At 50.0% G+C, this 44,472-nt stretch carries 43 protein-coding genes (1 of these 43 running past the window's edge); 24 read left to right on the top strand and 19 right to left on the bottom strand.

What is annotated here, in order from left to right:
- Nucleotides 1–243 precede the first annotated feature (243 nt).
- From BLU87_RS15045 to BLU87_RS15015, 7 genes are all read right to left on the bottom strand, one after another.
- Nucleotides 244–456, bottom strand: a complete 213-nt coding sequence (locus BLU87_RS15045; protein ID WP_092350300.1) for an NINE protein — start codon at nucleotides 454–456, stop codon at nucleotides 244–246.
- 94 nt (nucleotides 457–550) lie between these two features.
- Entirely contained in the window at nucleotides 551–922 is a 372-nt protein-coding gene (locus BLU87_RS15040) for a hypothetical protein (RefSeq protein ID WP_092350298.1), read from the bottom strand.
- 364 nt (nucleotides 923–1,286) lie between these two features.
- Nucleotides 1,287–4,343, bottom strand: coding sequence for a molybdopterin dinucleotide binding domain-containing protein (locus tag BLU87_RS15035; protein ID WP_092350296.1), 3,057 nt, complete (start codon nucleotides 4,341–4,343; stop codon nucleotides 1,287–1,289).
- Nucleotides 4,344–4,355: 12 nt separating this feature from the next.
- Nucleotides 4,356–5,054 carry a 4Fe-4S dicluster domain-containing protein gene (locus tag BLU87_RS15030; protein ID WP_092350294.1) on the bottom strand — a complete coding sequence of 233 codons (699 nt, stop codon included), beginning with the start codon at nucleotides 5,052–5,054 and terminating at the stop codon, nucleotides 4,356–4,358.
- A 301-nt stretch (nucleotides 5,055–5,355) separates the two neighbouring features.
- Entirely contained in the window at nucleotides 5,356–6,777 is a 1,422-nt protein-coding gene (locus BLU87_RS15025) for a sigma-54-dependent transcriptional regulator (RefSeq protein ID WP_245706622.1), read from the bottom strand.
- A complete protein-coding gene (locus BLU87_RS15020; RefSeq protein WP_092350290.1) occupies nucleotides 6,770–8,707 on the bottom strand; it encodes an ATP-binding protein in 1,938 nt (645 codons plus the stop codon). Before BLU87_RS15020 ends, BLU87_RS15025 begins: the two co-directional genes overlap by 8 nt.
- Nucleotides 8,695–9,435: a substrate-binding periplasmic protein gene (locus BLU87_RS15015; protein ID WP_092350288.1), complete on the bottom strand. Its 741-nt coding sequence runs from the start codon at nucleotides 9,433–9,435 to the stop codon at nucleotides 8,695–8,697. Before BLU87_RS15015 ends, BLU87_RS15020 begins: the two co-directional genes overlap by 13 nt.
- Before the next feature lie 472 nt (nucleotides 9,436–9,907).
- On the opposite strand from BLU87_RS15015, the gene BLU87_RS15010 reads away from it, so the two are divergent.
- On the top strand, nucleotides 9,908–10,543 hold the full coding sequence (locus tag BLU87_RS15010; protein ID WP_092350286.1) for a histidine phosphatase family protein: 636 nt from the start codon (nucleotides 9,908–9,910) through the stop codon (nucleotides 10,541–10,543).
- Between the two features lie 104 nt (nucleotides 10,544–10,647).
- Here BLU87_RS15010 and phnW read toward each other — a convergent pair whose 3' ends face one another.
- From phnW to phnX, 6 genes are read right to left on the bottom strand one after another with little or no spacing between them, the layout of a single operon-like run.
- Nucleotides 10,648–11,748, bottom strand: coding sequence for a 2-aminoethylphosphonate--pyruvate transaminase (gene phnW / locus BLU87_RS15005; protein WP_092350284.1), 1,101 nt, complete (start codon nucleotides 11,746–11,748; stop codon nucleotides 10,648–10,650).
- 12 nt (nucleotides 11,749–11,760) lie between these two features.
- Complete coding sequence (gene pbfA, locus BLU87_RS15000; protein ID WP_092350282.1) at nucleotides 11,761–13,152, bottom strand: (R)-1-hydroxy-2-aminoethylphosphonate ammonia-lyase; 1,392 nt, start codon at nucleotides 13,150–13,152, stop codon at nucleotides 11,761–11,763.
- Nucleotides 13,152–15,485 (bottom strand): putative 2-aminoethylphosphonate ABC transporter permease subunit, encoded by a 2,334-nt coding sequence (locus BLU87_RS14995; RefSeq protein ID WP_092350280.1) that lies wholly within the window; start codon nucleotides 15,483–15,485, stop codon nucleotides 13,152–13,154. The genes pbfA and BLU87_RS14995 overlap by 1 nt, the downstream gene beginning before the upstream one ends.
- The gene (locus BLU87_RS14990; RefSeq protein ID WP_092350278.1) at nucleotides 15,485–16,603 is read right to left on the bottom strand and encodes an ABC transporter ATP-binding protein; all 1,119 of its coding nucleotides are present in this window, start codon (nucleotides 16,601–16,603) and stop codon (nucleotides 15,485–15,487) included. Before BLU87_RS14990 ends, BLU87_RS14995 begins: the two co-directional genes overlap by 1 nt.
- A 33-nt stretch (nucleotides 16,604–16,636) precedes the next feature.
- Nucleotides 16,637–17,668: a putative 2-aminoethylphosphonate ABC transporter substrate-binding protein gene (locus BLU87_RS14985; protein ID WP_092350326.1), complete on the bottom strand. Its 1,032-nt coding sequence runs from the start codon at nucleotides 17,666–17,668 to the stop codon at nucleotides 16,637–16,639.
- A 46-nt stretch (nucleotides 17,669–17,714) separates the two neighbouring features.
- Nucleotides 17,715–18,515, bottom strand: a complete 801-nt coding sequence (phnX, locus tag BLU87_RS14980) for a phosphonoacetaldehyde hydrolase (RefSeq protein ID WP_092350276.1) — start codon at nucleotides 18,513–18,515, stop codon at nucleotides 17,715–17,717.
- A gap of 384 nt (nucleotides 18,516–18,899) precedes the next feature.
- Between phnX and BLU87_RS14975 the strand changes: the two genes are divergently transcribed.
- From BLU87_RS14975 to modB, 21 genes are all read left to right on the top strand, one after another.
- The gene (locus BLU87_RS14975) at nucleotides 18,900–20,477 is read left to right on the top strand and encodes an ATP-binding protein (protein WP_092350275.1); all 1,578 of its coding nucleotides are present in this window, start codon (nucleotides 18,900–18,902) and stop codon (nucleotides 20,475–20,477) included.
- Between the two features lie 266 nt (nucleotides 20,478–20,743).
- Nucleotides 20,744–21,082: a P-II family nitrogen regulator gene (locus BLU87_RS14970; protein WP_092350273.1), complete on the top strand. Its 339-nt coding sequence runs from the start codon at nucleotides 20,744–20,746 to the stop codon at nucleotides 21,080–21,082.
- A gap of 53 nt (nucleotides 21,083–21,135) precedes the next feature.
- Nucleotides 21,136–22,488, top strand: coding sequence for an ammonium transporter (gene amt / locus BLU87_RS14965; protein ID WP_092350271.1), 1,353 nt, complete (start codon nucleotides 21,136–21,138; stop codon nucleotides 22,486–22,488).
- A 92-nt stretch (nucleotides 22,489–22,580) separates the two neighbouring features.
- Complete coding sequence (locus BLU87_RS14960) at nucleotides 22,581–23,144, top strand: ANTAR domain-containing response regulator (RefSeq protein ID WP_092350269.1); 564 nt, start codon at nucleotides 22,581–22,583, stop codon at nucleotides 23,142–23,144.
- Nucleotides 23,145–23,172: 28 nt separating this feature from the next.
- Nucleotides 23,173–23,946: an NAD(+)--dinitrogen-reductase ADP-D-ribosyltransferase gene (locus tag BLU87_RS14955; protein ID WP_092350267.1), complete on the top strand. Its 774-nt coding sequence runs from the start codon at nucleotides 23,173–23,175 to the stop codon at nucleotides 23,944–23,946.
- A gap of 3 nt (nucleotides 23,947–23,949) precedes the next feature.
- Nucleotides 23,950–24,831: an ADP-ribosyl-[dinitrogen reductase] hydrolase gene (gene draG, locus BLU87_RS14950; RefSeq protein WP_092350265.1), complete on the top strand. Its 882-nt coding sequence runs from the start codon at nucleotides 23,950–23,952 to the stop codon at nucleotides 24,829–24,831.
- Nucleotides 24,832–24,926: 95 nt separating this feature from the next.
- A complete protein-coding gene (locus BLU87_RS14945; protein WP_092350263.1) occupies nucleotides 24,927–25,163 on the top strand; it encodes a hypothetical protein in 237 nt (78 codons plus the stop codon).
- 7 nt (nucleotides 25,164–25,170) lie between these two features.
- Complete coding sequence (locus BLU87_RS14940) at nucleotides 25,171–25,461, top strand: hypothetical protein (RefSeq protein ID WP_092350261.1); 291 nt, start codon at nucleotides 25,171–25,173, stop codon at nucleotides 25,459–25,461.
- Nucleotides 25,462–25,926: a macro domain-containing protein gene (locus BLU87_RS14935; RefSeq protein ID WP_092350259.1), complete on the top strand. Its 465-nt coding sequence runs from the start codon at nucleotides 25,462–25,464 to the stop codon at nucleotides 25,924–25,926.
- Nucleotides 25,910–26,344 carry an FKBP-type peptidyl-prolyl cis-trans isomerase gene (locus tag BLU87_RS14930; RefSeq protein ID WP_092350257.1) on the top strand — a complete coding sequence of 145 codons (435 nt, stop codon included), beginning with the start codon at nucleotides 25,910–25,912 and terminating at the stop codon, nucleotides 26,342–26,344. Before BLU87_RS14935 ends, BLU87_RS14930 begins: the two co-directional genes overlap by 17 nt.
- Nucleotides 26,345–26,819: 475 nt before the next feature.
- The gene (nifH, locus tag BLU87_RS14925; RefSeq protein ID WP_092350255.1) at nucleotides 26,820–27,701 is read left to right on the top strand and encodes a nitrogenase iron protein; all 882 of its coding nucleotides are present in this window, start codon (nucleotides 26,820–26,822) and stop codon (nucleotides 27,699–27,701) included.
- A gap of 99 nt (nucleotides 27,702–27,800) precedes the next feature.
- Nucleotides 27,801–29,243: a nitrogenase molybdenum-iron protein alpha chain gene (nifD, locus tag BLU87_RS14920; protein WP_092350253.1), complete on the top strand. Its 1,443-nt coding sequence runs from the start codon at nucleotides 27,801–27,803 to the stop codon at nucleotides 29,241–29,243.
- 101 nt (nucleotides 29,244–29,344) lie between these two features.
- Nucleotides 29,345–30,808, top strand: a complete 1,464-nt coding sequence (gene nifK / locus BLU87_RS14915) for a nitrogenase molybdenum-iron protein subunit beta (protein ID WP_092350324.1) — start codon at nucleotides 29,345–29,347, stop codon at nucleotides 30,806–30,808.
- A 135-nt stretch (nucleotides 30,809–30,943) separates the two neighbouring features.
- Nucleotides 30,944–31,306: a nitrogen fixation protein NifX gene (gene nifX / locus BLU87_RS14910; protein ID WP_092350322.1), complete on the top strand. Its 363-nt coding sequence runs from the start codon at nucleotides 30,944–30,946 to the stop codon at nucleotides 31,304–31,306.
- A gap of 72 nt (nucleotides 31,307–31,378) precedes the next feature.
- Nucleotides 31,379–31,648: a ferredoxin III, nif-specific gene (gene fdxB / locus BLU87_RS14905; protein WP_092350251.1), complete on the top strand. Its 270-nt coding sequence runs from the start codon at nucleotides 31,379–31,381 to the stop codon at nucleotides 31,646–31,648.
- Between the two features lie 24 nt (nucleotides 31,649–31,672).
- Nucleotides 31,673–32,053: a NifB/NifX family molybdenum-iron cluster-binding protein gene (locus BLU87_RS14900; RefSeq protein WP_092350249.1), complete on the top strand. Its 381-nt coding sequence runs from the start codon at nucleotides 31,673–31,675 to the stop codon at nucleotides 32,051–32,053.
- Between the two features lie 173 nt (nucleotides 32,054–32,226).
- Nucleotides 32,227–33,093 carry a radical SAM protein gene (locus tag BLU87_RS14895; RefSeq protein WP_092350247.1) on the top strand — a complete coding sequence of 289 codons (867 nt, stop codon included), beginning with the start codon at nucleotides 32,227–32,229 and terminating at the stop codon, nucleotides 33,091–33,093.
- Between the two features lie 107 nt (nucleotides 33,094–33,200).
- Complete coding sequence (locus tag BLU87_RS14890; protein WP_092350245.1) at nucleotides 33,201–33,995, top strand: TOBE domain-containing protein; 795 nt, start codon at nucleotides 33,201–33,203, stop codon at nucleotides 33,993–33,995.
- A gap of 58 nt (nucleotides 33,996–34,053) precedes the next feature.
- On the top strand, nucleotides 34,054–35,109 hold the full coding sequence (gene modC, locus BLU87_RS14885) for a molybdenum ABC transporter ATP-binding protein (protein ID WP_092350243.1): 1,056 nt from the start codon (nucleotides 34,054–34,056) through the stop codon (nucleotides 35,107–35,109).
- Nucleotides 35,110–35,156: 47 nt separating this feature from the next.
- A complete protein-coding gene (gene modA / locus BLU87_RS14880; RefSeq protein ID WP_092350320.1) occupies nucleotides 35,157–35,900 on the top strand; it encodes a molybdate ABC transporter substrate-binding protein in 744 nt (247 codons plus the stop codon).
- A 53-nt stretch (nucleotides 35,901–35,953) separates the two neighbouring features.
- The gene (gene modB / locus BLU87_RS14875) at nucleotides 35,954–36,649 is read left to right on the top strand and encodes a molybdate ABC transporter permease subunit (RefSeq protein WP_092350241.1); all 696 of its coding nucleotides are present in this window, start codon (nucleotides 35,954–35,956) and stop codon (nucleotides 36,647–36,649) included.
- Nucleotides 36,650–36,793: 144 nt separating this feature from the next.
- Here the strand turns inward: modB and BLU87_RS14870 are convergent, their stop codons facing one another.
- The 4 genes from BLU87_RS14870 to nifE are packed head-to-tail and all read right to left on the bottom strand — an operon-like array spanning nucleotide 36,794 to nucleotide 40,956.
- Nucleotides 36,794–37,213, bottom strand: a complete 420-nt coding sequence (locus BLU87_RS14870; RefSeq protein ID WP_092350239.1) for an ArsC/Spx/MgsR family protein — start codon at nucleotides 37,211–37,213, stop codon at nucleotides 36,794–36,796.
- A 42-nt stretch (nucleotides 37,214–37,255) separates the two neighbouring features.
- Nucleotides 37,256–38,269, bottom strand: a complete 1,014-nt coding sequence (locus tag BLU87_RS14865; protein ID WP_092350237.1) for a nitrogen fixation protein NifQ — start codon at nucleotides 38,267–38,269, stop codon at nucleotides 37,256–37,258.
- A gap of 51 nt (nucleotides 38,270–38,320) precedes the next feature.
- Nucleotides 38,321–39,616, bottom strand: coding sequence for a nitrogenase iron-molybdenum cofactor biosynthesis protein NifN (gene nifN, locus BLU87_RS14860; RefSeq protein WP_092350235.1), 1,296 nt, complete (start codon nucleotides 39,614–39,616; stop codon nucleotides 38,321–38,323).
- On the bottom strand, nucleotides 39,604–40,956 hold the full coding sequence (gene nifE, locus BLU87_RS14855) for a nitrogenase iron-molybdenum cofactor biosynthesis protein NifE (RefSeq protein ID WP_092350233.1): 1,353 nt from the start codon (nucleotides 40,954–40,956) through the stop codon (nucleotides 39,604–39,606). The genes nifN and nifE overlap by 13 nt, the downstream gene beginning before the upstream one ends.
- 356 nt (nucleotides 40,957–41,312) lie before the next feature.
- Here nifE and nifV point away from each other — a divergent pair, with 356 nt between their 5' ends.
- Entirely contained in the window at nucleotides 41,313–42,440 is a 1,128-nt protein-coding gene (nifV, locus tag BLU87_RS14850; RefSeq protein WP_092350231.1) for a homocitrate synthase, read from the top strand.
- Between the two features lie 11 nt (nucleotides 42,441–42,451).
- Nucleotides 42,452–43,273, top strand: a complete 822-nt coding sequence (locus BLU87_RS14845) for a GNAT family N-acetyltransferase (RefSeq protein WP_092350229.1) — start codon at nucleotides 42,452–42,454, stop codon at nucleotides 43,271–43,273.
- 22 nt (nucleotides 43,274–43,295) lie between these two features.
- On the opposite strand, the gene BLU87_RS14840 is transcribed toward BLU87_RS14845, so the two are convergent.
- Both BLU87_RS14840 and BLU87_RS14835 read right to left on the bottom strand, forming a co-directional pair.
- Nucleotides 43,296–44,150 (bottom strand): C40 family peptidase, encoded by an 855-nt coding sequence (locus tag BLU87_RS14840; RefSeq protein ID WP_245706620.1) that lies wholly within the window; start codon nucleotides 44,148–44,150, stop codon nucleotides 43,296–43,298.
- Nucleotides 44,147–44,472, bottom strand: the end of a protein-coding gene (locus BLU87_RS14835; RefSeq protein WP_092350227.1) for an MFS transporter. The gene runs 1,027 nt beyond the window's last position; the window shows 326 of its 1,353 coding nt (coding positions 1,028–1,353); its start codon lies beyond the right edge, outside the window; it ends in the stop codon at nucleotides 44,147–44,149. The genes BLU87_RS14840 and BLU87_RS14835 overlap by 4 nt, the downstream gene beginning before the upstream one ends.

Raw genomic sequence — 44,472 nt, 5'->3', positions numbered from 1 at the left:
GCGATCGGCACTGAATCAGTTTTCGATTATGTTTGAAGGGCGGATGCCGCTACTTTAACCGGCGGGCTATTTACACAATTTACTTTACAGGCCCCCGAAATACCCTGAATCTGGCTCCCAAGATATTGCCTCGATCCTGTCCGGAAATACTTGACCACTACAATTTTAGAATCCCGAATAAAAAAGGAAAATAACGTCACCATTATTTTCCTTTTTTGTACTTTAAATGACCGGATGATCAATTTAAACTAGTGCATTGCCGTTGGCATCGGTAAAGCCGCCGGTTAGGATCATTATAAAATCAATCAAAGCCCATATGCCCAAACCTCCCAAAGTCAGAAGTTGGAGAATTCCTGTCCCTGTCTTACCTACGTAAAACCGATGAATGCCAAGACCTCCAAGCAATAAGCAAAGCACTACGGCCGTTATTTTCTTTTTTGCGACTCCATTTGTCATGATTTTCTCCATTGTTCTCGTTACGTTTGTATGCCAATCAGGTTCTAGATACTAGAACCTTCCTCCCACTGCTGAGAGGTAATAATTATATCCATTAACCTTGTGCGACAAAAAGTCCCAAAAGAGCAATCAGTGATAACGTAGATAACAGGATGCCGGTAACAGCCATCCCTTTACCTTTTCTTTGTGTGGAGACACTAACGATCCCAAGCACAAGACCCAAGATAGCAAAAAAAGCGCATCCAATAATTGTGTCAGAGTCCCAACCACTGTCGTCAAAAAAGGTTAAGAACATCATCATGCCCAAGATCATCGAGGGAACTGGCAACCATAAGGTCCCATCCTTCGTTACACTAATCGATGTATTCGGATCCATTTGCCGAACGCCACATTTCGGACAGATTTCGGCTCTCACACTTATTAAAGATCCACATTCACGACAAAATTTTTCATTAGCTGATTTCATAAGCCACTATTAACCATCTTTAAATTCGTAAAAATACTTTTAGTTAAGCTTTGTGTTGTACTAAGGAAATACAGACAGGTGACTTCTTTTGAAACTCTAAGACTAGAGATACATTACTCTTTTCTGCCAAAAATCCTTAAGCGGTGATTGAATTATTACACCCTGCCCATAATTAATGTCAACAAATAATATTGTTTAATTTTATGTTTTTTGATTCTGGTTAGGGAAATGGCAGGAGGGTTAACATAGATAAAAGAGACCCAATATCTTATTGCCGATGCGCTTAGTTGAGAAAAAACTGTCGGCTACCGAACAAAAAGGTAGCCGACAGATTCATCTTACTTTGACCATGTTGTATCAAAACTTAGGACAGCTTGGTGACCTTGACGCTGACACCGTGCCGGGCAGTGCATCCGGTCCAGTAATCGAGAAGCAAGCTGGCACCAGAGCGGGTCGGATCCGTTGGCAACATCGGGTTGACGCTGGTTCCTGTCGCTCTTTCCTTAATCGCTTGGATGACCTTGCCGTCGATGATCCGCTCATCGCCACCGAAACCACGGGTATGGCCAAAACCGGTACTGACCGAAATGGCGCCCTTGACCACTCCGTCATCGGTCTGTAACTCCCCATCGGTATGCTGACCTGAAGGGCTGGTTATTCTCACCTTGTCACCGGATTTCAAACCGAACTCTTGGGCCGTGTGAACGTTCATGTACACATAGTTGGTCGGGCTGAACTCTGCGGTGCGTTTGAAGGCAACCGAATAGGGCGAACGAATGACCGACTTGTAGCTTGAAAACAACAATGGGAATTCTTTCTGACTCCAGTGTTGCTCCCAGCTGTCACCGTTCCAGAAATGGTTTGGTCGATACGTTGGAATTCCTGGATAGGGTTGACCACTGTAGGCATGAATGTAATCGGTGACCGCTTCATTGTAAATGCGCAAACAACGCCCTTTATGACCACTCAGGAAATCACCAGAGTAGCGCGAAACATTCTCATAGTAGCCTCCTCGAGAGAGCACCGCGGCGACAGCTGCTCGTTCTGTAGCGGTCAACTTGTCATTGAGGGGTTGCATCGCCCGCTCGGCACCGGACCATCGCATATCTTCTTTTGTAACCTGCGGCAAATTCTGACACAGCATCGCCGTGTTGGCCAGGTAACGGGCATTCCAGTCTTCCAAGGTAAAGAGATCGACCATACGACCGTCTTTGGCCTTTATTGCGTTCTTGCCGAAACCAGGGAGCTTGAGCATCAGCGCGACATCAATAAGAAAGCGCTCCATACAGACATGTCGACCTTGTTTATCTTTGACTGTTCTGGGGTTCACTACCGGAGCACCGGCAGAAAAACCCTTCATTTCTGCGCCCCACATGCGATCGGCAGCGTACTCTTCATGCGCCGACAGATCGGGAATAATATAGTCACACAGAGAGGTCGTCTCATTCAGGTGGCAGTCAATACCAACACTCAATCCAAGTAATTTCGGATCTTTGAGGCTCTCGATCACCTTCTGACTCAGGCCGCTATTGCCATAGGTGACGTTGTTCCGCCAGCAGAAAAACGCCCGAAACCGATAGGGATCACTATTAGCATGACTCGTCAGCATCTCCCCTGCGTGACCAACTGGTGCAATCTGCATCCAAGGAGATTTTGCCGGATAGGGCGACTGCCCCTTGGCGAGCTTGGTCTTGTACTCAGTAGACAGTTCATATTTGCCTTCTCGGCTCGCACTGATGCCGAGTTGCTTTTTGCTAAAACCGCCTTCGACTTTGCTTAATTCGTACCGATCTCCCTTGCTTCCCCGGTGGAAACCATGCCAATAAGCGGCTCCTCCTTTGGCGTGGTGTGAGCCGATCAAGGTGTTAAGCATTCCGGTCATCCAACCCGTAACGAACCCGTCAGCACTATTGGAAGCCGTGGATAACATGACACAAGAGCGGCGACCATGACTGGTGAAATCTTTAGCAATCTGCTTCAACTTTGCTTCACTAATGCCTGTCGCCTCAGCATAATCCGACAACGAAGTACGCATGGCCTCCGCTCGCATGATACTCAGGGAACTTTGAACTTTTACCTTCTTGCCACTACCGTCTTCCAACTCAGCATCGACAAACAACTCTCCGTCGCGAACAGTTTCAGCATCTGCCACTTTGCCAGTCTTGTTGTCAAAAACGACCGGATTATTTGTTGCCATCCCCAGATCTGAGCAGCGTAAGAACTTCCCATGTCTTGGGTGAGATGGGTCCATAATCACCAAGTGGCTGGCATTGGTATGGTGGAGTTCACCCTTGAGTTTAGCTGCGCTTGCGTTGGGGGTTGCGAGATGGCTGGCGTTATACCAGTGGTTCTCAAAGATCAACCTCATCAGTGCGAACAGAAACGGGGTGTCCCGACCCGGCTTGATGGGCACCCATTCACCACCAGTGTTGGCGCTGGGCGTGGTGCGCAAAAGCGGATCGACGGAGATGTATTTTAATTTATTATCGACCCGGGCATCGGCCAGCTGCCGCCCCAAGCTGTTAAGGCTGTTACCGGAGTTACCAGGGCTGGTGCCGAGGAAGATCGCGTATTCAGCCTCTTTCCAATCCGGGTGGGCATGCCAGGCTCCCTGCAACGGATCCACCGCAGCAAGTGCCAAACCGAGTCGCTGCTGAGCACCGCAATAAGCCGATTTTTTGCCAACGTTGCGGGTTCCCCAGGAGCTGTACATAAAACGTGTGTAGAAATCACTTCGGGGAGCATGCTCACTGAGATACGTGGTACAGAGATGGTTGGCGGCCGAACCAAATTCTGGCTGCCCCGGTGCGGCCTCTTTATCGAGCTGGCGAATCTCCCGCAGACCAGCGACTTTTCCTTCACCGAAGAGATCACCACCTTCAACTATCTCTTCCAGGGCTTGTTCATAAGGGATCGTCTGCCACTTCCCTTCGCCCCGCTTACCGGCCCGTTTAAGCACCTGAGTGATACGCCGTTCGTCGTCAACGGCATCGGTTGCAGCTGTACCTCGGCCACAGGTGGTAGCACGGTTGGCTAATCCTGCATCGCCGGTGAGCCGCTTAAACGCCTCTTTGACCGGCACCTTAAGGTCCAGTGGTGCACCATTGTTATTCTCACAGTATGGGTTGCCGCTCAGTCGCAAGATCTTGTCGGTCTTCTCATCAACCCTGACCCGCAATCCACAGTTATCAAAACAACCAAAACAACGCTGAAAAGCGGTTCGTTGCCCTGGAGTTTGGGTTATTTCACCGGTCACTTCATCAACCTTGAACTCTGGGGGTAAAGCATTTTTTGCGACCGAACTCAGCGGCGGCTCGGGTATTTCATTTTCTTTCTTGCTTGCATGCGCAGAGTTTGCAATAGCAACCGCACCAACTCCGGCCGCTGCCCCTAATTTACTGATAAATTTTCTTCGATCCATTATCAACTCCCTTTATCGCTGCCAATTTAAATGGTTGAGGTTCAACACTTTTTGGTCCTCGGTGTCACCTGGGAGACCGATATAAAAAATCGACGGTTGCGTCCCGGCCTCGGGTAACATGGCATAAACATCATTCGCCTTGATGGTCTGGACCAATTTTGAATCGGGAGAGTTGAGGTCGCCAAAAATCCTGGCGTGACCGACACAGCTCTCCACACAGGCCGGCAACAGGCCATAACTCAACCGGGAAATACAGAAATCACATTTTTCTGGTGCTATCTCTTCATTTTCGTCACCAGCCCGAGCGCCATAGGGACAGGCCTCAACACAGGCCTGACAAGCAATACAGGCATCCCGGTCAAGGTAAACGATGCCGTCCTTGTTTTTAGCGGTGGCATCTGCCGGGCAGACGTCAACACAAGGTGGTTCCTCACATTGCCCACATTGAGTAGGAATTGCCATGGTGCCAAAGCTCTCCTCCTGAGCTACGGTGAATTGGCGAACCTGATTACGGTTCATCCCCTTCGGGGTGCCATTTTCGATGGCACAGGCAATACTGCAGGACATACAACCAGTACAACGTCTGACATCAATCACCATGGCATAATGCTTGGCGTCGGTTTTGGTTTTTGCAAAAATCAATGCAGTCGGGATCAAGGTCAGGGGAACGGTCGCCCCCATGGCCTTCAACAAAGTACGGCGTTTGATCATCTATAACTCCTTTCGCGGTGTGGTTATGGGTGTTCTGATTATTCTCAGTCCTCTCATAGCAACCTCGGTGCCAAGATGGATAAAGTATTTATGTCCCTGAAATTACGGCTATTTATTTATTTTTTAGAAAACAAAAGGGATCAACTAAAGTTGATAGAGGAATGGCTAAAAACTCATTTTGTAAGGAAATAAGCGGAAAAAGGAAGGGGTCAACCAAAGTTGAGGATTAAACTTTGGTTGACCCCTTTTATTTGTGGTTCTTTAAGATTCAGGAGGGTCGAGCTGACAAATCTCTGAAAAATCAGGATTGTTGCTTTTTCAAGCGTTTACTCAAGGCTTGAGGGCTTATCCCTAGCAACTGAGCAGCAATATTCTGGTTGCCCTGAGAGCGCCGCAGCGCCTCGGCGACCCAAAGATCCGCCGCTTGCTTCAAAGGCGGCAAACGTTCGGGAAAAATAAACTCTGTTGAAGAAGCAGATTCGATCTCCTGCTTCGAACCTTCAAGGGGCTCTCCGTCACCATAACCTATGGCCTGCTTGAAAGAGTCCATGGAAAGTTTTCGTCCCTGATGAAGGCTAACGGCATCATAGACCATACTCCTCAACTCTCTGATATTCCCTGGAAAATAGTAGGTGGCAAGCAGAACTGCCAGCTCTTCGGGTGGGGTCGGCTTTTTCTTGCCGAGAGAGTCTGCGGCCTTTTGGAGAAAAAAGTCGAGTAGCAGCGGCAGGTCTTCGAGCCGTTCCCGGAGGGGCGGAATTTGAACATGGTGGGCATGAAGACGATAATAGAGATCCTTGCGAAAAGCTCCTGAGGACTGCATCGCAGCCAAGTCCCGGTTAGTGGCAAATACCACCCGAGCTTGAAGCCGCTTGGCGGTGTCGCTGCCGAGGGGGAAATATTCTCCCTCTTGCATCAACCGCAACAGTTTCACCTGAGACGTTGGACTCAAATCACCGATTTCGTCAAGAAACAGGGTTCCTGAGGTGGCCTTCTCAATCATTCCCGCCCGCTGAGAATCAGCGCCGGTATACGCACCACGAGTGTGACCGAAGAGGGTATCGGCAAAGGTGTTGTCGTCAAGTCCGGCAACATTAACCGCGACCCAGGGGCCCTCGGGGGTACTCACCTGGTGCACCGCCTTGGCAACCAGCTCCTTGCCGACACCGCTTTCACCAGTAATCAACACCGGTTCTGGGCTGCCGGCTACCGCCTCGATATACTGAAAAATGGAGCGCATGTGTTTGTTGCCAGTGATAATCGCCGCAAAGAGCTCTGGATGTTGTAGCTCGTGACGCATAAACTGCGCCTTCAGAGTGCGGTTTTCTCGCTCTAGTTCCATATGGTTCAGAGCCCTGCGGATCCCTGCCAGCAGACGTTCCTGTTCGGTGGTTTTAACAAAATAATCAAAGGCCCCGAGACGCATACAGCGCACAGCGGTCTCCAACTGGTTTAAGCCGCTGAGGATAATGACCGGAACAGCCGGGTGATTCTCGACAATCAACGACAATAATTCTTCTCCGCTTAGGTGTGGCATCGTCAGATCCAGTAAAATCAAACCGATCTCCTGCCGATCCAGCAGCTCTAAGACATCGCGACTGTCACTACATTCGATCAGATTGTTGATCCCGACGTTCAACTTAAGATTGACCGCCAGACTGTGCAACCAAACAGGTTCGTCGTCCACCAGCAGCAACGGCAAAAGAGGGTATTTTTTAGCCACGTTGGTTCTCCTTCTGAAGAATCGGCAAGGCGAGGACGGCGGTGGTTCCCTCACCTGGAGTAGAACTGAAATCAAGGTGACCACCATACTCCTTAACAATTCGAGCCGAAATTGACAGGCCGAGGCCGGTTCCGCCAGATTCACGTTTGGTGGTGAAAAAAGGATCCATGATACAGGGAAGATGGTGCGCCTCAATCCCAACCCCCTGATCGGACACGGTCACGATATTGGCTGCCTGCGCTGAGTCGTAGGTTGTTGTGATCGAGATCTTCCGTGTCCGGTCGGGGAGCGCCTGACAGGCATTCATGATCAGGTTGATCAACACCTGTTCGATCTTCTGCCGCCCACCCCGAACCGGCACCAGGTTTTCTGCGCAGCTGCTGATAAAATGATCGGTGGCTTTTTTGATCGCGCCTCTCGCCAATCTAACGGCGGTCTGGACCGCCTGATTAATATCGATCGTCTCTGTAGGATCATTACTGTCCTGACGGACAAAGTCTTTGAGGTCATCAACGGTTCTCCTGATGCGCTCAGCACTGTCAATCATCCCGGCAAGGAGGAGTGGAACCTCTTTTAGCACCTCCGAGTAATCCATCCCACCCAGCTCGAAGTCACCGTGCTCACGACAATGTTGTTCAAGAATCGGGATGCCCGCATCAAAAGCCTGCTGCAGCACGGGGACATTGAGCAGAATCATCGCAATGGGATTATTGATCTCGTGAGCTACCCCTGCAGAGAGTTCTCCCAACGAGGCGAGACGACTCGCAGTCGCCGCCTCTTCTGCCAACTTGAGCTTTTCTGTGATCTCACTACTCCACTCAATCACGTTGGTCACTTTGCCCTCTTTGTCCTTCAGAGGAAAGACCCTCTTTCCCCAAACTCGACCATCGGTAGTGGTGCGAGTTCCGTCGAGAGGTTCTCCAGTCTTAAAACAGGCGCTGCCGAGACAATCTTCACAGGCGGAGGCATGCTGATGCCAAAGTTGGTAACAATGTTGCCCAGAGAGGGTCATCAATTCTTTATCTAACAGGTCAGCGGCCCCTTTATTTGCCCATACAACTTTCAAATCAGGAGACAACAGAGTCAGGGCGTCGGGAATGCCATCTAAAATAACTTGAAACTCCTGAGATAGATCTTTAAATTTCTGCTCACTGCGCCGCAGCGCAACCTCAACCCGCTCACGCTCAGCAATCTCCTGACGCAACTGGTCATTGATTCTTTGCTGCTCCCGAAAAGATGTTTTCAGGTTCGTGCCCATCTGGTTGATAGAATGGACCACCAGATCCAACTCATCACCATCTTCACCCTTGTTTGATCTGCGGTTTAACCGCAACGGAGCATCCTCACTGTCGGGATCAAAGTCATTGGTATATGCCGCTAAACTATGGAGATGGCGGCCTACCACAGCATAGACAAGGAAGAGCATGAAAAACGAGACCAGGAAGGTTTTGACTGCCAGAGTGCTGATAATGATCAACGCCCGGTCAATCAGGCGCTGATACACCCCCTGTAAGTCCGCAACAACGTGCAAGGTCCCCAGAGGAATCTCTTTATCACGATATTGGTAGTTCAGAGGGTACTCCCGTTCGATGACCTTGGCTTGGCCACGGTGACCAACGGAAATCGAGGCTTCACCCTCCCGACGGATTTCGACGTATTCAATATCCGGAATTTTCAGCAGGCCGTCGAGCTGGATCTCCAGAAAAGAGTCGTTAGAAACCCACAAACTGGCGATCAGACTTTGCAGATAGCTGACCTCAATCTGCGAAAGACTCGTTTCGATACTGCGGATATCTCTGGAATATTCAAGATACAGCTGCAACGAAGTCCCGACGATCGTAATGACAGAGCTGCACAAAAACAGATAAATAACCAGTTTGCGGGCAATACCACTCTTCAATCGGCTCCAGTTCCGATCTAATCCAGCCACGACGGAACCCTCTGTAACAGCGGTTGCAGGCCATCAGCCACGATCTTATGGTAGGTGCCATCCTGTTTCATCGCCTTAAGGGCCTCAATCAAAGGAGCAATCAACATCTTATGCCTTTTGTGAAGATAGAGATACATAGGTTGGACCTCCAGTGGTGGTTCAAGCTGACTGATATCTTTCAACCCAAGGTCATGAATTGCTTGCAGTCCGGCCAAGCGTTCGTAGACCACTACGTCTGTCCTCCCTTTTTCAAGCAAGGTGAACAGCAACGAGAGGCTCTCTACCTGGGTCAAATGTGCGTCTGAAAGATTTCTTTCGAGGATTTTCCAACCCCGGACAATGCCCACACTATAAGGCGCCAAAGTATTCCAATTCTCGATCCTGATGTGGGGCCCTTTGTGGAAAGCGACAAATTCAAAATCAATGAGTTTCTCAGAAACTTGAATAAGGTTTGGATAATGACGTTGCAATCCTGTCACCCTGATCAAGTCACCATCATTGATACCTTTATCTGCATTGATCAACGAGCGTTCAGCTGGAAGGGGAGTCACTAACACCTCTTTGCCGATTCTGGCAAAGGCTTCCCGTACTATGCGATCAACAATTCCTTTTTGACCGGGAGCGGAAATAGGTGGCTCAAAAGCACTGCCGATAAATAACGGGGATTGTGCAAAGAGTGGGGAGGTGAAGACAAGCAGGAACATCGTCACAAGCAGGACTATTCTCATCCCGGAGCACCTGTGCTTGATTCGAAGTGCATAAATAACCTGGCGTCCGCGTAGCTTTTGACTCTCTTGAGAAACCGGTCAAGAACATTATCTTTACAACCGGAACAATGTCCGACCTGTGTACTGTACATAAAATATCCCTAAAAACACCCCCCTCAATAACGAAAAACAGACACCAATAAAATGATTCCAGCGGGTTCCAAAGCCCCAAGCGGCAAAAAAGCACCCAATGCTCACGGTATAGATGCCGTCGTAACTGCCCACGACTAAAGAGTCCGGTTTAAATTTTTTCACTATAAGAATAGCGATATTGCTTGTCAATGACTCTAATTGCTATGCTGACCTCTGGCCATATGCAAACATTTATCCCAAAATTGACCATCGAGATTATCCACAAATTGTCGATAAATTCTTGCTAACTGAGGGAAATTGACAAGCAGCGGCTTGATTAAAGATGAAAGGACCTGCCACCATGAAGCCTAAAAGAATCATTCTGGTCCGCCATGGGCAATCACAGGGAAACGCCGAACCTGATCACTACGAAACGACTCCGGACTATGCTTTGCGTTTAACTCGGCAAGGAAAGTCTGAAGCTGTCGAGGCGGGCAAACAGATTTCTGCTCTGATTTGTGGAGAGTCGGTACGTGCTTATGTCTCTCCCTGGTATCGCACCAGGGAAACATTTACAGGAATCTCATCGGTTCTCGGTGATCAAATCATCCAGGAGGTTGAAGATCCACGCATCCGAGAACAAGACTGGGGACATCTTTCATCTGCTGAGAAACTGCACAACATCCAGAACGAACGGATGGCCTATGGGCCGTTCTACTTTCGCCTGCCGGACGGGGAGTCAGGAGCGGACGTCTATGATCGGGTCAGCACCTTTCTCGAGACCCTGCACCGCGATTTTGCCAAACCGAAGTTCCCGGATAATGCCTTGATTGTCACCCATGGGATGACTCTCAGAATATTCCTGATGCGCTGGTTTCATTGGTCGGTCGAGTACTTTGAGAAAGTCAGGAACCCACATAATGGTGAAGTGTTCATTATGGAGCTTAAGACGGATGGTCGATATCAATTAACATCGACATTGCGACTCCGAGAATAACGGCAATAGAGCCGCTACCACCACCGATACTGAACCAGAAGCGATATCTTTTAGTCCATAATGCTGCTGCAAGCTGATGGTCAAGGGAGAAGGCACAGTGAACGCTAGCAAAGGAGTTCGATAGCTGTGAGCAACCGAGTCATGTCTGCCGCGTGGACATCGCCAATATTACCAATCCGGAAGGTGGCAGCCACCGTCACCTTACCAGGGTAGATGACAAAGCCACGTTTTTTTAGCGCAGTATAAAAATTCTGAAAAGAATAATCCGGGTCTTTCGGGCTGATAAAAGAGGTAATAATCGGCGACTGTTGTGCATCGGGTAACAGGGTTTCAAACCCAAGCTCACGCATGCCGTTGACCAACAGTCGTTGATTGTTGCGGTAGCGGTTAAAGCGCTCAACCAACCCTTCCTGTTGCAGTTCATCCAACGCCTGGGAAAATGCCCGAACCACATGAGTCGGTGAGGTAAAGCGCCACTTTCCTTTGCCTTTGTCCATCGCCTGCCATTGGTCATACAGGTCAAGACTCAAGGAACGGGCCCGCCCCCGACAAGTTTCAAGGGCCTCTCTTTTCGCCAGAATGAAGCCAAAACCTGGGACCCCCTGGATACATTTGTTAGCACTACTGATGAGAAAGTCGGCCTGGACTTCATCCATATCAATGGGGATGCCACCGAAACTACTCATCGCATCGATGATGAAGGTCTTCTTGAATTCTTTGACTATCGCACCGATCTCATAGATCGGGTTGAGCATGCCGGTGGTGGTTTCACAGTGAACAACGGCAACATGAGTGATGGCGCTGTCCTGCTCCAGATTCTGTCGCAATCGTTGCAGATCTGGAGCGCCAAGCTCACCGCTGTCCTGGGCGAGGACAGCAATTTTGTGGTATTGGGCGATTTTGACGATCCGGTCGCCGTAGGCACCATTATTCAGCACCAGTAACTTGCCGCCGACAGGGATGGCGCTAGAGATCGTCGCTTCTACAGAAAAGGTGCCACTCCCTTGCATCAACACGCAGCTGTACCCCGGTTGTGGCGAGGCCAACGCAACCAGACGGCTACGAACCGTTTCAACCATCTGATTATAGTCATCATCCCAAGTACACCAGTCACGCAACATCGCTGCGCGCACCGATTTTGTGGTGCTTAAAGGTCCAGGAGTCAACAACAGATAGGGGTTAGCGGGAATAAGGTCAAGATCCATAATACGTTCCTTTCAGATGTTTCTGCTTTGACGGTTGAGGCCGAACTTAACTTCAACCTGGGCAATGCTGGCGGCAATGATGTTGAGAGCGGCATCCATTTCCGCATCACTGATAGTTAACGGCGGGGTCAAAGTGAGGACGTTACCGGCGGAGATTTTGAAGCTCAACCCTTGCGTGAAAGCCGCATAAAGTATCTGTTCAGCAGCATCAGTCGCGCTACAAGTAAAGCCAGCAGGGGGGGTGATTTCGATCCCCAGCATCAAACCAACGCCACGAACTGCGCTAATCAACGGATGTTCAGAGCGGAGCCGATGGAGAGCTGCGAGGGTATGACGACCAAGCTCGCGAGAGCGTTGGAGGAGATGTTCATCGGCGATCACTTCAAGGGTCGCCAACGCTGCGGCACATCCGACCGGACTTTTTTCGTGAGTGTAGTGACCGAGGGCCTGAGCGGGATCGATTTCCAGGTCTTCACGGATCAGGGTCGCAGCCATCGGAAAAATTCCGCCACCTAACCCCTTACCGAGACAGAGAATATCGGGAACCACAGCATAATATTCACAGGCGAACATGAATCCAGTGCGACCAAGGCAGAGCGGGATTTCGTCAAAAATCAATAAGACCCCATGACGGTCACAGATCTCCCGGATCTGCCGCCAGAACTGCACCGGTGGAATATCAATGGTCGTGCAACGCATCGGTTCGGCGATAAAAGCAGCCACATCCCCCTCATGAACCATGACGTACTCTATATAGCCCAGCGCCTTCTGCCAGTCGAGTTTGTCAACACCAAAACAGTGGGAACCCGGTGCCGGAACCTGAATGCAGCCAGGCAACAAGGGGCCCATATTGCGCCGAAACAGAGCCTCTCCACCGACGGAAATCGCATCGAGAGATGCGCCGTGAAAAGCATCCCAGAAACTCAGAGTTTTAAACCGGCCAGTGACCGATCGCGCCAGCTTCAGGGCAATACCATTGGCCGAAGTACCCCCCGGCGCGAAGAGCATTCGGTTCAAATTGCCCGGCGAAAGCTGGGCCAGCTTTTTTGCCAACTCGACCGCCGGACGATTGGTAAAGCGACGCGGTGAAAAAGGCAACCGCTGCATCTCTTCGGTGATCGCAGCAACCACGTGGGGATGACCGTAACCAACTTGATGGCTGCTGTTCCCGTGAAAATCGAGATAGCTCTTGCCGTTGGTGTCGAAGAGATAGCTCCCGTGGCTGCGTTCCAATGCCGTTAAACAAGGGGTCGACAACGACTGATGGATGAAATACTTTTCATCCTCTGCCAACAGGGCACAGGTCTCTTCGTTCAAAACTTTCTTCTGCCACGAAGAGCGGTGAACAGACTGATTAATATCACCCTCGGTGCGGTCTGCAGCGGATTTATCGACTTTTGACATCAGTGCCTCCAGATCTGTGTGCGGCGACGGAACAACCAACTGATGCGCTCAAACAGCATGCGGACGATGACGTTGGTCAAGACAATCAACATACACATGGCCGCCGCCGGAGCCGTATCACCGGCATCATCCATATTCACCACAGCCACTGAAGCCAGTGACAGGTCACTGCTATAAAGGAAGATGACCGCTGAAACTGTCGCCATCGAACTGACAAAAAGATAGGAAGCGATCTCCAACAACGCCGGAAAACAGACCGGTACGGTGACCCGCACGAAAGTGGTGTAAAAAGGGACCGACATCGATTCGGAAACGGCTTCGAACTCTTTATCGAGCTGCCGCAACGCGGTAGTCGCAGTGAGAAAACTGACCGTATAGAAATGAATGATATTCGACAACACCAGCAGCGCCATGGTTCCATACAAGACGTTGAATGGATTCGGCACACTCAGCCCGATCAGAGGAATATTGATCTCGCTGGCATTGAAAAAAAAGATATAGGCAATACCAATCACCAACCCCGGCAAAGCCAACGGGATAATCGAAAGAAAGTAACCGAGCTGCCGCAACAGCCGCATCCCCTTGGTTTTCTCGATCAAGTAGGCGCTGGTGAAAGTAATTATCGAGCCAAACAACGCCGTCCATAGAGCCATGCGGATACTGTTAAAGAAGGCACCATAGCCACCACCACCGACAGCCTCAAAAGCATAGTGGCTTAACGTCCAGGCTTGCGGATAGAGCTCAGGGTTGGTGAAAGAATAAGGCCACATCTTCACCAACGAGGCGATCCCGGCCATAAACACCATCGTCAAAATAAACAGGGCGATCAAGCTATTGAGGAGAAAAAAACAGCCATCCCGCAACGCCAACGATTTCGGTGTATAGGGGACGCTGCGCGCGGTGACGACCGCCACGGCGCGACGTTGAACAATGCGATCCGCGACAAAGGCAAGAATCGTCGGTGCCAGCAGGACTATACTGACCGTGGCACCCATGCCAAAGTTCTGCTGGCCAATCACCTGTTTATAAATATCGACTGCCAACACGTTGAACTGACCACCAACAACCTTGGGCGCACCGAAATCGGTGAACGACAGGGTGAAGCTCACAAAAACAGCACTGAGCAAGCCGAACTTGATACTCGGCAGGGTGACAGTGAAGAAGGTCTTCAGTTTGCTCGCACCCATACTCTCGGCAGCTTCGTAGAGACGCGCGTCGGAAGTAGAAATCGCCACCATCAGGATCATAAAGGCCGGCGGAAAGGTAAAGACCACTTCAGCCATCACCACTCCGGTGAAACCATAGAGACCAATATCCCAGGCCAACCAAGGGAATTTTTCAAAAAAACCGGTCGTGATCACCCCTTTGTTGCCAAACAGATAGACCAGCGACAACCCGTAGAGCATGGTCGGCGCAAACAGCGGAAGCATAGCGATCAGGCGGAAAAAAGTCTTGCCGCGCATGCACGTCCGGTTGATACCATAAGCGTAAGCAAAGGCCAGAGCCACCGAGATACTGGTGCTGTAAAGGGCCACCCGTAATGAGTTGAGAACGGACTGGGCCAGGTTGGTGTCGGTAATGTGCTGTCCCAAATAGTTGATAGCCAGTACTGACTGCGTCCCCAGCAGCAATAAGACTGAGAAGGTCAGCAGATAGTTCCGATTAGCGGGGAGCGATCGGCGCAACAGGCTATAGAGCAGAAAAGCTGACAGTGCCAGCGTAGTGATCAGGTAAACCAGCAGGCCAATGGTCTTCGTCTGAGACAACCCCTCAATGCCGAAATAGGCAAAAAAGTTCTGCAGACCGATAAAGCGCTGGACACTGGCAACACCACTGTCGAACGGTTTACCATCGATTAACCAATGTCGTTCCGGGCTGTATTCAACCACCAGCGGTGAAATGAGATAGCTCGCGTAATCGGCGCGTGTCGGCGAGTAAACCACCTTGTCAAGACGCTGGTCACCAAGGGTAATCTGAATCGGTCCGAATTTAGCCTGATTGCCCACCAACACCAGAAGTTTGTTATCAAAGTAGACGAGTGGACCAATATTTTCCTCAATCAACAGCACACTGTGACCAGCAATATTAATCTGGCCACGAAAACTGTCCGTAACTTTCTCCGCCTCGGTCGGTTCTTCGATCTTGACGACAAATTCCACGTGGGTGGCACGATTCCAGACCTCACCCAGAGGCAGAACAACCCCGATGAGCAACCAGAGGCAACTGAGGATGATCAGAGCACGCCGCAACAAATCTTCACCGCTGCTTTTCAGCCGCACTTCATCAGCTGGAGGACTGAGGGAGAACCCCTCAATATTATCAGAATGGGACATCAACTAACGCTGGCTGCCGGCGGAAACAACCGCATCTTTTCTGCCGGGAGTTGCACTCGCAGTTCCATATTGGTTCGCAGGTTGAAATCTTCAAACGCCTCGGTTTGGACGTCGATCTCCAGTCGCCGCTCAGTATGACCCCCCTCCTGATGCAATACCCGCAAGTAGAGGCGATCACTGGCACCGCGAAACTCAATATTTTCAATACAGGTCCGCAACACATTTGGCGCATCCTGACCATGCGCGACGATCCGGATATCTTTGGGCCTGATCGCCGCAGTCACAGGATATCCCTGAAAAGGGCTGGCCGCACCAGGAGACGTGTGCAAGGAGTACTGGTCAAAAAAGACCGAATCGGAATCTTTCCCCTTGCAACCATTGAGAAAATTCATCGAGCCGACAAAATCGGCCACAAAAGTGTTGTTAGGACGACAATACATCTCGCGCGGCGTCGCGAACTGCATCAACTTGCCAGCGTTAATGACCACCACCCGATCGGCCATGGTCAACGCCTCTTCCTGATCATGAGTAACCATCACCGTTGTTATTCCAAGCTGCTTCTGGATACGACGAATCTCAATGCGTAGATGGCTGCGCACCTGAGCGTCAAGCGCCGAAAGAGGTTCATCAAGGAGCAGCAGTGATGGCTCAGGAGCTAATGCCCGGGCCAAGGCGACCCGTTGCTGCTGACCTCCCGATAGCTGGGCAGGGAACTTGTAGGCTTGATCCGCCAAGTCTACAAGTTCCAGCATCTCCATGGCGCGGGCACGCCGTGCTGATGAGCGTTGGTTGCGTAACCCGTACATCACATTACCGACAATGCTGATGTTCGGAAACAGGGCATAAGACTGAAACACAATTCCCAAGTTACGCCGAGCAACGGGTTCGCGTGAAACATCCTGACCTGCGAGCCAGACCGTTCCCTGATTTTGCACCTCCAGCCCAGCAATCACCCGCAATAAAGTGGTTTTACCGCAACCGCTTGGTCCGAGAATGGAGACAAACTCCCCCTTCTTCACCGCCAATGAGATATCGTTGAGCGCGACGAACTGTCCGAAACTTTTACTGATATTGCGCACTTCCAGAAAGGGGTCGGTTGCTCTGGTGTTTCCGATCATAGCAGTACTCCGTTGCCGGTTGACTGTGGATCACTAACGTGGAGCACTTTTGCCATCGTAGCGTTTGGTCCATTCATCGAGGATACGTTGACGATTTTTCGCAGCCCACATCAGGTCGTTGTCGATCAACACTGAAGCTGGGTCTGCTGGCCAGCCTTGTGGAGCAGCCACCGGGATATCAGTCGCCACGATCGGGTAGACCTTGGCGTACATCTTCATCGCATCTTCGCTGATAGCCCAGTCGAGGAAGGTTTTAGCCTCTGGCTTGATCCGTGGTTTTTTGATCAGAGCGTTGGCCTCAACGTCGTACCCAGAACCTTCTTTCGGGAAAGCGATTTCCACCGGTTCGCCACTGCTGCGTTGTTTAAAACCACGGTAAGCAAAAGAAAGACCGATCGGGAATTCCCCCTTACCGGCCATTTTTGCAGGCTTGGATCCAGAGTGAGTATACTGGGCGATATTCTTGTGCAGGTTGTCGAGATAATCCCAGCCAGCCTCTTCACCCATCAACTGGAGGACCGCAGAGACCGTCAGAAAACCGGTCCCGGAAGACGCCGGGTTCGGCATCACCAACAGACCGGCATATTCAGGCCGCAACAGGTTGGCGTAGGATTGTGGCATCTTCAGACCTAGCTTCTGCATCTCGATCGTGTTGCCGACGATCCCGGTCACCCAAGCCTTGATACCGACCCAGTGAAGAACTGCGTTGTTCGGATCTTTCATCCCCACTTTGACCTGCTCGTTACCTTTCGGGCTGTACGGAGCAAGCATGCCGAGATCATCGGCGATCAGCAATGAGGTGGCTGCAGTCCCCCAGACGACATCGGCGACGGGATTGTCTTTTTCTGCCAGCAACCGGGCGGTGATGATTCCGGTGGAATCGCGGACTAGTTGCAGGTCGATATCGGGGTACTTCGCTTCAAAATCCTTACGGTAGACGGCCACTTCATCATCTTCCAACGCGGTGTAGACGACCAGTTCACCGGCAATAGCAGCATGACTGCCAAAAACGGTCAACAGGGTAAAACAGAGGGTAAGACTGAGTTTCAACTGCCTGAAAAGCACTTTCATGGTGTTTCCTCCTAAGGAATTCACAGACGATGTCAGCGACTCAAGGTTTTATCCCTTGAGCCATTTTTCGATTGATTGTTGCAATCAGCTCGGGGAGCTGTTCGATACTGTCGAGCACGAAATGGGCGCCAGCTTTCAGCATCTCAGTCCGTGCGGTGGCACAGCGTTGCGCCATCACCTTTGCGTCTAATGCCGCGAGTTCACTACGGCTCAGACCCAACATGTTGCCGCTCTGTAACACCCCGACACTCCAACTTCCGGCGTTGCGACCAGACACCACATCGGGAAGGGTATCGCCAACATTGACCACCGCAGCAGGTGGAAAGACCCCAAGCTGTTGCAGACAACGATAGATCATCCAAGGGGCAGGACGTCCATCTGGAACATCTTCGGCACAACAAGAGCTGTCCGGGACAAACCCTTGCTCCGCTGCGCAACCAAGGACGACAGCCAGCATATCCCGGTTATATCCAGTGGTAGCGCCAACCCTGATCCCTTGCTCTCGGCACCAACGCATCAGCTTGACGGCACCGGGGATCAGTTCACCGTATGCGGGGAGCACTTTAAGTTGCAGCGGGATAAATTCTGCGTAGAGGGCGCTGATATCGGTCTCGGTCCAGTCGACCCCATCGTGATTGCTGCGCCACTGCTGAGCGATCTCCGGCATAGAAGCGATAGCGACAATGTGAGCTCGCTTCTCCAACCCCATCGGCACTCGTGCCTGTTCCGGGCTGACCTGAATACGGTGACGGCGAAACAGTTCAATAAAGGCCCCGGCTGGGGCGCAACTGCCAAAATCAATAGTCGTTCCGGCAAGATCGGTAATCACTGCTTTAATCATTAGGTCTCCGCACGATCAGTCAATTGGTTGCTGACTTTGGTTGCAGTTGTCAGACCGGGGAAGCAACTGACAGGGTTTAATTGGAAGTCATTTAATCGGAGGAGTTCTACGGGGAATATGTTAGTTCAAGGTTAGCAACAGGTTAGTTTCTCATGACCGGATATTATAATCGTCCGACGATAACTAAACCTTCGTCTAAAGAGCGGCGGGGAGCTGAGACCACCGCTTCCATCGACATCAAGTTTTTCTGCACAAAGACGAGACGGCCCTCCATTGTTGGTTACTTTTCCGATTCCAGATAAAAGGCAGCGTTTTGGCATTTTTCATGCTTCTCAATCTGTCGTTGTTTGCCTCATTTTTCTTTATAGGAGTCGATTCCCGGTTATGACTGACCAAAAACAGAAGTTATTCAGAGCTCTCATTGATGTCGGTAAGGAGCTTGCCACAATCACCGATCTTGATTTTTTACTGCCACGGATTCTGGAGATATCTCAAGACGTATTCCTCTTTGATAATGCCATTATTCGCTTACTGAACAATGACAGCAAAGCGCTGGAAACCGTTGCCTCTTTCGGCTATAGCCAGCAAGCCATAGATAAGCCGATCTATCTGGGCCAAGGGATCATGGGCAAGGCGGCGCAATTTGGTAAGCCCTACTTGATTCATAATGTCAGCTCTACGGAAGATTATATCCCCGGCATTGAAGCGGCCAGCTCAGAGCTGGCAGTTCCCCTGATCGCCAGAGATCGGATTATCGGCGTTTTCAACGTTGAAAACCGGCAGCCCGATGCTTTTACGGCGCATGACTGTGACGCTCTGTCACTGCTTGCCGGTCAAGCCGCCATTGCCATTGATAACGCCAATCTGTATCAGGACTTATGTCGCGTCTCACGGGAAAAGAACAACCTTAATCACCTCAACGACAAGATCCTCTCAAGTATCAGCCTCGGTTTGTATACCATTGACAGAAACATGAGGATCACCTCGTGGAATGACAGTATGGCCCAGATGGCCAGAATTCCTGCGGAAAAAGCTCTGGGTCGCAAGCTGCTGGAGACTTTCCCCACTCTCGAAGAGGAGGGGATAGCCGATCGCCTGCGACGCGTCTTGGAGACCGGTGAAGCGGCTGAATTACGCCTCCTACACCGTGGACAAGCCGGGGAAAATCGCTTACAGAAAAGGCGCTTATCCCCATTGAAAGAGAACGGCAAAACTCATGGAGTGGTAGTCGTTGTCGAGGACATCACGGAATTTGAACAATTATTGGCACAAACAATTCAATCTGAAAAACTGGCTGAAGTCGGACGCATGAGCGCCGGTATTGCACATGAAATCAATAATCCGCTGACGGTCATCAGCTTTGCCAACAAGATTCTGCTTGATAATGACAACTTCACTGCCGACCAGCGCGAGCTTGTTGAACGGATCGACCATGAAGTTGAGCGGCTGAAAGGGCTGAGTTCTGAATTGCTTTCCTATTCTTCTGCAGCGCATGACGATAAGCGGGAACCAACCGATATCAACGTCACGATGAGAGAAGTTCTGAGCCTAATGCGCTATGAGTTAAACAAAAAGTTGATCACCTCGAATGAGAACTTAACCCCCATACCACGACTGAATATCGATAAAAATAAATTCAAGCAGATCTTCATCAACCTGATCCTCAACGCGGTTCAGGCCATGGAGAGAGGCGGGATAATTGAGATATCAACCGTCACCAACAATGACAACAGCATCTCTATCCTGTTTTGTGATAACGGCCCCGGAATCCCTGACAAGTTAAAACAGAGAATCTTCGATCCTTTCTACAGTTCCCGAAAGGAGGGTCAAGGAACCGGGTTAGGGCTCTATCTATGTCGCAAGATTGTTGCCGAATACGATGGCTGTTTAAGCGTCACTGATGCACCTGAGCGGGGCAGCTGCTTCGAGGTCAGACTGGCTGCAACAAATATCGTATCTTAAACTCAAAGGTGCTTAATTTTTGTTCATCAGCTTTCGACTCTGTATAAAAAAACGACAGATAACGATTAAAAAAGAGATTTATTCCCCCATAAAAACTGTTTTTCGTTTTTGGTACGAAGACTGCAGAACAAAGAATTATCGAGTTCAAACTCCGTCAGTAAAACGGAGATAACCTTGTAAGGATGCACGAGCAAAGGCGCTCATGACTCCCTCATTGGAGTTAGTGCGCCTTTTTTTCATAACTACTCTCATAGGAGAATCTCAGGATGAAGAAAGTTGAATGCATCATCAAACCGTTCAAACTTGATGACGTCAAGGCAGCGATCACAGAAATGGGGATCAGCGGTATGACCGTCAGCGAAGTCCGTGGATTCGGACGTCAAAAAGGACATACCGAATTGTATCGCGGAGCTGAGTATCAGATTGATTTTATCCCTAAAATAAAAATCGAGCTGGTCCTCGGTGATGATCAAGTCGACGCTGTCGTGGCCGCTATTGAGCGTGAAGCAAGCACCGGTCGGATTGGCGATGGCAAGATTTTTGTCAGCGCTATTGAACAGTCCATCAGGATCCGTACTGGGGAATCAGGTGAAGATTCTCTTTAGTCATTAATCCAGCAATTATCATGGTCATAACAGTTTTAAAAAGGAGATTTAAGATGAAAAAGTTTATGTTTCTATTGGCTGGGTTATTGATTTTACCCACCTTGGCTCTGGCGGAAGACGCCCCTGTCTCAGAGATGTCCTATATCCTCAACACCTTTTCCTTCCTGGTGATGGGCATTCTGGTCATGTGGATGGCTGCCGGATTCGGCATGCTTGAATCAGGTTTGGTCCGTTCGAAGAATGTTGCTACGATCTGTCTGAAAAATATCTCGCTATTCGGAATCGCCGGAATTCTCTTCTACCTGATCGGTTACAACCTGATGTATGCAGGTGTTGATGGCGGCTTCATCGGCAGCTTAGGAGTCTGGGGAGCTGATGATGCAGCGGCAGCCGCTGGAGATTATTCCGCTGGCTATTCCGCTTCATCCGACTGGTTTTTCCAAATGGTCTTCTGCGGTGCTGCTTGCTCCGTGGTCTCCGGTTGTGTTGCTGAACGGGTCAAACTCTGGTCATTTCTGGCTTTCTGTGTGGTTCTTTGTGGCGTCATCTATCCGATCCAAGGTTCATGGGGTTGGGGCGGCGGCTGGCTTGCAGAGATGGGTTTCTCTGATTATGCCGGATCAACGATTGTCCATTCCGTCGGTGGCTGGGCAGCGTTAACCGGTGCCATCATTCTCGGTGCCCGTAAAGGTAAATACAGCAAATCAGGTCAAGTCAATCCACTCCCCGGTTCCAATATTCCTCTGGCAACTCTGGGTACCTTTATCTTGTGGATGGGTTGGTATGGATTTAATGGTGGTTCCGTCCTCGCTCTGGGCGATGCGGCTTCCGTTATCGAAATGTCCAACGTTATGGTCAACACCAACATGGCTGCCTGTGGCGGGATGATCGCCGCCATGATCATGGTGCAGGTTCTGTATAAAAAAGTGGATGTTACTATGGCCCTCAACGGTGCCCTGGCAGGTTTGGTTTCAATTACTGCCGGTCCAGCCACTCCATCTCTTGGGGCCGCAACCTTAATCGGCGCTGTCGGTGGTGTCTTAGCAGTGCTGGCTGTACCATTCTTTGATAAACTCAAGATTGATGATGTTGTTGGCGCCCTCTCTGTTCACCTTGTCTGCGGGATCTGGGGCACCATGGCCGTTCCATTCACCGACGGCGAAGCTAGCTTTGTCACCCAGTTTGTTGGTGTCATCGCGACTGCTGTTTTTGTTGTCATCGCCACTTCAATTGTTTGGTTGGCACTTAAATACACCATCGGCATCAGAGTCAGTGAAGAAGATGAGATGTTAGGTTGTGACTCCTCCGAAATCGGCATGGAAGCCTATCCTGACTTTCAAACTGTCAGCATTGGTGGCTCTTCAGGAATCTCTGGTTATTATTCTTCACCAGATTCCAGGCCCTAGGGGACATTCGTTACCCTGAAAACTTGACTTAAACCCTTTCGGGAGCTGTCTTTCCAACCGAGAGACAGCTCCTGACCTGCGCAGGAAATACCGTGAAAAAAGCCTTGATCGTTGACGATGAACCCCTGATCAGACAGCAAGTGACCCAAATTGTCGCTGACTACGGCTTTGATGAGCTCTATGAGGCCGCTGATGGATCACAGGCTATCGCCCTGGCTGCGGTGCATAGGCCTCTGTTGACCGTCATGGACGTTACTATGCCAGTCATGGACGGAATTACCGCAGCAGACAAGATGAATCGTACCCCCAGCGGGGCGATTGTCCTGTTAACCGGTATAGCTGACAGTGAAACAGTCACCAGAGCTCATGATGCCGGGGTCCACCATTATTTGATGAAGCCCTTCAACGCAGAACAGTTGAGAATCACCATTGACCTGTCAATTCATCAGTTTATTGAAATTTCTAATCTGCGTGATGAAGTTGCAGCCTTGAAAGAGAACCTTGAGACCCGCAAACTTGTTGACCGGGCCAAAGGGGTGTTGATAAAGCGTGGTCTCACAGAACCCGAAGCCCACCGGAAGATGCAGAAACTGGCGATGAATAAGCGTAAAAGCTTAAAAGAGGTCGCTGAAGCCTTCCTGTTGATGGAGGGATGATCTGAACGGTCATGTCACCCAAATCAACATGTGCGATATCCCCCCTTGGGTTATTGCATCGAAGGACTACAATCAACATCCTCAGCCACTGACGATTCAGGGAACCAGCCATATCCGCAAGAAGCTCTTTGCTGAATTGAACCTGCTTCACCATCCGGAGGAACGGGGTTCCCGCTTTCATGACTATATGGATGTACAATTTCAACTTCATCAGTGGCAACGGGAGTCTTCTCGGAGCAGTCAGAAGAGCCTTAAGAACTGTTATCTCAGATTTTTGCGTGGGTGGTTATTTGACAGCAACTCTATCGAAGGTGCGGTCTTAAAAGGTTGGGTCGAGTCAAGACTGGGGTTAATTCCAACCTTTCATCATTGCCCGATCAGAAATATTGAATCTGAAGAGTACTACCGCTATATGGTGGATCGCATGAAAGGTTCCTCCCGAACCAGTGCGATCCTCTCGCAGCTCGATCTCTTATACGAATATGTCCAGTATGAACTCCGCAGGCAGATGCCGGGGAAACGATTCCTCACTTTGTTCCGAGGCGTCAATGACTTGGAGGAACACAGCATCATCGACACGTTGGGGAAAAATCACTTCATCATCCGCCTGAATAATCTCAACTCGTTTACCACCGATTTTGAAAAAGCCTGGGAGTTCGGTTCACGGGTTTTAAGGGTGGAAGTGCCACTGACCAAGATATTTTTCCTCAGTGGTCTGCTGTCAAAATCGTTATTTAAAGGGGAAGATGAATATATGGTTATCGGTGGAGATTTTGAAGTCAAGAGTATGATCGGTGGATAGACATTGGAAGATCAGATAGTCTCTCGCGCTACTGCGGCGTTTCTCGGCCTAGCCCTGGGAGATGCCTTAGGCGCGACAACAGAATTCATGACCCCTGCCGAGATTAGGGTAAAGCACAAGCTCCATCGCAAAATAATTGGCGGTGGCTGGCTGCGCCTCAAACCGGGGCAGGTTACGGATGACACCGAGATGTCCCTCGCCCTCGCCCGTGCTATCATCCAGACAGATGGTTGGAACCTGCGACAAATTGCCGACAACTTTGTCGCCTGGATGCGCGGTAAGCCCATCGACATTGGCTCAACCGTGCGCAAAGGGATCCGGATGTATATGAACAATGGAACTCTGGAGGTGCCCGTTAACGAATGGGATGCCGGTAATGGTGCAGCGATGCGAATGGCCCCCGTCGCTTTAGTGACCTTAGGAGATGAACAACAACTACGCCGTTGTACTCTGGAACAGGCACACCTCACCCATCATCATGCGTTGTCTGATGCAGGCTGCCTCTGTGTCGGGAAGATGGTCCAGGCAGCGATTCTTGGTGCCGACAGATTTGCTCTACACGCTTTGACGCGAGAATTGACAACCGAATACCCGACCTTTCGTTTTAATCATTATAAAGGTTATGCCTCCGGCTACATCGTCGATACGTTACAGACTGTTTTCAATTATATCTTCACCACCGGGTCCTTTGAAGAATGTCTGATCGGGGTGGTCAACCAAGGGGGCGACGCCGATACTACGGGCGCGATCGCCGGAATGATTGCCGGGGCGCTGTATGGACATGAACAACTACCGCGAGCCTGGTTAAAGAGCCTCGATGGTCACGTAAAAAAAGAGATTGAAGCGTTGACTCCTCAACTACTGCACTTGTCAGCGCTGCATTAACTCTATAAAAAACGCTCACAGAGCTGACAGCTGCATCGCGTGGCAAAGCTCGTTCAGTGGATCAATCAACCCGTTTTTCATGCAGGAGTTTACGGATGACAAAAGAAAATACCTGGTTACCTCTGGATCAAGTTGCCAAACAAATGGGCACAACAGAACTGAACGTCCTGATGCATATCAAAAAGAATAACCTGCAAGCCGAGGAAGTAGATGGCAAGTGGTTTGTTCTCCAAGCAAGCCTGAATATGTTTTTGTCCTCGCCTGAACGATCAGCAACGGTTGTGACCTGTAAAACTCATTGCTGTCACTCCGGCTGTGGCTCTTGTAGTTAGGACTCTTATGGCTATCGAAATCAAACCGTCGGACCTCTATTACAAGTACCCACGGAAAAAAGAGTTTCGTGAACATCCCAAATTTACCGGAAAACCCGACCCGACCCCTTTCGATCGGGATGATCAATATGAGGTCATCCCGATGCTACAGATGGTCATGGACAGTGTCGGCTCGACTGACGGAGCGGTGCTGGAAAAACTGGAAGAGATCATGATTCAACAGATGCCGACATTCATCCACAGCCGCGAAGAGGTATTTGATTTTTTATTGGCCTTGATCCGGGAGAGACTGGAATAAATGCAAAAACCACAACTTCTTCGTGGCGATCTATGGGAACACCACAGCAACGGAGCAGTCGTCGCTATTACGACCGGCGGACTTTTACTCAAAGATGGCAGATGCTCAATGCCGCGGGGTTGTGCCCGACAGGCTGCTGACCGATTTCCCACCCTGCCTTATACCCTTGCAAGTCAAATCCGCAATTTTGGGATGCATGTTTTTGATCTCGGTCAACGTATCGTCTCCTTTCCAGTGGAAGACAGCCCCTTCGAAAACCCCAGCCTACAGATTATCGAACGATCCTGCCGTGAACTTGTCGAGTTGGTCGAATTTAAGCAGTGGCCCCGGATCATCGTTCCCAGACCCGGCTGCGGTCATGGCGGACTCACCTGGAATGAGGTCAAGCCTATCCTTGAGCGTTATTTCGATGCCCGCTTCTACATTATTCAGGAAGGAGAGAAGATCAATGGAAAAACTTGCTAACAAAGGGGACAAGGTCATAATCCACTATGTCGGCACGGTTGATAATGGCGCAATTTTTGACAGTTGTGATGATGAAACCCCGATGCTGGTGACCTTGGGCAACAACGAAATTTTTCCGGCTCTGGAAGCGGAGATCATCGGCATGAAACGGAATGAGATCAAAAATATCCTGATTAAAGCTGCAGATGCCTACGGGCCGAGGCTGACAGACAATACTATGGTGGTTGAAAGAAAGTTATTTCCTCCCCACGAGACGGTTGAAGTTGGCAAGAAGCTCGCTATCAAGTTTGCCGACGGTGAAGAGCGGGTCATGCTGGTCATCAAAGTCAATGATGAGACTGTGACTCTGGATGGAAATCATCCTCTGGCAGGGCTGGATTTAACTTTTGCCCTTAAACTTGCTGATATTTTAAGCTGAAAGACTGTCTGTTTTTTCAGCCTTTCAAAGAAAACATGCCTAAAAATTACTCAGCAATAGGTCCTAAATTATATGCAAATAGGAATTTTTTTTAGCAGAAAAAATACTTGATTCATAAACACGCTAAGATAACAACCAGTTATAGAAAATAATAATATCTGGCACAGAACCTGCTTTAAAAGACAGTAAGAAACCAAATAGAATTACATTGACGTAGTTCCTCCCTGGCAATGAAGCCCGAACGATCTTTCATATGACGTTCGGGCTTTTTCTGCTCTTTCCACGATGGAAACTAGGAATTCTTCCTCTGCTAATACTTCATTTGAGCCAGAGAGATTCCATCCAACTTCAGTACAACAGTCTGATTATAAAATCATTACACAACATCAAAGGCGATGCCGCTTCTGTGTAATGACGAGATAATCAGCCTTATCCCGGCGACCAAGTCGTCAAACATATTTCAGGAGGAAATATTATGTCTGAGAAAAAGAAACTTCGTCAAATTGCAATCTATGGTAAAGGCGGCATCGGTAAATCAACAACGACACAAAACACTGTGGCCGGCCTCGCATCCCTCGGCAAGAGGATTCTGATCATCGGTTGCGACCCTAAAGCGGACTCAACCCGTCTGATTCTACACGCCAAGGCTCAGGATACGGTCATGGATAAAGTCCGTGAACTGGGAACCGTTGAGGACCTCGAACTCGACGACGTCTGTCGCCGTGGTTATGGTGATGTCATGTGCGTTGAATCGGGCGGTCCAGAGCCAGGCGTCGGCTGCGCAGGCCGTGGCGTTATCACCGCCATCAACTTTCTCGAAGAGGAAGGTGCTTACACCCCCGATCTTGATTATGTTTTCTACGATGTCCTTGGTGACGTTGTCTGCGGTGGTTTTGCGATGCCGATTCGTGAAAACAAGGCGCAGGAAATTTATATCGTTGTCTCTGGTGAGATGATGGCCATGTACGCCGCCAACAACATCTGTAAAGGGATCGTTAAATACGCTGCTTCTGGCAGTGTTCGCCTGGCCGGCCTGATCTGTAACAGTCGTAACACTGACCGCGAAGCAGATCTTATTGAAGCTCTCGCCGCCCGCCTCGGGACCCAGATGATTCACTTTGTCCCACGTGATAATCAGGTTCAACGTGCAGAACTACGCCGGATGACGGTCATTGAATACTCACCGGAACATCCGCAAGCACAAGAATACCGGGCTTTGGCGCAGAAAATCGTTGATAACGAGATGTTTATCGTCCCAACACCGCTGGAAATGGAAGATCTGGAAGATCTGCTGATGGAATTTGGGATCATGGAAGCGGAAGACGAGTCGATCATCGGCGTGGCTGAAGGTGCTTAGGCAGAACTGTAGCTGGCGGGCAGAGACAACGAAGTCCGTCAATCTTGACAGACCGGCGAATGGTAGATTCGTCCCTAAATTTATACAGGAGAAATCTGTATGGCTGAAAGAAAGCCCATAAAAGGAATCACCAAAGAAAGAGTCGAGCAGCTGATTGAGGAAACTCTCGCTGTATTGCCGGAAAAGGCAAAGAAAAAACGGGAGCCGCATTTAGGTGCCAACGAACCTGAGGCATCCACCTGTGCAGTCAAATCGAACAAAAAAGTTGTTCCTGGGGTGATGAGTCAGCGCGGCTGTGCTTACGCCGGAGCGAAAGGGGTTGTCTGGGGACCAATCCGCGACGTCATCCATGTATCGCACGGTCCGGTTGGCTGCGGTGTCTACAGTTGGGGAACCCGGCGGAATCTGATGCAGGGAATTCCAGGGGTCACCTCGTTCCCGATCGACTTCACATCCGACTTTCAAGAGCGGGACATTGTTTACGGTGGCGACATCAAACTGGAAAAACTGTTACGTGAAGCAGATGGACTTTTCCCGCTAAACAAGGGCCTTTCGGTGTTATCCGAATGCCCCGTTGGTTTGATTGGCGATGATATCAACTCAGTTGCCAAAAAAATGTCCAAAGAACTCGATAAATTTGTCATCCCCTGTAACTGTGAAGGATTTCGTGGTGTCAGTCAGTCCCTTGGCCACCATATCTCCAACGATTCCATCCGCGATCATGTCATCGGTAAACGGGAGTTCAAGGAGGAAGCGGGTCCTTACGATATCGCCCTGATCGGCGATTACAATATCGGTGGCGACGTCTGGGCTGCGATTCCCATCCTCGAAGAGATCGGACTCAATGTCAAAGCAACCTGGACTGGAGATGGCGAGATTGAAAAGATTGCTGCTACCAACACGGTCAAGCTGAACCTTATCCACTGTTACCGCTCCATGAACTACATGTGCAAAGTTATGGAAGAAAAGTGGGGTATCCCATGGATCGAGTACAACTTCTTCGGACCGACAAAGATTGAAGAGAGTCTACGCGCGATTGCCGAACGATTTGACGCAAAGATCAAAAAGAACGTGGAAAAGGTGATCAAAAAATACAAGCCAAAAATGCAGGCTGTGCTGGATGAATACAGACCGCGCCTTGAAGGTAAAACAGCGATGTTGTTCGTGGGTGGATTGCGCCCTCGTCATACTGTTGGCGCCTATGAGGACCTTGGAATTAAGATCACTGGAACGGGTTATGAGTTTGCCCATCAGGACGATTATGATCGGACCTCACCGGAAATGGCGAAGGGGACATTAATTTATGATGATGTTTCGGAATTCGAATTGGAGAAATTTGTCGAAGAGCTCAAACCTGACATGGTCGGCAGCGGGATTAAAGAAAAATACGTCTTTCAAAAGGCAGGGGTCCCCTTCCGACAGATGCACAGTTGGGACTATTCCGGTCCATATCACGGTTACGATGGTTTCGAAATCTTCGCCCGGGATATAGATATGGCCATCAATTCACCAACATGGGATCTGGTAAAAGCACCTTTCTAAAGGCTGCAAAACCAAATCTAAATGTAAATATCACTGGAGCGCAAATGCAAACGACAGATGTCATTTGCGCCTCAGTGGTGACGATAAAGGAGTTTATCGCCATGAGCGAAGCTGCAGTAAAACCATTGACTGAACACTCTCCCGAAGAGATCGAGAAGGTTCAAAATTGGATTAATACCGAAGAATATAAGGAACAGAACTTTGCTCGCGAAGCGCTGGTTATCAATCCAGCCCACGCCTGCCAACCCCTCGGAGCACAAATGGTAGCCCATGGATTTGAAGGGGCGTTGCCTTTTGTCCACGGGTCACAGGGCTGTGCATCCTATTTTCGCAGTACCTTCAGTCGCCATTTCCGCGAACCGGCTTCAGCTACCAGCGACGCCATGACTGAGGATGGTGCCGTGTTCGGAGGACAAAACAACCTTTTCGAAGGTCTGGAAAATGCCTATACGGTTTACAAACCGAAAATGATTCCGGTTTACACGACCTGTATGCCAGAAGTAATTGGTGACGACCTGAATGCATATATCAAAAATGCGAAACAAAAGGACCTGATTCCAGAAGATCTCCCCACCCCATACGCTAACACACCAAGCTTTAAAGGGTCCCATATTCATGGTTACGACAGCATGCTTCTTGCCATTCTCAAGGATCTTACTGTCGGACAAAAGGTCGAAGGAAAATGTACCGGAAAATTGAACCTGATCCCCGGCTTTGACGGGAACACCGGAAATCTTCGAGAGTACAAAAAATATCTTGAAGCCATGGATATTCCTTACACCATGCTTGCAGATATCACCGATGTTTTCGATTCGGTCTGTGACGGAACCTACCGTATGTATGCTGGTGGTACAAAACTCGAAGATGCGGCCGACACCATTAATGGTAAAGCAACCATTTCACTGATGAAACACTGCTCCCCCCATACAATGAAGTGGATCGACAGTGAATATTCTGGCAGCAAAGATATTTTACCTTTGCCCATGGGAATTCGGAAAACGGACGACTTCTTGATGAAGCTCAGCGAATTGTTTGACAAGCCTATCCCCGCAGCGTTGAAAGCGGAACGGGGGCGCGCTGTCGATGCTATGACTGATGCCCATCAATATATCCACGGGAAGAAGTTCGCTATCGCCGGTGATCCAGATTATCTGCTCGGGATCGTCTCATTTCTCCTGGAGATGGGCGCAGTCCCCTACCATATTCTCTGCTCCCGCTCGACCAAGAAGTTTCAGAAAGAGCTCCAGGCATTGCTTGACACCTCACCACTTTACGGCAGTCAGGGGAAAATTTACATCAACAAGGACTTGTGGCACATGCGCAGCCTCTGTATGACCGATCCCGTCGATGGCATTATTGGCGACACCCATTGCAAGTGGGTTGCCCGCGACGCGAAGATTCCACATTTCCGGATCGGCTTCCCGATCATGGATCGCGTCAATATCCACAGAACTCCAGTGATCGGCTATCAGGGTGCGATCAATTTTCTCACCGTGATTGTTAACAAGTTTCTGGATACTGTGGATGAGACCTGCGAAGACCAGTGGTTTGAAATGATGCGCTAACAAGCGATGGTAGGGACACATGAAAAAAAGTGAAACAGCTCACGTGCCGGATCACACATTTGCTGCGCTGGAGAAAACATGAGTCGAACCAGGAAACTTAAACTTGTTGAAACAAATAAACAATCAGGAGCGTTCATGAAAGTTGCATTTGCAAGTACAGATCGAGTTCATGTTAACGAACATTTTGGTCGTGCTGAAGAATTTTATATATGGGATATCGGTCCAGACGATGCCAAATTTAACGGTATCATCCAGGTCCAAAGTGATGGCAGTGACGAAGCAGATCGCATTGAAGCCCGCTGCTCTGGTCTCTCTGAGTGCGCTGTCGTTTACGTTGCAGAAATCGGTGGTCCAGCTGCAGCCCGGTTGGTCGCAAAGAAGATCCATCCCATTAAAAGTAAAGAACGGGCCCCTATTGCTGACACTGTCGGCAAGCTCCAGGAGGTTTTACGCAATAGTCCTCCCCCCTGGCTGAGAAAAGCGTTGCTCAAAAACTGATCGAGAGATCTTTTATAACCATTTTCTCAATGCTAGCGTTGATAACTTATTATAAAGAGGAGAACAAAAACAATGGCCGTACTGACAGGAAAAACTCGGGGGGGAGCAGACTGGACCCCGACATTCGCGGAAAGTATTGACCCAGAAAAATGTATCGGTTGTGGCCGTTGCTACAAAGCCTGTTCACGTCAAGTTCTGGGACCGATGGACATCGAAGATGAAGAGAACTATAGCACGCGGATGGTGATGTCGATCGTCGCACCAGATAATTGCATCGGTTGCGCAGGTTGTGGTGTCACCTGTCCGAAGAAATGCTTCACCTTCACAACCCTGGAGATCTGAAAACTTAACGGAAAGGGTAGGCAAATGCTTATAGCCATTGCTTCCAAATCAGGCGAACTGGTCGATCAACATTTTGGACAGGCAGAAATGTTCAGAATTTATGATTACAAAAAAGACAATCCACAACAAATATCGGCAGTCAGCGTCAATAAATTTTCCGACGAAACACCAGGGCACAGCTTTTCAGAGCAACGGTTTAGCCAGGTCGTTGCAGCACTCCAAGGCTGCAGAGCCGTAGCTGTCTCGCAAATCGGTGAAATCCCGGAACAACAACTGATTCTGTCCGGCATTCAACCGGTCAAAACCCAGGCAACAATCGTTGAAGCGCTCAAACTTGCGCACGATTCAGTCTGCACTGGGAAATGTCAGGGTGGTTCAGTCCCAGGGGGATGTCCACACCAGTAAACAGCGATGTTTGGAGTGCAAGTCCAACTGACATAAATAATCAATTTCCCAGCACAAAGATGTGCCTTAATAAAACCGGCAAAGAAGCCCTGTTTCCACCGGACACAGGGCTTTTTCAATATATGAGCAAAGGTGCTTGAACCAGTAAAAAATGCTGCGACAGGAGAGAGACCATGGCAAGTACCTGCCCGATGATGAAATTCAAGCAACAGAGCGATCACCCCTGTTTTGGTGGCGATCACAATAAAGCTGGACGTGTTCACCTCCCGGTGGCTCCCGGCTGCAACATTAAATGCGGGTTCTGCGAACGGAAGTATGATTGCGTCAATGAAAGCCGTCCCGGCGTGACCAGCAAAGTCCTGACTCCAGAGCAAGGAGTCAGACGGGTGGAACTGGTCAAACAACATATGGATAAGCAATCTGGACCCAGTTTAAAAGTTGTCGGTATCGCTGGCCCTGGTGATCCACTGGCCAACCCGAAAACCTTTGCGACCTTTCAGCTGGTGCGTGAAGCCTTTCCCGACATGACTCTGTGTCTCTCAACCAATGGATTACGCCTACCAGAAGCGATTGACGATATCATTGCTGCCAACGTCACCAGTCTGACGGTGACAATCAATGCTTTAACCCCCGAAACCGGGGCCAAAGTTTACGAATGGATCCGCTATAAAGGCAAGAAACTCTCGGGCGTTGAGGGGGCTGAACAATTGCTACATAACCAGTTTACGGGTCTCAAACTTGCTGCAGCCGCTGGATTGATGGTTAAGGTCAACCATGTTTACATCCCCGGAATCAACGATCACGAAACCATTGATCTTGCAGTGAAGGTGCGTTCACTTGGGGCCACCATGATGAACATCACCCCGATTATTCCTGTTGGGCAGTTCAAAGACATTGAACCTCCCTCAGAGGTCACAATGGATCTGGTTCGTAATCAGGCTGAATTGATCCTTTCTCAGGCACGGCATTGTAAACAATGTCGGGCTGATGCCGCCGGCTTGATCGGAAAAGATATTGATTTAGAGCTCTTAAACGGCTAATCTGCAACAGGTTGCTTGCTTTCAGGCAGGGAAAGAAGACGCCCGAAGTAAGCGACCTGTTTTTTGACTAGCGTTATTCCAAAATAGAATAACCATGTGGAGGTTCTATGACAGAATGCAACTCAAAGGCTGAAACCCTGCAGATGCTTGGTTTTGTTGCCGGGAAAAATCGCGGCATTGCTCTTCTCGAGGCCGTGGCGACATGTGGTTCTATCAACAAAGCAGCACAGCAATTAAAAATGAGTTACAAAGCCGCCTGGCAACAGCTGGAAAAACTCAACAATATTGTCGATGCTCCGCTCTTGGAGCGATCGGTCGGCGGTCGAGGAGGAGGGGGAGCAACGTTGACGGCAGCGGGGATTAACCTGCTGCAATTTTATCGAAAAATGGAACATGAATACGGTAAGTTTTTACAGTTTATCAACGAAGAGACAGCTGACACTGCCGCAATGTTCCTCACTTTAAGGAGAATGGAAATGAAAGTAAGCGCAAGAAATGTCTGGAGTGGCAAGGTTGAATCCATCAGCGATGGCGCAGTCAACGCCGTGGTGAAAGTCGCTCTACGCGGTGGCGATAAGATCGTCGCGGTTATCACCCGTGAAAGCACCGAGAATCTCGGTCTAAGCGAAGGTAGCGACGTCATTGCCATGGTTAAATCATCATCGGTTTTACTCGCTCGTGATTTAAATCCTGAACAAATCAGTGCCCGCAATATCCTTTCGGGTCAAGTTTCACAGCTCGTTGAAGGACCGGTCTCCTGTGAAGTGACCGTCGATTTACCCGGCGGCAACACGGTCACCGCAATGGTCACCAAAGAGAGCGCAGAGAACATGGCCCTTAAAACTGGTAGCAGCGTCTCCGCTTTGATTAAAGCTTCCAGTGTTCTGTTGGCTGTCAATTGAATAACCTCGCACCAAAAGGGGACCAACACCCCTCTCACCCCGTTGGATGGAGCCACTTATGAAACTCGAAGTTTCATTGACAAAGCATTTAGGTGATTTCAGCTTTGACACCGATTTTTGTGTCGACGGAGAGCGGATTGGGATCTTCGGACCATCCGGAAGCGGTAAATCGACCCTCAGCAACCTCCTCACTGGATTCTTGACGGCAGATAGAGGTCTGATTCAGCTTGATCGACGCAAATTATTTGACAGCGATGCGAAAATCAATCTTTCCCCGGACCACCGCAGAGTAGCAGTGGTATTTCAACATGCACACCTGTTTCCCCATCTGAATGTCCGAAAAAACCTACTCTATGGCCACAAACGCACCCCCGCTTCACAACGTCAGCTGGAACTGGCCGATGTCACCAAAGCACTGAACATCGACCATCTGCTCAAACGCAATGTAACGCAACTCTCTGGAGGGGAAAAGCAGCGGGTCGCACTAGGCCGGGCACTACTGGCCTGTCCCGACCTATTGGTGCTGGATGAACCTCTCAGCGCTCTGGATAAGCAACTTAAAGAGCAGATCATCCCCTTTTTGCGCACAACATTGCGCCACTTCGCGATCCCTTACCTCTATATCTCACATTCGCTGAGTGAAATGCGCCTACTCACTGATCAGGTGATGCAGTTCGCCGATGGTCGCTTACAGCAAATCACCAATGCTGACACTCTGGAACGCGAGCGGATGGCCGGTAATCGTCACGGCTATCTCAACCATTTAACTCTGAGCGACCCGCATGAGGTTGACAACCTGATCAGTTATCGCTGGGGGGCCAATGAGTTGTTCCTGACGGCCAATGAGCGCCTGCAAGATGGATTATTTGGATTATCGAGCAAAGACATTCTGTTATGTAAAAAACACCCCCATGCGATGTCAGCACGTAACCTTTTGACCGGAACAATCACCGGGATTATGCCTCATAAGGGGGCCGTTGGCGTAGAACTGAACTGCAACGGTGAAATCCTCTTGGCTCAGGTGGTCAGTCAAGCCGTTGCCGAACTTGAACTCGATATTGGGAAAACCGTTTACGCAGCGTTTAAAGCATCCGCTTTTCGCCGCCTCACTTAATTTTTAATTTAAGAATCAACCAACAAAAGGAGAACACCGTGAAGCACATGCAAGCCTATTGTCTGTTACTGTTGTTATTGTTGTTTGCCACCCCCGCACTGGCCGGTGAAGTACGTATCTCTGCCGCAGCCAGCTTGACTGATGCCATCAAAGAGGTCTCCGCGCTTTATAAGCAGAGCCATCCACAGGTAGAGCTGTTAGTCAACTTTGCTGCGTCTGGGGCACTGGCCAAACAAATCGTTGCCGGGGCACCGGCCGACATCTATATTTCGGCGAACCCTAAATGGATGAAGTACTTGCAGGAGCAGGGTGTCGTTGCTGAAGAGACCACAAAGACCCTGGTCTATAACAGTCTGGTTCTAGCAGGATCTCCAAACGCCAAAGCCACCGCTCTGAAAGATGTTCTGCAGATGAGATCCATCGCTATCGGCAGTCCTAAATCTGTCCCTGCCGGGAAATATGCAGAACAGGCACTCACAGCAGCCAACCTGTATCAACAACTGCAACAAGAGAAAAAGCTGATCCTCGCCAAAGATGTCAGACAAGCTCTCCTCTATGCTGATCGTGGTGAGGTTGCAGGAGCTTTTGTCTACCGGACCGACGCGATGTTAGCCAAACAGGCAAAAATTTTGTTTGAGGTTCCCCAAGATCTCTATCCACAGGTCACGTACCCAGCCACACTGCTCAAAGGGGCGGAGGGAAAAACCGATGTCGAAGGATTTTATGCCTTCCTGTTCAGCCCTGAAGGGCAACAAATTTTTGTGAAATATGGTTTTTTACTAGCAAACTAAATTTCAGAGCCCCTCCCTGCAACATCAGGGAGGGGAAACGGGAGTAGAACCAGATGCTAAACCTCTCACCAACCGATGTACAGGCGATATGGTTGTCCGCCAAAGTTGCAACCACGGCAACCCTGATAACTCTACCACTCGGCTTCGCCATTGCCTGGGTGCTGGCTTTCAGCCGCATCCGCTGGAAGCCGCTCCTTGATGGGCTGATCAACCTGCCACTGGTGTTGCCACCGGTCGTCATCGGTTATATGTTATTATTGCTTCTGGGACGGCAAGGGCCACTCGGAGAGCTCTTCAAAACGCTGGGAATTCAGATCATCTTTACCTGGAAAGGGGCCGTGATCGCCTGCTCGGTCATCGGTCTGCCATTGATGGTTCGTTCGATCCGCCTCGGCATGGAACAGATTGATCTACAGCTGATTCATGCCTCGCGCACCCTCGGTGCCGGATTTTTCGATACCCTTTTTTCCCTGGTTCTACCATTATCAATCCCCTCTCTGGTGACTGGTGGAACCCTCTGCTTTGCCCGTAGCCTCGGTGAGTTCGGAGCAACCATCATCCTTGCCGGAAATATTCCCGGATTGACCCAGACCATTCCTCTGGCTATCTACGATTACACCAACACCCCGGGAGGCGAAAGCGGAGCTTTATCCCTCTGTCTGGTATCGATTGTCATTTCCTATCTGGTCCTGATCGCCAACGATGTCATCATGCGGCGCTCAGTTTATGGCTTACGCAAAGTGAGTTAAACCACAATTTGTTCCCGTTGTAGAAACCTAAAAGGAGAAGGGCGAATGCAATATTTTATGGCTGATGCACTTCCTCTTTTTTATCTATAAAATGAATTGTAGCTTGAGGATTAAACTTCAGACGAGACAAACCCTTTATCGACGTTACGACTGATCTGCTACCGTCGTCACACAAGGACAATGTTTCGGATCTCGTTCACCAACCGAGGCAAGAGCCAAACCGACCCAGTTGTGCACCTGCTTGACATCAAAACCTGCCAGGCGTTGATTACCAACTTGCATCAGCGGGCGGACAATCAGTAATGGATCGGCAACCATTAACTTCAGCGCATCCTCACGGCTCATCTCTGTCGGAATCAATTCTGCTGATTTTATGCGCGGATGAGTGGGATTGAAGCAATGCGCAAGAGGTTGTTCAGTAAAAAACCGGGTGAGGACTTCCGGGGTCCATGGTTCTATCAACAAATCACGCACCTCAAGCTGATGTCCTGAGGCGATCAAAATTTCTTTTTGACGTCGATTTCCCTGGCAACCAGGCTTTTCCCAGAAAATAATATGGGCCATACTTCGATACTCCGCAAATAATTGTTAGTCAAACCCCAGCCCTTAACTCTCTTGTGGGGCAAAGCACAATTCATATTCACTACAATCCTGACAATTGGGTGATTTGCAGAGCAAGCCACCGTTCGCCTCACACACCTGCTTGAACAGATAACGTTTCCAACGCATGCCTTGATTATTCGCCTGTGCCAGAGTCGGCAAGTGTCGACGAATTGCCGCCGTAAGTTGCGGCCGTTCAAACAACCCCATAGCAATCCAGAGATGGCCTGGTTGAGCCGCTCGAGCGGCAATAATATGAGCCAGCCAACCTGCCATCTCCCGACACCCACTAGCTTCAACGTGACTAAGCAGCAAGGAAAGCACATCGGAATTGATCTCTAGCCTGGGATGCTGGTGATCAATAAGTTTGTTTTGCCCCCATGAACCATCAAACCCTGGAAAACAGGTCGCGATGATTTTGTCGACGATCTCAGGTGCAAGCCCCAAACTGACGTCAACTGGATAGGGTTCAGCACTGGTCACCGCAAGCAAACAAGCAAATAACTTACGATCAACAGCTGAAATCGATGCTGGGGATGAGGTTGCCAGCAACGCCTTATAGACAGCATCGTCCACAGTGACTCTCGGACCGTGGCTGCCCCCACCTGAGGTTTCCGTCAATTGTGAACGGATCAGTTGACTCCCTTTGCTAACACTTGTTAATGCGGCTTGCAACGCCTGACAGGCGAGTTCGGCACAATAACTCCGTTGTTCCGGCAAACCTCCGAGCTGCTGCGCAATCGTCTTTGCACTTAAACCCTGAAGATCCACCAACCTTCCCCCTTTGGCAAGCCCGGCAGCAGCAGCACAGGCGGCAACGGTAAAACCACAACCGAAAACCTGAAAGCGCACCTCCTTGACCAAAGCATGATCCATATTGAGGGTAAAACGGACGGCTAACTGTCTGCCCACTTCTCCTTTGTCGAGACCGACCTCTCCAATACCGTCAGGATTATCAAGCTGGCCGACATAACGGTTGTCAGCGGCATATCTGCGAATAGTTTCTGTGTAAGCAATCATTTTTCTCCAGCAGCGGCGATGACAATCCTCACTTCGCTCTTACGTTTACTTTCAGGACGCTTCCAGCTGTTCACGATGCGCTGATGCGACATTCGCGCATTCGAAGAGGAAGTAGGCTCCCCCCTCATAGAGAAGATCGTTCTTTAACTGGTTGCCGACCTGTTCCCAATTGGGAAATCCGCGCGTCACCAGCCCTTTATGGTGACGATGTGCCAGAGCTTCACAATGAAAGTTACCAACGATCAGATCATATTGATCTGCCATCTGTTCCGCATCTTCCAAATCGCCGACAAGAACCTGTTCCGCTTTGATCTCTTCTAACTGTGGTGAATTGACGGTTGCAATAGCGACACTGACCCTGCCCCCGGCTTCATACAGGGATTCGCACAATCCCACGAGATGATCGGGTTCCCCCACGACAAGAAAACGGGTTTGTCCCATGGAAAAATGGCTATCCAGCATGGCATCCTGCAACCGCTTCCGCCAGCGCTCAACGACCGCTGGCGGATGACGGAATCGCGTCTCTGTCAACAGTTGTTCAACCAGACTGTCAGTTGCCACCAGGCCGCTCAAATGGGGGAAATGGAGATGGCGGATAAAGCTATTTTTCTGCTGTAACACTTCCGCACTTGCCTGCATAGAATGACCGACACTGATCACCAGTCCGGCGTCAGCTAATCCGGCGATCTCTTCGACCGTAATTCCACCATGACTGAGGGCGGCCTGTTTTTCCCCTAGATGGCCATCCAGTGAAGTTGCCAGATCGGGCAAGGCCAACACCTGAAACCCAAATGCAGCAATAAAATCCTTCACCTTTTCCACTTCAATCGGTTGCATGCTGACATGCGGCAAGAGGACCACCTTGTTATCATCAATCTGATCTGTTTCTGCTGTCAGTTGTTGAATCAGAGCTTTACAGGTCAAAGCCCAACCGCTTTCCAGCCCCCCTTCATAATCGGCGGTATTGACGTAAACAAGCGGACAGTCAATCTGGCTGGCAACCCCACAGATGTCATCCCCCTTGGTCTCCGGCAATCCTGTGGTATAAAGGCCAATCAGTTCCGGGAGGACTTTTTTACGGATGTTTTTTATCGATTCAACGATACTGTAATCGCCGCCATCCAGAATCGCCGTCACATCGGTCACGGCCGTTGTTTGCAGAGCGATCGGCTCGCTGAAGTGGCGGGTCAGATAGACCTTGGTAAAACTTGCGCACCCTTGCCCTCCGTGCATCAACGGCATACAGCCATCAACACCGAGAAAAGCCAGTGTCGCTCCCATCGGTTGCGATAATTTTAACGGATTCACCTGCAACGGTTTACTCGCAGCGGTTTTCAGTGTGACCATGGTGTCTTTCTTCCTACCAGCGAGAACACTGGATTTTCGAGCGCGTTCTTAACGTCTTCAGCCAGATTCAGGAGTCCCTGATAACCACCATAACTTTTCTTTTTTTCTTGATTAACGTCGATAAACGCAATCCCCTTTTTAATCGCCGTGTAAAGAGATCGACCTCCGGCGAGGAGTAAATGGGCTTCGGTATCATCAATCAGCTTGGCCTGTTCTGCTCCGGGATTCATCATCAGGACGCCGTTTTCACCCAGATACTTCCGGGCCTTGGTCCGATCATCTTCTGTCGCCTTACGGACTGAGGTACCAACCACCTCAAGACCAAGATCCTGCAATGCCGCAGCGATCGACCAGGACTTGTTACCACCGGTGTTCAAAACCGCCTTTTTACCGGCAAACAAAACCCGGTAAGGTTGCAGTTGCTGCTCCAGTTGCTCCTCTTCCCGGGCAATCAGTTGGTTCGTCCTTTCGATCAGATCAGGATCTCCCAAGGCTGTAGCGATAGAACGGAGACCATCAGAGGTATCCCGTTTGCCATAGAACGATAGGGAAATCCACGGAATCTGATATTTTTCTTCCATCTTCCGGGTCAAAGAGACCAACGATTTGGCACAGACAATAACGTTCAACTTGGCACGATGGGCGGTGCGGATCGCAGCAACCCGACCATCACCACTTAAAGAAGATAAAACCCGGATTCCCAACTCATCCAAAAGATGGGAATACTGCCACATATCACCGGTGACATTATATTCACCAATCAGATTGATATCGAAGGGGGTCACCTTGTCTGGCTCTTTGGTTCCAATCAGGTGCCTGAAGACCGCCTCGCCTCCCAGACGACTGCCAAGATTCTTACTGCCGACAAACCCGGGAGCGTGAACCGGGACAAAAGGAATCCCGTATTTTTCTGCTGACTGTGCACACACTTGATCAATATCATCCCCGATCAAAGCGGTCACACAGGTGGAATAGACAAACACCGCTTCGGGAGCATAAAGCTCGACGATATAAGCAATGGCTCCGGTCAGTTTCTTTTCACCACTGAAAATCACATCGTTGACACTGATATCGGTTGCAAATCCCATTTGGGTAAAATCGCGCCCTTGCCAGCTGGTTTTTGTGGTTCTAGTTTCCCAGCTGGAACCGAGACAGGTCATCGACCCATGGACCAGGTGGACAGCATCAGCATAGGGGAACAGGGAGATCTGCGCCCCTTCAAAAGCACAGCCTCCGCTAGTCGCTCCTGGTGTGGGGGCATTGCAGGGGGTTCTCTTCTTGCTGTTATGTTCACAAGAGCTTTCAATCAGTAATTCTTTGACATTTGGCTTCGATGACACGACGACTCCTTTCTGCATAGCCTCGCGTCATTGGGAGGGGATTTTGGGGTTTATAAAGTACAAATGCAAAAGTCCAGCCAGACTGGTAAATATATATTTTAAGCCATATTACTGATTCCACCCTGCAAATTTGTGCAGCGATATGGTTAAAAATTAATCAGAGTGCCTATTTCAGAAGCAGAATTGCCAGCCATAATTGCCGCCCTCTTCCAGTTTCAGACATTTATAAGACAGGCATACTCCTTGCTGATATCTCTTAAGCATTGACCATTCGGCATGGTGCCGGTGTCGGCTACGCGAGCCCTGAATATCATTAGTCTTGGGATATTCAGGGCTTTTTTATTCAGGAGGAGATTATGGCTGAACAGCAGACTCAAGAGGTTATCATTACCGATACGACTCTGCGTGATGGGGAACAGACAGCAGGGGTTGTCTTCAGTCAGCAAGAGAGGCGACAAATTGCCTGTATGCTCGATGAAATTGGGGTTCAGGAACTCGAATGTGGCATCCCAGCTATGGGCAGAGCCGAGCAGGACTCCATCCGCGCGCTGGTCGATCTGGGTTTGAATGCCCGGTTGATGACCTGGAATCGTGCCCTGATCTCCGACATTCAGGATTCTCTGCACTGCGGAGTGACCGCTGTCGACATCTCTTTGTCCCTGTCAGATATCCATATTGAACATAAACTGAAGAAGAGTCGCAAGTGGGTCAAAGAACAACTGCGAACGGCCCTCTCTTTTGCCAAACGACACCAGCTTTATGTTTCCGTCGGCGGCGAAGATTCCAGCCGTGCGGACATGGACTTTATCATTGAGCTGTTACAGATTGCCGAACAGGAAGGTGCAGATCGTTTTCGCTACTGTGATACCTTGGGCATCCTCAACCCGATGACCATGTTTTCCCAGGTGCAACAATTAGCTGAGTCTACAAACCTGGATTTGGAAGTTCACACCCATAACGATCTTGGTATGGCCACGGCCAACGCCGTCGCAGGGATCATGGCAGGGGCCCGTTTTGCCAGTACCACCGTCAACGGCCTCGGAGAGCGGGCAGGTAATGCCGCGCTGGAAGAGGTCGTCATGGCCCTCAAACATAGCTGCGCTCTTGATCCGGGAATTGACGCCAGCCGCTTTACTGAACTCTCCCGTTATGTCGGCCAAGCAAGTTCACGTCCGGTTTCGCCATGGAAAGCAGTTGTCGGGGAGCGGGTATTCTCACATGAATCCGGTCTGCATACCGATGGAGTGCTGAAGAACCCTGAGAATTATGAAGGGTTCAATCCCTCTGAGGTTGGATTACAGCGATATCTGGTTCTGGGCAAGCACTCCGGTCGACATGGCTTAGAGCAACGCCTGTTACAGTTAAACTGCGCCATCGACCCGCACGAGGTCAATTCACTGCTCACCAAAGTCCGTGATTTCTCACAAACAAATAAAAGGGCTTTAAGTGATCAGGACCTGCTCAACCTCTGCGCTATTCACTGATAGGAAACGCGATGGTCATCAAACCTCTCAGCCATGATGATTTTCCCACCTTCTATTCCTGGGCCAGAAAGGAAGGGTGGACGATCTCATTTCAAGAGCAACGGCTGTTCCAGAATCAATGGCAACCCTGTTTTTTCACTTTGTGGGAGCGAGGTTGCTGTTGCGGCTTTATCTCTGTCGTCATCTATAAAACCAGCGGCTGGATCGGCAACCTTTTGATCCATCCGGAAAAACGGCGCAAAGGTTATGGCTCAACTCTCTTCGATTTTGCTCTTGAACAGTTGGAAAAGAATCAGTTAGGGCGGATTTGGCTCACCGCTTCGGCACAGGGAGCAGGCATCTATCGCCAGCGCGGGTTTGTTCAGGTTGAGCAAATTATCCGCTGGACCGGAGTAGGAAGCGGTCAGAGGAATAAGCCATCACCAAGCGGTTCTGCGGCAACAGTGGAACAGCTGGTTCAACTGGATCTCGATTGTTGGAAAGAATCGAGACGTCCACTGCTGAGATTACTGGCAGACGATGGTATCATCTTCAAGGAGGGGGGTAGCATGGTTCTTCTGCAACCGGGGCCAGAATTCTGGCAAGCCGGCCCATGGTTGACCCCTTTATCTGCCCCCCAGGAAACGCGCCGCCTGCTGACTGCCATCATCGAAACAACCCCTGTAGCGGTTCCCTTGATTATGGATATTGTCGAATCGTCATCCTTGGATCTGCTATTGCGGCAACATGGCTTCAGGATTGCGGGACAAAACGAGTTGATGTGCAAAAGTCAGGAGCCGCTCGATGATCTAACAGCGGTCACCGCACTGGCCAGTCTTGGAAGCATAGGCTAAAGAACAGCGACGCGAACAGAGTTCATTGCCCCGACAGGTAGGATCGTCCACCGACATAAGTTTTCTTGAAAAAACTATTGGACAAACTGGCCACTCGCACCGTCTTTCCGGTGCGTGGCGCATGGATAAATTTCCCGTCGCCAACATACATCCCCACATGGGTGACCCGGGTTCCTCCTTGAGTAGCAAAAAACACCAAGTCCCCTTTTTTGAGATTGCTTTTGGTCACTGCGCGGCCAGCTCTATGCTGCATCCGAGAATTGCGCGGCAAGTTCAAACCGTTCAGCCGATAACTGACCATCGTCAAGCCACTACAATCAAAGCCATTGTTGCGATCTTCCCCTCCCCAACGATAAGGAACGCCGAGAAATCGTTGTGCTGTGGCCACCAACTCAGTACGCAGATCGCCCTGACCACTGCGTTGGATTTTCGCCGCCGCATAATTCTCTGGGATGACAATAAAATAGCGGCCAATGATCCCTTGAGAGCGGAGCGATTCTGCTTCTTTTTGGGCCTCTACATAACTTTTATGATTTCCGAAACGGACCTTATAAAGTCCCGACTCATGGCGAAAATAGTAGGCATCAGCTCGATGCTGCGCTAATGATCGTTCCAGCCGGACAGCATTATCAAGCTCTGAGAAAGCGCCAACTTGAATCGAGAACCCCATCTTCAGCAACGCTCCGGGGAGGGGTTCTGCCGTCCCTAAGATTGCGGCAATCGGGTCTGGCGTAGCAACCACCGGTGTGGCTACCCGCGGAGAGGGGGCGCAAGAGCAGAGATGAAAAATGAAGAGGATGCTTAGCAACAAAGAACAGATTGAACGCAGCGGTAAACAACTCTGCACAAAAGAGATGAAATCATCTGCGTATCTCAAAGGGGGTTACTCCGCAATGACTTGGCAAAAACCAGCAGGAGGAGAATCAGGCAGACGATAAAATACCACCCAAACCAGGGGAGAGAATCGACGAAAACCATACTCTTGACCGCCTCCTCAGCTAACCGTCCTGACTCTGGATGGATCTGTCCGCGCAAATGGGCCAGCAACAGCGAATAGAGAACCCCAATACCACCGTAACCTAGATTCAAGAACAGTCCTTTAAAACTGAGGACTGTAGCCCGCCTTTCCGAGCTGGCGGCCCGATTCAAATAGTGGCTGAGAAAGAAACCGACAAAGTAGAGGGCACTGAACAAGATCA

The organism is Desulfuromusa kysingii (assembly GCF_900107645.1).
Taxonomy (GTDB): Bacteria; Desulfobacterota; Desulfuromonadia; order Desulfuromonadales; family Geopsychrobacteraceae; genus Desulfuromusa; species Desulfuromusa kysingii.
This window is presented reverse-complemented; position numbering and strand designations above follow the sequence as displayed.

Bases quoted from the DNA above. Each gene is read 5' to 3' on its own strand.
- phnW (WP_092350284.1), bottom strand. From the start codon at position 11,748: ATGGATCTTGACCTTATTCCCGCTAACCCCTATCTGTTGTTGACTCCT.
- modB (WP_092350241.1), top strand. From the start codon at position 35,954: ATGCTAAACCTCTCACCAACCGATGTACAGGCGATATGGTTGTCCGCC.
- BLU87_RS14970 (WP_092350273.1), top strand. From the start codon at position 20,744: ATGAAGAAAGTTGAATGCATCATCAAACCGTTCAAACTTGATGACGTC.
- fdxB (WP_092350251.1), top strand. From the start codon at position 31,379: ATGGCCGTACTGACAGGAAAAACTCGGGGGGGAGCAGACTGGACCCCG.
- modA (WP_092350320.1), top strand. From the start codon at position 35,157: ATGCAAGCCTATTGTCTGTTACTGTTGTTATTGTTGTTTGCCACCCCC.
- BLU87_RS14935 (WP_092350259.1), top strand. From the start codon at position 25,462: ATGCAAAAACCACAACTTCTTCGTGGCGATCTATGGGAACACCACAGC.
- BLU87_RS14990 (WP_092350278.1), bottom strand. From the start codon at position 16,603: ATGATCGGAAACACCAGAGCAACCGACCCCTTTCTGGAAGTGCGCAAT.
- BLU87_RS14865 (WP_092350237.1), bottom strand. From the start codon at position 38,269: ATGATTGCTTACACAGAAACTATTCGCAGATATGCCGCTGACAACCGT.
- amt (WP_092350271.1), top strand. From the start codon at position 21,136: ATGAAAAAGTTTATGTTTCTATTGGCTGGGTTATTGATTTTACCCACC.
- BLU87_RS15010 (WP_092350286.1), top strand. From the start codon at position 9,908: ATGAAGCCTAAAAGAATCATTCTGGTCCGCCATGGGCAATCACAGGGA.
- BLU87_RS15040 (WP_092350298.1), bottom strand. From the start codon at position 922: ATGAAATCAGCTAATGAAAAATTTTGTCGTGAATGTGGATCTTTAATA.
- BLU87_RS14995 (WP_092350280.1), bottom strand. From the start codon at position 15,485: ATGTCCCATTCTGATAATATTGAGGGGTTCTCCCTCAGTCCTCCAGCT.
- BLU87_RS15035 (WP_092350296.1), bottom strand. From the start codon at position 4,343: ATGGATCGAAGAAAATTTATCAGTAAATTAGGGGCAGCGGCCGGAGTT.
- phnX (WP_092350276.1), bottom strand. From the start codon at position 18,515: ATGATTAAAGCAGTGATTACCGATCTTGCCGGAACGACTATTGATTTT.
- nifX (WP_092350322.1), top strand. From the start codon at position 30,944: ATGAAAGTTGCATTTGCAAGTACAGATCGAGTTCATGTTAACGAACAT.
- nifK (WP_092350324.1), top strand. From the start codon at position 29,345: ATGAGCGAAGCTGCAGTAAAACCATTGACTGAACACTCTCCCGAAGAG.
- nifN (WP_092350235.1), bottom strand. From the start codon at position 39,616: ATGGTCACACTGAAAACCGCTGCGAGTAAACCGTTGCAGGTGAATCCG.
- BLU87_RS14975 (WP_092350275.1), top strand. From the start codon at position 18,900: ATGACTGACCAAAAACAGAAGTTATTCAGAGCTCTCATTGATGTCGGT.
- BLU87_RS14845 (WP_092350229.1), top strand. From the start codon at position 42,452: ATGGTCATCAAACCTCTCAGCCATGATGATTTTCCCACCTTCTATTCC.
- nifH (WP_092350255.1), top strand. From the start codon at position 26,820: ATGTCTGAGAAAAAGAAACTTCGTCAAATTGCAATCTATGGTAAAGGC.
- BLU87_RS14940 (WP_092350261.1), top strand. From the start codon at position 25,171: ATGGCTATCGAAATCAAACCGTCGGACCTCTATTACAAGTACCCACGG.
- BLU87_RS14900 (WP_092350249.1), top strand. From the start codon at position 31,673: ATGCTTATAGCCATTGCTTCCAAATCAGGCGAACTGGTCGATCAACAT.
- BLU87_RS15045 (WP_092350300.1), bottom strand. From the start codon at position 456: ATGACAAATGGAGTCGCAAAAAAGAAAATAACGGCCGTAGTGCTTTGC.
- pbfA (WP_092350282.1), bottom strand. From the start codon at position 13,152: ATGTCAAAAGTCGATAAATCCGCTGCAGACCGCACCGAGGGTGATATT.
- BLU87_RS14870 (WP_092350239.1), bottom strand. From the start codon at position 37,213: ATGGCCCATATTATTTTCTGGGAAAAGCCTGGTTGCCAGGGAAATCGA.
- modC (WP_092350243.1), top strand. From the start codon at position 34,054: ATGAAACTCGAAGTTTCATTGACAAAGCATTTAGGTGATTTCAGCTTT.
- BLU87_RS14890 (WP_092350245.1), top strand. From the start codon at position 33,201: ATGACAGAATGCAACTCAAAGGCTGAAACCCTGCAGATGCTTGGTTTT.
- BLU87_RS14930 (WP_092350257.1), top strand. From the start codon at position 25,910: ATGGAAAAACTTGCTAACAAAGGGGACAAGGTCATAATCCACTATGTC.
- BLU87_RS14955 (WP_092350267.1), top strand. From the start codon at position 23,173: ATGTGCGATATCCCCCCTTGGGTTATTGCATCGAAGGACTACAATCAA.
- nifD (WP_092350253.1), top strand. From the start codon at position 27,801: ATGGCTGAAAGAAAGCCCATAAAAGGAATCACCAAAGAAAGAGTCGAG.
- BLU87_RS15030 (WP_092350294.1), bottom strand. From the start codon at position 5,054: ATGATCAAACGCCGTACTTTGTTGAAGGCCATGGGGGCGACCGTTCCC.
- BLU87_RS14895 (WP_092350247.1), top strand. From the start codon at position 32,227: ATGGCAAGTACCTGCCCGATGATGAAATTCAAGCAACAGAGCGATCAC.
- BLU87_RS15015 (WP_092350288.1), bottom strand. From the start codon at position 9,435: ATGAGAATAGTCCTGCTTGTGACGATGTTCCTGCTTGTCTTCACCTCC.
- BLU87_RS14945 (WP_092350263.1), top strand. From the start codon at position 24,927: ATGACAAAAGAAAATACCTGGTTACCTCTGGATCAAGTTGCCAAACAA.
- nifV (WP_092350231.1), top strand. From the start codon at position 41,313: ATGGCTGAACAGCAGACTCAAGAGGTTATCATTACCGATACGACTCTG.